This window comes from Draconibacterium orientale, from assembly GCF_900111425.1.
Taxonomy (GTDB): Bacteria; Bacteroidota; Bacteroidia; order Bacteroidales; family Prolixibacteraceae; genus Draconibacterium; species Draconibacterium orientale.
This window is the reverse complement of the sequence record NZ_FOHT01000017.1, coordinates 57,672-103,186: the sequence shown is the minus strand read 5'-3', so window position 1 is coordinate 103,186 and position 45,515 is coordinate 57,672. Positions and strand designations below refer to the sequence as shown.

The 45,515-nt window shown below is 42.0% G+C and carries 34 protein-coding genes and 2 tRNA genes (1 of these 36 only partly in view); 8 read left to right on the top strand and 28 right to left on the bottom strand.

Going from position 1 to position 45,515, the window contains the following annotated elements; all coding sequences use genetic code 11:
* Positions 1-194: 194 nt before the first annotated feature.
* Positions 195-659 (bottom strand): GNAT family N-acetyltransferase, encoded by a 465-nt coding sequence (locus BMW53_RS10890; RefSeq protein ID WP_217642936.1) that lies wholly within the window; start codon positions 657-659, stop codon positions 195-197.
* 688 nt (positions 660-1,347) lie between these two features.
* Between BMW53_RS10890 and BMW53_RS10885 the strand changes: the two genes are divergently transcribed.
* Genes BMW53_RS10885 through BMW53_RS10875 form a run of 3 tightly spaced genes read left to right on the top strand, consistent with a single transcriptional unit; the run spans position 1,348 to position 6,896 of the window.
* Positions 1,348-4,503 (top strand): SusC/RagA family TonB-linked outer membrane protein, encoded by a 3,156-nt coding sequence (locus BMW53_RS10885; RefSeq protein WP_081804759.1) that lies wholly within the window; start codon positions 1,348-1,350, stop codon positions 4,501-4,503.
* Positions 4,504-4,515: 12 nt separating this feature from the next.
* The gene (locus BMW53_RS10880; protein WP_038555955.1) at positions 4,516-6,096 is read left to right on the top strand and encodes a RagB/SusD family nutrient uptake outer membrane protein; all 1,581 of its coding nucleotides are present in this window, start codon (positions 4,516-4,518) and stop codon (positions 6,094-6,096) included.
* Between the two features lie 11 nt (positions 6,097-6,107).
* Positions 6,108-6,896: a hypothetical protein gene (locus BMW53_RS10875; protein ID WP_038555958.1), complete on the top strand. Its 789-nt coding sequence runs from the start codon at positions 6,108-6,110 to the stop codon at positions 6,894-6,896.
* 72 nt (positions 6,897-6,968) lie between these two features.
* Here the strand turns inward: BMW53_RS10875 and BMW53_RS10870 are convergent, their stop codons facing one another.
* Entirely contained in the window at positions 6,969-7,550 is a 582-nt protein-coding gene (locus BMW53_RS10870) for a peptidylprolyl isomerase (RefSeq protein ID WP_038555961.1), read from the bottom strand.
* 90 nt (positions 7,551-7,640) lie between these two features.
* On the opposite strand from BMW53_RS10870, the gene BMW53_RS10865 reads away from it, so the two are divergent.
* Positions 7,641-8,942: a S28 family serine protease gene (locus BMW53_RS10865; protein ID WP_038555964.1), complete on the top strand. Its 1,302-nt coding sequence runs from the start codon at positions 7,641-7,643 to the stop codon at positions 8,940-8,942.
* Positions 8,943-9,023: 81 nt separating this feature from the next.
* Here BMW53_RS10865 and BMW53_RS10860 read toward each other — a convergent pair whose 3' ends face one another.
* Positions 9,024-10,019 (bottom strand): DMT family transporter, encoded by a 996-nt coding sequence (locus tag BMW53_RS10860; protein WP_245749038.1) that lies wholly within the window; start codon positions 10,017-10,019, stop codon positions 9,024-9,026.
* A gap of 331 nt (positions 10,020-10,350) precedes the next feature.
* Positions 10,351-11,448, bottom strand: coding sequence for a TlpA disulfide reductase family protein (locus tag BMW53_RS10855; RefSeq protein ID WP_051567598.1), 1,098 nt, complete (start codon positions 11,446-11,448; stop codon positions 10,351-10,353).
* Positions 11,449-11,570: 122 nt separating this feature from the next.
* On the opposite strand from BMW53_RS10855, the gene BMW53_RS10850 reads away from it, so the two are divergent.
* Together BMW53_RS10850 and BMW53_RS10845 are read left to right on the top strand one after the other, a co-directional pair.
* Positions 11,571-12,452, top strand: coding sequence for a patatin-like phospholipase family protein (locus BMW53_RS10850; protein WP_038555967.1), 882 nt, complete (start codon positions 11,571-11,573; stop codon positions 12,450-12,452).
* Positions 12,445-13,011 carry a type 1 glutamine amidotransferase gene (locus tag BMW53_RS10845; protein WP_038555970.1) on the top strand — a complete coding sequence of 189 codons (567 nt, stop codon included), beginning with the start codon at positions 12,445-12,447 and terminating at the stop codon, positions 13,009-13,011. Before BMW53_RS10850 ends, BMW53_RS10845 begins: the two co-directional genes overlap by 8 nt.
* A 774-nt stretch (positions 13,012-13,785) precedes the next feature.
* On the opposite strand, the gene asnB is transcribed toward BMW53_RS10845, so the two are convergent.
* Complete coding sequence (gene asnB / locus BMW53_RS10840; protein ID WP_038555973.1) at positions 13,786-15,474, bottom strand: asparagine synthase B; 1,689 nt, start codon at positions 15,472-15,474, stop codon at positions 13,786-13,788.
* A 584-nt stretch (positions 15,475-16,058) separates the two neighbouring features.
* Between asnB and BMW53_RS10835 the strand changes: the two genes are divergently transcribed.
* Positions 16,059-16,805, top strand: coding sequence for an SDR family oxidoreductase (locus BMW53_RS10835; RefSeq protein ID WP_038555976.1), 747 nt, complete (start codon positions 16,059-16,061; stop codon positions 16,803-16,805).
* Positions 16,806-16,975: 170 nt separating this feature from the next.
* Here BMW53_RS10835 and BMW53_RS10830 read toward each other — a convergent pair whose 3' ends face one another.
* From BMW53_RS10830 to tamL, 22 genes are all read right to left on the bottom strand, one after another.
* Positions 16,976-18,394: a hypothetical protein gene (locus BMW53_RS10830; protein ID WP_139178103.1), complete on the bottom strand. Its 1,419-nt coding sequence runs from the start codon at positions 18,392-18,394 to the stop codon at positions 16,976-16,978.
* Positions 18,395-19,287: 893 nt separating this feature from the next.
* Positions 19,288-20,997, bottom strand: coding sequence for an acyl-CoA dehydrogenase family protein (locus BMW53_RS10820; protein WP_038555985.1), 1,710 nt, complete (start codon positions 20,995-20,997; stop codon positions 19,288-19,290).
* 22 nt (positions 20,998-21,019) lie between these two features.
* Positions 21,020-22,039, bottom strand: coding sequence for an electron transfer flavoprotein subunit alpha/FixB family protein (locus BMW53_RS10815; protein WP_038555988.1), 1,020 nt, complete (start codon positions 22,037-22,039; stop codon positions 21,020-21,022).
* A 33-nt stretch (positions 22,040-22,072) separates the two neighbouring features.
* Complete coding sequence (locus BMW53_RS10810; protein WP_038555991.1) at positions 22,073-22,948, bottom strand: electron transfer flavoprotein subunit beta/FixA family protein; 876 nt, start codon at positions 22,946-22,948, stop codon at positions 22,073-22,075.
* A gap of 787 nt (positions 22,949-23,735) precedes the next feature.
* Complete coding sequence (locus BMW53_RS10805) at positions 23,736-24,062, bottom strand: DUF3467 domain-containing protein (RefSeq protein ID WP_038555994.1); 327 nt, start codon at positions 24,060-24,062, stop codon at positions 23,736-23,738.
* 10 nt (positions 24,063-24,072) lie between these two features.
* Positions 24,073-28,341 (bottom strand): DNA-directed RNA polymerase subunit beta', encoded by a 4,269-nt coding sequence (gene rpoC, locus BMW53_RS10800; RefSeq protein ID WP_038555997.1) that lies wholly within the window; start codon positions 28,339-28,341, stop codon positions 24,073-24,075.
* Between the two features lie 42 nt (positions 28,342-28,383).
* Positions 28,384-32,193 (bottom strand): DNA-directed RNA polymerase subunit beta, encoded by a 3,810-nt coding sequence (gene rpoB / locus BMW53_RS10795; RefSeq protein ID WP_038556000.1) that lies wholly within the window; start codon positions 32,191-32,193, stop codon positions 28,384-28,386.
* Between the two features lie 104 nt (positions 32,194-32,297).
* On the bottom strand, positions 32,298-32,675 hold the full coding sequence (gene rplL / locus BMW53_RS10790; protein WP_038556003.1) for a 50S ribosomal protein L7/L12: 378 nt from the start codon (positions 32,673-32,675) through the stop codon (positions 32,298-32,300).
* 33 nt (positions 32,676-32,708) lie between these two features.
* Positions 32,709-33,227: a 50S ribosomal protein L10 gene (gene rplJ, locus BMW53_RS10785; RefSeq protein ID WP_038556006.1), complete on the bottom strand. Its 519-nt coding sequence runs from the start codon at positions 33,225-33,227 to the stop codon at positions 32,709-32,711.
* A 12-nt stretch (positions 33,228-33,239) separates the two neighbouring features.
* Positions 33,240-33,935, bottom strand: coding sequence for a 50S ribosomal protein L1 (gene rplA, locus BMW53_RS10780; protein ID WP_038556009.1), 696 nt, complete (start codon positions 33,933-33,935; stop codon positions 33,240-33,242).
* A gap of 14 nt (positions 33,936-33,949) precedes the next feature.
* Entirely contained in the window at positions 33,950-34,393 is a 444-nt protein-coding gene (rplK, locus tag BMW53_RS10775) for a 50S ribosomal protein L11 (protein WP_038556012.1), read from the bottom strand.
* 20 nt (positions 34,394-34,413) lie between these two features.
* The gene (gene nusG, locus BMW53_RS10770; protein ID WP_038556015.1) at positions 34,414-34,962 is read right to left on the bottom strand and encodes a transcription termination/antitermination protein NusG; all 549 of its coding nucleotides are present in this window, start codon (positions 34,960-34,962) and stop codon (positions 34,414-34,416) included.
* 19 nt (positions 34,963-34,981) lie between these two features.
* Positions 34,982-35,173 (bottom strand): preprotein translocase subunit SecE, encoded by a 192-nt coding sequence (gene secE, locus BMW53_RS10765; RefSeq protein ID WP_038556018.1) that lies wholly within the window; start codon positions 35,171-35,173, stop codon positions 34,982-34,984.
* A gap of 135 nt (positions 35,174-35,308) precedes the next feature.
* Positions 35,309-36,493: an elongation factor Tu gene (tuf, locus tag BMW53_RS10760; protein ID WP_038556022.1), complete on the bottom strand. Its 1,185-nt coding sequence runs from the start codon at positions 36,491-36,493 to the stop codon at positions 35,309-35,311.
* A 39-nt stretch (positions 36,494-36,532) separates the two neighbouring features.
* Positions 36,533-36,604 (bottom strand) — tRNA-Thr (locus BMW53_RS10755).
* Positions 36,605-36,669: 65 nt separating this feature from the next.
* Positions 36,670-36,742: transfer RNA gene (locus BMW53_RS10750), tRNA-Gly, on the bottom strand.
* A gap of 260 nt (positions 36,743-37,002) precedes the next feature.
* The gene (gene hpf / locus BMW53_RS10745) at positions 37,003-37,305 is read right to left on the bottom strand and encodes a ribosome hibernation-promoting factor, HPF/YfiA family (RefSeq protein ID WP_038556025.1); all 303 of its coding nucleotides are present in this window, start codon (positions 37,303-37,305) and stop codon (positions 37,003-37,005) included.
* Positions 37,306-37,307: 2 nt separating this feature from the next.
* A complete protein-coding gene (locus tag BMW53_RS10740) occupies positions 37,308-38,204 on the bottom strand; it encodes a tyrosine-type recombinase/integrase (RefSeq protein ID WP_038556028.1) in 897 nt (298 codons plus the stop codon).
* 42 nt (positions 38,205-38,246) lie between these two features.
* The gene (gene rpsU / locus BMW53_RS10735) at positions 38,247-38,438 is read right to left on the bottom strand and encodes a 30S ribosomal protein S21 (protein ID WP_038556031.1); all 192 of its coding nucleotides are present in this window, start codon (positions 38,436-38,438) and stop codon (positions 38,247-38,249) included.
* Positions 38,439-38,554: 116 nt separating this feature from the next.
* Positions 38,555-39,658, bottom strand: a complete 1,104-nt coding sequence (locus BMW53_RS10730) for a helix-hairpin-helix domain-containing protein (protein WP_038556034.1) — start codon at positions 39,656-39,658, stop codon at positions 38,555-38,557.
* A 104-nt stretch (positions 39,659-39,762) separates the two neighbouring features.
* Entirely contained in the window at positions 39,763-41,139 is a 1,377-nt protein-coding gene (locus BMW53_RS10725; RefSeq protein WP_038556037.1) for a sodium-dependent transporter, read from the bottom strand.
* 492 nt (positions 41,140-41,631) lie between these two features.
* Positions 41,632-43,980, bottom strand: coding sequence for a translocation and assembly module lipoprotein TamL (gene tamL, locus BMW53_RS10720; protein WP_051567599.1), 2,349 nt, complete (start codon positions 43,978-43,980; stop codon positions 41,632-41,634).
* Between the two features lie 72 nt (positions 43,981-44,052).
* Between tamL and BMW53_RS10715 the strand changes: the two genes are divergently transcribed.
* Positions 44,053-44,844: an RNA methyltransferase gene (locus BMW53_RS10715; RefSeq protein ID WP_051567600.1), complete on the top strand. Its 792-nt coding sequence runs from the start codon at positions 44,053-44,055 to the stop codon at positions 44,842-44,844.
* On the opposite strand, the gene porT is transcribed toward BMW53_RS10715, so the two are convergent.
* Positions 44,832-45,515 carry the 3' portion of a type IX secretion/gliding motility protein PorT/SprT gene (porT, locus tag BMW53_RS10710; protein WP_051567601.1) on the bottom strand. The gene runs 69 nt beyond the window's last position, so 684 of the gene's 753 nt are visible here — the last part of the coding sequence; its start codon lies beyond the right edge, outside the window; it ends in the stop codon at positions 44,832-44,834. The two genes, BMW53_RS10715 and porT, sit on opposite strands and share 13 nt — an antisense overlap.

The following is a 45,515-nucleotide window of genomic DNA, read 5'->3' as shown; positions in this document are numbered from 1 at the left end:
TAAGTGTTCATCTTTTTTTGTTTCGCAAAAACTAATTTACAAAACTTGGATGCTTATGCACTTTTACAAACATACAGCCTTTCGGGAGCTCCCCTTGCAATGGGAGCACGTTAATGGCAACTTCTGATGTTCATATTAATTGAGTGACTCCGATCCAAATAATTTATCCACTCTCTTTTTTTACAACTTTTTGATCATCCAAATATCACAACCGGTATGCCCCGAGAGTTTCCCAAAGGTTTTTCCAGTCGCTCAAATCCTGCCCGTTCATACATGCTCACGGCATTGTCGAACTCGGGTAAAGTTTCAATATAAATTTCAGCGAATCCCAATTCTTTTGCCGACCCGATACTTTTTTGCATCAGTCTAGTTCCCAGCCCTTTTCCCCGGGCTTTTGCCAACAGGTAAAACTTTACCAATTCAGCACAGCCCTTGGGTAAACCTTCGGTTGGATAAATCCCGCAACAGCCTAATATTTCGCCATCGTTTTCGGCTACCCAAAGAATCGATTTTTCATTCTGAAACAGTTCATACAAGTCGTCGGTGGTGGGATCGGAATAAACAGTTCCTTGTTTCGGGGCATCAGATTCATGAAAAGCCGCCCGGATTATTTCGGCTAAACAACTATTATCAGTGTTCTTTACCTTTCTGATATTCATAATCTAACAAGTGTATCTTTTACATAAAAAAACTACAAACTACCGTATCTGTCGGGATTTATTTTGCTTTGAAAATATACATAATCAACCAAAAACCAAACTATTGTTCAAGATCACCGTGTGGTTTAACACAAACAGCCACATTGCGCAAAGAACTTCAATTCACGGCTAATCTCAAATTTTTGTCTGCCAACTACTTATTTTTAACAGCCAACAACATGAAAACCAACAACAAAGCACACATATAAATATCAGCAAGTTTAATATACCGAATTTTACCGTTGGTTGATAAAAATCGCAGCGTATTGCAGCATTCTTTAAGTTTGATCAAAAAGCTGAAAATCCGGCAAACGCTGAACAGCTAAAACCGGCATGTAAACAACATTTAACAGGGGAATTCGGGGAACTAGAAACGTTAACAGCGGCACTCCATTTTTTTTACATAGAAACACTATTAAACAGCATTTAAAATGTAAAAAGTGCAATTATCTGGCCGGCTGGCAGATAATAAACTCCCGTTTCCCCGACGGGAGTTTTCTTTTGAAAAATTGAACAAAAGCGAAGGGTAATAACGCTTGAGTATGAATATAAGTTTACATCATTGAAACGATCATGAAAATCCTTTCTCAATGAGCAAGGAGAAAATGTGCGTTCCACATGATAGTTTAAAATCTACAATTTGAATCATATGAAAAAACTACTTCTATTAGTTGTGGCTTTGTTTTGTGGAGTGGGAATACTATTCGCCCAAACAAAGCAAATTCGCGGAACGGTTACTTCATCCGACGATGGACTACCCATTCCCGGTGTTTCGGTTGCCGTAAAAGGAACTACCTCCGGAACAACCACCGACCTGGACGGTAACTTTACGTTAACCGTACCTGCCGATGAAATCCTTATTTTCTCCTTTGTTGGGATGAAACGAGAGGAAGTGCCCATTACCGATGCTACGGTTTACAACGTAACGCTTGAGCCGGATGTAATTGGTGTTGATGAAGTTATGGTTGTAGCCTACGGTACCGCTAAAAAGGAATCGTTTACGGGCTCAGCCGGAGTGGTCGATAACGAAATGCTGCAAAAGCGGCCCGTTGCCGATATTTCAAAAGCACTGGAAGGACAGGTAGCCGGTGTTCAAACCACATCGGGAACCGGACAACCCGGCGAAGGAGCAGAAATTGTTATTCGTGGTTTTGGGTCTATCAACTCCAGCAACAATCCGCTGTATGTGGTTGACGGTGTACCTTTCGATGGTAACCTGAACTCCATAAACCCGGGCGATATTGAGTCGATGACCATTTTGAAGGATGCTTCGGCCGGTGCGCTTTACGGATCGCGCGGTGCCAACGGAGTAGTGGTAATTACTACGAAAAAAGGCCAGTCGAAAGAACTGTCGGTGGAATTAAAAGCCACTTACGGATTTTCGAGCCGCGCCATTAAACCATACGAAACACTTGGCACAGCCGATTTTATCGAAGCTTCATTCCAGGGTTATAAGAATGCGTTGATCTACACCGACGGAGTTCATCCTGATATGGCCGGCCCGATGGCTGTTGACGCCTTAAAAGGAAGCTCCGGTATTTTTGGGGCCAACGAAATGTACAATCCATACAACATGCCAGTTTCTGAATTGATCGATCCGCAAACCGGACAAGTGAATCCTTCGGCGAAATTGCTTTACGAGTCGGACTGGCTTGACGAAGTGACCAACGATAATGCAACACGCCAGGAATACCAGTTATTTATAAATGGCGGATCCGACAATTCTCAGGTATACGCATCAGTAGCCTACCTAAAAGATGAAGGGTTGCTGAAAACCACTGATTTCGAACGTATCTCGGGAAGAATTGGCGCAGAGCTGACTCCTAAAAACTGGTTTAAATATGGCGGTAACGTCAACTTCTCAAAAACCGAAACCAACTACCTGGGCTACGATGGCACCACGTCAAACTCTAACGTATGGTATTCGGCGCAGTTTATGGCGCCTATTTACCCGGTTTATGTGCAAGACGAAAATGGCAATCCCATCCTTTCCGAAACCGGCAAAAAACAGTTCGACTATGGTTTAACCCGCCCATCAGGTGCCAACCCGAACTGGAACCCTGTAGCAACTTTATATGAAGATGCTTACGAAACTACTGCCGATAACCTTTCGGGAAGATTCCATTTAAATCTGTTGGGGCTTGGCCTTGGCAGTTCGTTCGACGGACTATCATTTACAACGAACGTTGGATTCGATTACATAAATACCAACCAAACCGTTTACTGGAATCCGGACTTTGGTAACGCTGCCAACATTGGCGGCTATCTCGATAAAACCATCGTACGAAGCCTTTCGTACACCATTAACCAACTGTTGCGTTACGAGAAAGACTTTGGCAAACACAGTATTAATGTGTTGGCCGGTCACGAGTTTTACAAGCTTACCATTAACGAAATGGAAGGTTCAAAATCGGGCTTCCCTTACTCAGGAATTAAAGAGCTGGCACCGGGATCAACAACTTCGGGGCTTACTTCGTTCGAGGATAATTATTCCATCGAATCGTTCCTGAGCAACGTAACTTACGACTTTGCCGACCGGTATTACCTTTCGGCAAGTTTCCGTACCGACGGTTCATCGCGTTTCCACAAAGATTTCCGCTGGGGTAACTTCTGGTCGGTTGGAGGATCGTGGCGCATCAGCGAAGAGAGTTTTATGGAAGAAATGACTTTCATCGACAACCTGAAACTAAAAGCCAGTTACGGAAAACAGGGTAACGACAATATTGGTACATATTATGGCTGGCAGTCGCTTTATAACCTCGACTGGGCCAATGCCAACCTGAATGGAGCGCTACTTTCATCGCTCGAAAATACATCGATAAAATGGGAAGAGAACAACAACTTTAACGTGGGTGTTGGTGCCGTTCTTTTCGATCGGTTTGATATTAGTTTTGAATATTACCGCCGTCGCACCGTTGATATGCTTATGGAAAAACCAATGGCAACATCGCTTGGTTTCGATAGCTACTGGGCCAACGTTGGCGAGATGCTGAACACCGGTTTTGAGTTTAATGCAAACCTGAACCTCATTTCGAATCCAAACTTTGTTTGGAATGCCAACTTTAATCTTACCTCGTTAACTAACGAAATTGTTGAACTGGATGGCGAAACAGATCAAATTGTTAACGGCAATATCATTCAGCGAAAAGGTGCAGAAATCAACTCGTATTACCTGGCACAATCGGCCGGAGTGGATGCAGCTACCGGTGCTCAGTTGTATTGGGTTTACGACCTTGATGCTGATGGAAAACCTGGCGACTCCTACCTTTCTGATGATTACCAGAAAGCATCGCAAAACAAACGGATATCGGGCAGTCGCATCCCTGACTTTTACGGTGGTTTTGGCAGTAACTTTAAAATCTATAAAAACTTCGATATGTCGTTTATGACGACTTTCTCGGTAGGTGGAGAAGTTTACGAAAGTGTTTATTCCAACCTGATGAACCCGATTTACATTGGTACCAATTACGCTGCCAATGTAGAACGCGCCTGGAGAAAACCCGGCGATGTAACTGATATTCCGCGTATTCAGAACGGAACCGGTTTCTCGCGCCCGTTTACCGACAGCCAGCTAATTGATGCATCGTATTTTTCAATAAAGAATATTACGGTAGGTTATACACTTCCTAAAACCATTCTGCAAAATGTGGGTATCGAAAGTGTTCGCGCTTATGTGGCAGTCGATAACCTGGCCATTTTCTCTCATCTCGATGGTATGAATCCGCAGTTTGATTTCTCCGGAACTACCGACTTTTCATATACTCCGGTGAGAACAAGCCTTTTCGGAATTGAAGTAAAATTTTAAAACAAACAGATCATGAAAATAGATAAAATACTTATCCTGTTATTTCTGGTATTCGCAGGTTTTGCATGCCAGGATGAACTGGACACAAACCCTACAGACAGCACATCGGGCGATGTATTATTCTCCGATGTACAGAAAGCGAATGTGGCGCTTAACGGAATATACCGCGCTATGTATGTGGCCGAAGAGTGGTCGGCAAACTGGGCCGACGAAGAGTTTGGGGTTACCGCATTTTTGCTTACCTACGACCTTATGGGCGAAGATATGGTACAAAATGAAGGCGGAAGCGGCTGGTTCTGGTTCGATTACATGTACAATGTAAAATCGGATTACACCCACAAAAGCGGCCGCCCTTATTCGGTGTGGTTTTTTTACTATACGTTAATTTCAAATGCCAACTCAATTATTGCATCACAGGAAGTTTTAACCGGTGCACCATCGGAGATCAACAGCCTTATCGGGCAGGCCTATGCTTTGCGCGCTTACGCTTATTTCAGCCTCATCCGTTTCTATCAGCAAACTTATGTGGGTAACGAAAATGCCCCGGGAGTTCCGATTTACACCGAACCCACTACCAACATTTCAGAAGGAAGTCCGAGAGGCACGGTAGCCGATGTTTACACACAAATTGATGCCGATCTTCAGCAGGCACTCGCCTTGCTCAATCCGGAGGTGGCAGCACCGCGCACTCATTCGTCGCATATCGATTACTACGTGGCCAACGGATTGAAAGCACAGGTAGCTTTGGAAAAACAAGATTGGGCAAGCGCCGAATCGGCAGCTACAATGGCCATGAGCGGAGGAACGACAATGCTTTCGCACGAGAATCTGGCAAACGGTTTTGCGTTTAACAATGCCAACGCCGGCGCAGTGCTTTGGGGCCTGCAAATTATTGCCGAGCAAATATCTGACACCGAATCCTTATTCGGGCATATGGATGCCAGTACACAATCGTATGCCGAAAACGCACGAAAATGTGTGAGCTCGTGGTTATACAACCAAATGGCCGATACAGATGTGAGAAAACAAATGTGGTGGAATGGCCCGCTGGAAGTAAATGAGCCACTGGGAACACAGTTGAGCTACAACCAGTTTAAATTCCGCTTCTCCGATCCAACAAATGCTTTAGGCGATTATATTCTGATGCGGCACGAAGAAATGATGCTGATTAAAGCAGAGGCACTTTGTATGCAAAACCGGTTTGGTGAAGCACGAACTATTCTTGCGGAATTAATGGAAGAACGCGATCCGAATTATGATATTTCGGGATTGACAGATGCCAACACACTAACCGTAAACGATGCAAACGGCCCAACAACTCCACTGAATGGTTCATCTACCTTACTCGATGAGATTATCCTGCAACGACGTATTGAATTGTGGGGCGAGGTAGGCCGCATTTTTGATATTAAACGGTTAAAAACCGGATTCTCCCGCGATTTCGAAGGCAGTAACCACACTCAAAAATTACTGTCGCGCAATACACTCGATCCTGAATATCCTGATTTTGTGATGTCGATACCACAATCGGAATTTGACGGAAATAAAAATATGGACGAGGTGAGTGATCAAAATCCATGGGCTGACAATTAAAAAATACAATTATGAAGAAAATACAATTAGCATTATTGGTTTTTGTTCTGTCGCTTGCTGCATGCGACCAGGACAATATTGGGGAACTATACGAAACCGATGCATATGTAGCTTTTAGCACTGAAATTGTTCCGGCAAATATACTGACTGCCGAAAACAATTATTCGGTAAATGTTCAAATTGCACGTTCAAATTTAAATGCACCAACTACTGCGCAGGTTTCGTTAGAAATGAATGAGAATATTGAAGGCGTTTTTGATCTGGAAAGCACTTCCGTAAGTTTTGCAGAGGGAGAAGGAACAGCCTATGCGAAAATTGTCCCGCTGGTCGATATATCGCAAATTGATGTTTCGAAAGTGTACGAGTTTAACCTCACCTTAACAGGAGACAATGTTTCAGAATTCTATAGTCAAACGACATATAGAGCTTCATTCTTATTAACATTCGAGCCTGTAGGAACCGGAACATTCAGTTCTGAGTTCAGGGAAAATGAATGGACCGTTCAGGTTGAAAAGGCTCTTGAGGCTGATGTTTATAAAATTATTGACTGCTATGCAGAAGGTTATGATATTATGTTTTCGGTTGATGCTGAAAATAATGTCTTCTATGCTACCCAGTTAACGGGCTATATCGATCCGGATTATGGTATGGTAACTTTGGAAATGCCCGATTCGGAAGAACCGGATTCCTATTACATGGGAGAACCTTACCGCAACGGAAATACAATTTATTTACTGGGGCGTTTCACCGTTGATGCAGGGAGTTACGGACATTGGTACGAGGTGCTTACCTTACCCTAATCAACCAGCCAAATTAGAAAACACTTAAAAGGGTTGCCAAAAGGCAGCCCTTTTTTACCCCGGAAAGGCCGTTTAAAAGGCCGTTTTAATTTCTTTAATCTTCACTTTATCAACCAGTGTTTGCTGTTCATCCTTTTGTTGCTGAATTTTACGCACCACATCCATACCGGAAATGACCTGTCCGAAAGCGGCAAAACCTTGCCCGTCGGGATTTCGTTTGCCGCCAAAATCCAATTCCGGCTGATCGCCCACACAAATAAAAAACTCGGTTGATGCTGTTCCCGGCTCCATCCGCGCCATCGACATTGTGCCGTTAAGGTGTTTTAATCCTGTAGCTTCGGTTGTTTCATGTGCAATTGGTTGTATGGTCTCAAAGCGCGGCTCGGTGTACATTCCTCCTTGTATCACTTGTATTTTAACATCGTTGTTGGGTTGGTTATCCAGCCGAACAACGCGGTAAAAACAGGCATTTTTATAAGTACCCGCCTCAACATGCTGTAAAAAGTTAGTTGCTGTTAGCGGCGCATTTATCGTATCAATCTCAACCAGAATGATTCCCAGTTCAGTTTGCATTTCAACGCGGGGAAGTTCCTGTGTGGCGGCTTGAAACGCTAAGAGCAAAACAGGAATGATAAAGATTATGGCTTTCCTCATAATAAAAGTTGAATATTATTTTTTAATTGCAATCAAATGTACAAAAAACGGTTTTGGATAACCAGAGCCAACGCATAATTCAAAAAGCTTATGAAGAAACTTCAACTGTTACTGGTTCTGCTGTTGCTGTCGGCAGTATCGTTTTCGCAAACCACGTTAAAAGTCTTTCTCGAGCGTCAACCCGAGGTTAAAAGTGTTGAACAAATGGACTGCACCGACTTTTTTGCAGCCAAATACAAAATAATGGTGGAGCAGCCTGTTGATCATTCTGATCCGGCGAAAGGAACATTTTTGCAACGGGTGTTAATTGCCGATAAAGGTATTGACCGGCCTGTAGTTTTTATCACCGAAGGCTATAACGGCGGTTATTCGGAAAACCCCAATTACATAAACGAACTGTGCCCGATTTTGGAAGCCAACCAGATTTGTATGGATCACCGCTATTTTGGCGAATCGATGCCGGAGCCACTGAACTATGATTACCTGACCGTACGTAATGCCGCTGCCGATCATCACCACATCATTCAGCTAATGAAAAAATATTACTCGGGGAAATGGATAAGCACCGGAATTAGCAAAGGAGGGCAAACAACAGTGTATCATCGCTGGCTTTACCCCAACGACGTTGACATTTCGGTACCGTATGTGGCGCCGCTGAACTTTGGCGTTGAAGATGGGCGCCACGAGCCGTTTATTGCTAATACCACCGGTACTCCTGAAGGCCGTGCAAAAGTGCAGGCATTCCAACTGCAAATTCTTAAAAACCGCGAAACATACCTGCCTCTTCTTGAGCAATACTGTAAGAATCAGCATCTGAACCCATTACTGAATAACGACGAATTACTGGATTATGTGGTACTGGAATTCTCGTATGGCTTTTGGCAATACGACAACTCATTGGACGACATTCCGGCACTGGATGCACCGGCAAAAGATTTGTTTGCCGAGTTGGTGAAAGTATCGTCGCCCATGTACCTGGCGAGTGAAGGTGTTGATATTTTTAAATCGTTTTATGTGCAGGCGGCACACGAATTGGGTTATTACGGTTACGATATAGAACCGTTTAAAGAGTATTTGTCGATTACAAGTGCAGAAGGCTGGCTGAACCGAATTTATCTGCCCGAACTGGCTATTAAATACAACAAAAAGACCGCTAAAGAGGTAAAGAAATTCATCAAAAAAACCGATGCCAAAATGCTGTTTATTTATGGAGAGTGGGATCCGTGGTCGGCTTCGGCATTTGATGTTCCGGGTAAACCTAATTTCCTGAAAATTGTAAAACCCGAAGGTAGCCACAGCACACGAATCGGGAATTTGCCTAAAGAACAAAAACAGCAGGTAAAAGAAACGCTTGAAGATTGGCTGGATATGGAAGTTAATATCGAAATTTAGGAGTTTTCACCCAATAAAAATCACTCTGAGCGAAGTCGAAGTGTCGTTTCACCTCTCTTCTACTTCGCTCAGACTCACGTTCTACAAAAAGAACATCGCCACACCAACAACAGTAATTACTGCCCCGAGAATTTCTTTCCAGTTCACTTTTTCTTTAAACAATAGTATTGACGGGCCAATAATCAACACCGGAACAATGGCCATCAGTGTAGCTGCAATTCCGGCTTGTGTATGCTGAACGGCCAACAACGAAAAGGAAACACCAAGGAAAGGGCCAAAAAAAGCTCCCAGCGTAATCCGTTTCATAGCCGGGCCATTTTTTAAAGCTGCCCAAACGCGCGGCCAGCGTTTTATGAAGATAAAAAGAATAGAAAATCCCACAGTTCCCGCCAAAATTCTTATTTGTGTAGCCGAAAAAGCGTCGTAATCTCCCATTCCCTTTTTGCTGATTACCAAACCGGCCGCCTGCCCCATGGCACCGCCCAAAGCCAACAGAATTCCCTGAATGGGGTACGACGATTTAAACTTTCGGATTTTAACACCGTTTTCTTCCGATTTTTCCCGTTTCAGGATAACGATAATAATACCGGTCATGGTAACGGTCATTCCCAACCAACTTTGTGGCGAAAGTACCTCGCCTAAAAGTAACCAGCCGATAAGCGCAGCAAAAGGCGGAGCCAGCGCCATTAACAACATGGCAATTCGTGCACCTATTAACACAAACGACTGAAAGAGGAGTAAGTCGCCAATTACGAAACCAACCAAACCGGAAAAAGCCAGCCATTTCCAGGCATACATACTGGCATCGCTGGGGAAGAAAAAACCTCGGGTTACCCAACTGTAGGCGCCTACAAGAAAAAAGGCTATTACCAAACGAATTAAGTTTACAGCCAACGAACCAACCTTCTTACCGGCCGATTCGAATGCCAGTGCAGTTACTGTCCAAAATACGGCAGTAAGAACTCCGGCTATTTCTCCAAAATGATTTTGCATGCGGCAAATGTAGTAATTACCACCGATGTATTTACCGATTTCTTTTAGGTATAAATCAGCCGTAACAAAAAAAGATCCTGACAAAAATGCCAGGATCTTTTCCTCTCCTCCAGTCTTAAAAAACAACTTAATCGATCACACATTCATAATTGGTACTTTACCTCTACTTTTTATCACAACGTAACCTGGTACCTTAACAATTCTAATCTTCAATACTCTTATGGTTTGTGTTTACAAATATACATTCGCAGAAGGTGACAGCGTAAAAACTATTGCTGATTCAAACAGCGTAAAACACTGATTTTTAACTTCTCTTTTTCTGAACCAGCTTAACCAATACAGCCAATGGAACACAAAAAAACCGTTTTAAGCATTAATCCTTAAAACGGTTTTCAATTGTTGAACTTTACTTGTTCTATTTGCTCAGGAACTCAGCCACGGTTTTGCCCAGCTCTTCGCCGCGTTTATTTTTGGCGATGATTTTTCCGTTTTTGTCAACCAACAAACTTGATGGAATTGAATTTACCGCATAAATTTTTGCTGCAGCATTGTTCCAGTAGGCAAGGTCTGAAACATGAGCCCAGGTTAAACCATCATCCTCAATAGCCTTTAACCAGGCATCTTTATCACGGTCGAGCGAAACGCCAAACACGCTAAATCCCTGATCTTTGTATTTGTTATAGGTAGCAACAACGTTTGGATTTTCCTGACGGCATGGTCCACACCACGATGCCCAGAAGTCGAGCAAAGTCAACTCATTTTTTGAATAGATATCCGAGAACTTCACCGGATTTCCATCTGCATCGTTTTGAGTAAAATCAGGAGCAGTTTTTCCAACGGCTACCGTTTTCAGTTGCTCAATTTTTGCTTTTAAATCTATAATCGCAGGAACCGAATCTAATTTTGCATCCAGGTTACTCACTAAAGCTTCCAGTTCGTCAACTTCCTTTTCGTACTGAATTTGGCTTAACAGCAGCGGAGTAACATACGAAGCCGGATTTTCTTTCACAAAATCTTCCTGTATTTCGCCAACGCTGGCGTACAAGTCTTCAACTTGTTTCATCAACTCATTAGCCTTGGCTGTATCTCCGGCGGCACTTGCTGTACGAGCTTCCTGGTAAATCGCCATGTACTCTTCGCTAATTTTCTGAATCTGGTCGTTAATCGTTTTAAACTCATCGTGTGTAGTCGATCCACTAACCTGAACGCCTGCAATAGAATCGGCTTTTCCGGTAACTGTTATGTTCGTATTTTCAACAAACAACACGGCCTTTTCGCGTTGGCCGTTAACCGACAAATAATACAAACCCGGGAATTCCACTTCTCCCTCAAGAACCGCAACACCATCAACCACAACGGCAGTATCAATGCCTATCCACTGGCTGGCTCCACGTTGCTCTAACATCACATTTCCGTCGGCACCTTCAATATTTACGGTAATTTTATAACCATCCTGCTGTTGCGAGCAGGCAAACAAGGCCAAAGCTATAATAGCAACTAATAATTTTCTCATTCTACAGTTTTTTATTTATTGAATTTTGGTCGAATATACGCATTCTATGCCTACCTGAAAAATGATTAGTTTGAATTATACACCGGAAAATAATTAAATTGCATCGGTAAATACAATAGCAAATGAGTAAAAACATTGCCTTGGTACTTTCGGGGGGTGCCGCCCGCGGAATGGCACATATTGGCGTAATTGAAGAGCTGGAAGCACGGGGGTACAACATCACCTCAATAGCCGGCACATCGATGGGGGCACTGGTTGGCGGAATTTATGCACTGGGTAAATTACCGGAGTTTAAAGAGTGGTTAATTTCGCTTGACCGGCACGATATGTTTCGTATGGTAGATTTTTCGTTTGGCGGAAACGGCCTGATTAAGGGAGACAAAGTTTTGGCGAAAATTCAGGAATTTGTACCCGATGCGCTTATCGAAGATTTGCCGATTCCGTTCTCGGCAACTGCGGTTGATCTAAAACACCGCGAAGAGGTGGTGTTTACCACTGGGAGTTTGTTTAGCGCTATTCGTGCATCAATAGCCATCCCTTCGGTTTTTACGCCCATTACCAGCGAGAATGCCGTATTGGTTGATGGAGGTGTGATGAACAACCTTCCTGTTTCGAATGTAAAACGCACCGAGGGTGATAGGCTGATTGCCGTTCATGTAAATGCAGCCATTCCGGTTCCTCATTATTTTGTTGAAAAAGAAGACAGTGAAGCGAAGGAATCGACCTACAAAAAATGGTTGAACGAGTTTTACGACTTCCTGCATATTAATCATCCAAAAGAAAAAGAAGAACGGTTTGGATTACTTTCGCTTATCGACCAGGCCTTAGCCACCGCAATGTTAACACAAGTGAACCATTCTATTGAAAAGGGGAAACCCGATGTGGTAATTCGTGTTTCGCGTGATGCCTGCGGAACCTACGATTTTTACAAAGCAAAAGAACTGATTGAAATGGGACGCTATTCGGCTATTCATGAACTCGACAAAGCAAAATTCAATGGCTGAGCTATTAGTTGTTAATAATGCCGAACCCGGAATTCGGGAGTTTGCCGAACCGATATTGCAAATTATTTCGGATGCCGGTTCTACACCTGCTTTTATTGAATACGCTGAGTGCCCGGCTACAAACCTGAGTGCTTTTGACGGCATAATTTTAAGCGGATCGCCACAAGGCGACGATATTGTAGAGCACCATGCCCCCTATTTTCAGTGGATTAAATACCTTGAAAAACCGGTACTTGGTATTTGCGCCGGACACCACATTACCGGGTATTTGTACGGAGCAAAATTGCTGCGAAGCCAGGAGCCGGAGTCGGGCGATTTTGAGGTAAAAATCGTTAAAACCGATCCGCTTTTTAACGAGCTGCCACAAAAATTTACCGTAAGGCAAATGCACAACGACTCAATAACTTTGCCCAACGATTTTGAGTTGCTGCTTACTTCATCAAGCTGCAAAAACCAATTGATGAAACACAAGAATAAACCCTTATACACCTGCCAGTTTCACCCTGAGTTTTATAACCACCGTCTTATCCGGAATTTTATTGAATTATGTAAGAAATAAAGGATCCGATCCGTATCATTTTAACAAATACAGATCGGATCCTTGTTTTATTTGCAAAACATCCATCCTGATGATTTTTTATCGCGTTTTGTGGGGAAAACAACAATCCTGACGATTCAGATTCATATTTTGCCCGCAAAATGGCAATCCTGACGGTTCAGATTCATATTCTGTGCATAAAACGTCAATCCTGATCATTTTTTTTCACGTTTTGTGGGGAAAACAACAATCCTGACGATTCAGATTTATATTTTGTACGTAAAATGGCAATCCTAACGGTTTAGATTCATATTCTGCGCGCAAAACGTATATCCTGATCATTTTTTTTTCACGTTTTGTCCGTAAAACAACAATCCTGACGATTCAAAATAACGCATCTACTATCAAAAAAACATTCCTGATTCCCGGGAATTACCTACAGGAAGGAAGGGATACCAATATTATTTCACGCAAAGAAAAGAAGAAGCGCAAAATTCGCAAAGTATAGCATCTGTTTCGCGTGCTTTGCGAAAACTTAGCGATCTCTGCGTGAACTTTTTTGTTTTTTAGCAAAGTAACTTTTCAGCGCTGATGGCTGTTCCCGACAAGAAACAACTGTCTTCCTTTCATCGACCTTACCTTATGATTCTGCAAATTCACAAGCGCTAAGCGCATTTACGACACCAGAAAATGAGTCTTCACCTCCAATAACGTGTTTTTACAGACTTCTTACCGTAAAAAAAGCCATCCGCATAAAACGAATGGCTCCCTGAATTAATCGATAATAAACAAAATTTATTTCTTTTTAATATCCTTAAATGTTGCTCCCTGCGCGTGAACCGTGTTAACCGCACGACCTGACGGGTCGGCATTCCCCTGGAACGAAGCATCCCACTCAAGAGCAGCAGCGGTACTACATGCAATTGAAGCCTCAGACGGTACACAAGCGGCAGCCGCATCCGACGGGAAGTGTTCGCTGTAAATTTCACGGTACACGTATTCTTCTTTGTTCATAGGTGGGTTTACCGGGAAACGATATTTCGCATTTTCCATCATCTCATCGCTCACCTTATCTTCAGCAATTTGTTTCAGTGTGTCAATCCAGCCATAGCCAACACCGTCAGAGAATTGTTCTTTCTGGCGCCAGGCCACTTCCTCGGGCAGGTAGCTGGCAAATCCTTCGCGCAGGCAGTGTTTTTCCATTTTGCCGTCTTTTGCCATTTTGGCCTCCGGGTTAAAACGCATGGCCGCATCAACAAATTCTTTATCGAGAAAAGGCACACGACCTTCAACACCCCATGCTGCCAACGATTTATTGGCACGCAAGCAGTCGTACTTATTCAGTCGGCTCACTTTACGCACACTTTCTTTGTGGAATTCTTCGGCATTTGGCGCTTTGTGGAAATACAGGTAACCACCAAAAATCTCGTCAGCACCCTCGCCGGTAAGTACCATTTTTATACCCATCGATTTAATTACACGTGCCAGCATGTACATGGGTGTTGATGCACGAACGGTAGTTACATCGTAGGTTTCGATGTGGTAAATTACATCGCGTATGGCATCTAAACCTTCCTGTATGGTATAATTAATTTCGTGGTGAACTGTTCCGATATGATCGGCCACTTTACGTGCTGCAGCCAAGTCGGGCGAACCTTCCAAACCAATTACAAACGAGTGCAGCTGTGGCCACCAGGCGTCTTTTTCGTCACCATCTTCAATACGTTTTGCTGAGAATTTTTTTGCCAGCGCCGATGTAATCGACGAATCTAAACCACCCGAAAGCAACACTCCGTACGGAACATCGGACATTAACTGACGATGTACTGCGTCTTCCAATGCCTGCGACAACTCGTCAACACTTGCCGGATTATCTTTTACATTGTCAAATTCCTCCCAGTCGCGAACATACCATTTTTTAAGCTCGCCATCTTTGCTGTATAAATAATGCCCCGGAGGAAATTCCTCGATCTTGGTACAAAATCCTTCCAACGATTTTAATTCCGATGCTACATAGTAGTTCCCCCATTTATCCCAGCCCTGGTACAATGGAATAATACCAATATGGTCGCGGCCGATCAAATAGGCATCGTTTACTTCATCGTAAAGGGCAAAGGCAAAAATCCCGTTCATCTCATCCATGAATTTTTCCTTTTTATCGTTGTATAGGGCTAAAATTACCTCACAGTCTGATTTGGTTAAGAAATCGTACTTCCCTTCGTAACGTTTACGAATTTCGCGATGATTATAAATTTCGCCATTAACGCCCAAAATAAGTTTTCCATCTTTACTATATAAAGGCTGTCCACCCGATTCGGGGTCAACAATTGAAAGACGTTCGTGAGCTATTATTGCTTTTTCGCCACAATAAATTCCCGACCAGTCCGGTCCGCGGTGACGAACTTTTTTACTCATCATCAACACCTGAGGACGGAGATCCTCAGCTTTAACTTTTAAATCAAATGCTCCTACAATTCCACACATATTCGTAAATTTTCTTAGCTGTCAAATATTTTGCATCAAAAATAATCACTTTGTCAATACCACAAAATTTTTTCTGTCTTTTTTCTATCTTTTTTAACCTTTGTCTATCTTTTTAAGTTAGTATCGGCAATTTAAAAAACATTTTAATATTTCAGAAATACCTAATTACCCCCTTTCTTAATAAGGCAGCTTTCTCGTGTGTTATTTCTTTTTACACTTACCCCTTAAAAAATGATGGCACAGCAATAAAAAAACGAAATATTATTACCATACCCCCCTAACAGCACTCGCAACTAAAAAGTTTTAATTAATACCACTCCTGCAATCAATCTGTTAACAAAAAGGCAACATCTGTAGCATTCAATTACCGACAAGCAACTATTTTTAAAAATTAGCAAAAGGGTTACGTTGTTTTGGCCTTATATTTAAAGCCTGCAGAGCAGAGTTAGTTGATTTGTGGCGATAAAAAGCGAATTTTTATGTTTTCCGGCCTCGTTTTTAAGGTTGGCAAAAATGGTTGCAGCATCCTTCTTCACTCATCCGTAAATGAAAATTGATTAACTTTATTGAAGAATAAAAATCAGATGAAAAAACATGTAATTGTAACCGGAGGCGCCCAGGGAATTGGCAAACACCTGGTTGTTGATTTACTGAACAACAATTATGCAGTATCGGTTTTTGAAATTGATGAAGAAGCCATTGCTAAATTTCGTGAGGAATTTACCAATGAAACAGTTCAGGTTTATCAAGTGGATGTATCCGATGAGAAATCGGTTGAGGCAGCGGTAAAAGAATCGGAAAAACAGCACGGAAACATTTATGCACTGGTAAACAATGCGGCAATTAGCATCAACAAACCATTGGAAGAACTTTCTTTCGGGGAGTGGAACAAAGTAATTGGCACCAATCTTTCCGGCGCTTTTTTGTGCTCGAAGTACGCTTCGGCGTTTATGAAGCCCCATGGAGGCAGGATTATAAACATGGCTTCAACCCGCGCGTTACAATCCGAACCTGACACCGAAGCTTACTCAGCCAGCAAAGGCGGCATCCTTGCACTTACCCACGCACTGGCCGCAAGTCTTGGCCCGCAAATAAAAGTTAACGCCATTAGTCCAGGATGGATTGATGTGTCGGCTGCAAAAAAGAGCTCCATCGCCCATCAGGAAAAACTAACAAAAGAAGACCACGCACAACACCCGGCAGGGCGCGTTGGCAAAGCCGAAGATATTGCTGCAATGGTTCTTTTCCTGCTTAAGAAAGAGAATGATTTTATCACCGGTCAGAATTTTGTTGTTGATGGCGGAATGACCAAGAAGATGATTTACGTGTAATCTTATCATTTTCCAGATTGTCGAGGATTGATTGTTTGGCTTTATTAATGAAAAGATCAGGCATAAGGCTCTATTCATTTTGCTTTTCGAACGTATCACAATCGCCGAAACACCCAACTTTGTACTACAAACCAATTTCGAACCTATGGAATCCAATCTTAAAGAATGAGTTAATGAGTCCGTTTCAAAGTGTAGTCTCCAAAAGATTTTTCAATGCCCAAAAGATTAACAAACATTACATCATCCCGTATAGTGCCTTTAACTTCCAGTATTTTACCCGATTTTGTTTGAAAGGTAAAACAGAATTGATTACCTGACATTGTGAGATTATCGACATTATATGGCTCATCCGCGGAATCCAGGAAAATAACTGCGGCAACGGCACTGCCTTCCACATCAAAGTTTATTGAATAGAGCGGTTCATCGTCATCTACTGTTCGGGCGCTTTCCCATGTTCCCTTAAAAAAGTGATTTGTACTGTCGGCGTACGAATCGGTATGATTAACAATCCGTTCAGTAAACGCTTTGCCGGATAAGTCGCCATGGGAAATAAAATCCCTGGAAAGTACCGGCAATAGCTCATTGCTTATAAAATACTGCATGATACTTTTCGTGTAGGGTTCAAACACCGACCGAATATTGCCACTAAAAGCGGTGGCCATATTCAATACCTGCGCCGGTTCGTTATTGCTAAAATCAATTTCATCCATCATCAGTGTCTTTCTTTCGGGATTTATATGGGTGCGAAAATGAACCGTTCGATTTCGGGCATCAAACAGGATCGACCACTCCGGATCGTCGAAAACACGCAAGGTTTTCAGCATGTAAAAACCATAATCAATGGGGTCGTCTTCTTTTTGGTAGTTATCGATCATAACTGCCGTGCGCACAAAACGGGGCACATTCGGATCCGTTTCGTTGGGCTGGTATTCGCCACCAAAACCACGGAAATATTTCGACAACTCCAGCTCGCGATCATACGGAGCATTAAAAAGCGCCGGAACAGGCATTTCATCTCCGGTGTGCACAACCACTTGGCCATTTATAAAGGCAATTGCTGCGGTATTTCCCCCGGCATCGCCCACAAAAAAGTGACAGCTCCAGCCATCAATTTCAAATTCCGTGGCACTGCGAATCGCCTCTTCGGTAGTTGAATAATTATCGAGAATGTACTGCATCCAGTTCATCTGGTTGAGTTTGGGCAGGCTATCGTTTTTCGGATAATCAGCCTCTTCGTTCATCTCCCAAATAAACAAACCGGCTTCGTTCACTCCTCCATCAGGGAAATCCTTTCCGAAATTATTAAAAGTAACCGATCCATAGCGCGAAATCCAGGTGTGCGAAGAAGGATTTACACGGCCTCGTGTAATGATTTCACTCCAGGTTCGGCCTGTTTTAAACATTCCGCGTTTGTTGATGAACACCAAACCCGGCACACCGATATCGCCTTCGTTGATGTTGTGCCCGTAAATTAAGGTGTTTCCTTTTTGCAATTTAAAGGTTGACGATGCCAGAACGCCCTTGTGTTGCGGTAGCAATAAAAACAAGGAAGTAACAAACAGTGCAATTATAGCTTGTTGAATTCTCATTTTTCCCGGCATTGTATTATTTGTTCTATAACGCGTAAATCCTTTGGCGGTTACGCTTGTGTTCATTAACAAATAACAAATGTGGCTTGTTCGACTTTTGTTTTTCGGCTCTTTTGGGAGTACTCCCAAAGCCCCACCAACACAGGTTTCTTACTTTGGGAATACTCCCAAAGGTTCACCAACGCATGTTTCTTGCTTCGGGAATACTCCCAAAGCTTCCCTAACACGTGTTTTTTGCTTTGGGAATACTCCCAAAGCCTCCCCAATGCAGTTTTCTTGTTTTGGGTGTGCTCCCGAAAGAAATAGGGTTTGAAGCTGGCCCTACCCTTTTGTTCCCGACGTAAAGTACGGGATTTGGCAAGCTCAACTGTCGACATTCCTGCCGGCCGGTAGGCGGGTTCCCTTACAAAGGGAAAACATCATTGATGTAAGGCAGCGAACAGAGTGAACCGCCTTCGAAAAAAACGATCACGATTTCAGGGAATTACCAACAGTGATTGTACAATGTCTTTAACCTGAAGATTACCATGCTTTTGTTTATACAAATAGGCTATTGTTTTTTCGTCCGGGGCAGCGTACAAGCGCTGTCCTGCTTTCTTCGCCGGACGAGAGCATCTGGCTACATTCACTTTCCCGGCGCTTCCTGACATACATCAGTCGCACCGGGTTATTGCCTTCGCCCCTTTGGGGCTATTAATAAAAGCGCTGAAAATGGCCCTACCCTTTTGTCTGTCGACATTTTCCCTTACAAAGGGAAAACATCATTGATGTAAGGCAGCGAACAGAGTGAACCGCCTTCGAAATTTCGAAAAAGAAAAAGCCACCTCCCGTTAACCGGAAAGTGGCTCTATTATCTTTTCTAAAAGCTAACAGCTCGTGGCTCGAAGCTTTTATTACATTTCAAATTTGTAATCACCAACATCGCTTAATTCCGATGCACGGATAAACTCGGCGTGTGCTTTCACCTGCGCTTTTGCAAAGGCGATATAGTTTTTCGTCGATTTCAGGAACGAAGCCTCGCGGTTGGTATCCAGCAACAACAGGTAACTCATAATAATGTGGCCTGCCATTTCAACCAAACGCCGCGCATGGAAATCAACAAACTCGTTGTCGCCCGCAGCAGTTACTTTCTTAACTGCTTCTTCGTAATCGGCAGTTAAAATAATAAGTGTGCGTTTCAGGTACTCTAATGTTGGCGAAACTTTTTCAGCTTCGTAAGCACGAATCTGGTTCAGGTAACCGCCGGTTGTTACACCACGTATGGCAGCTACAACCTGCAGCTGTGTAGTTCCTTCGTAAATCGATGTAATACGCGCATCGCGGTAGATACGTTCAACCGGGTAGTCTTTCATAAAGCCCGATCCACCATGAATTTGAACGGCATCGTAAGCCAGCTGGTTGCTGTATTCGCTCGACATACCTTTTACAAGCGGCGTAAATATGTCGGCCAAACGCTGGTACTTTTTCATTTCGTCGCGCTCTTCTTTCTCCAGTTTACGCTCTTCGGAAATGTGCATGTAGGTTTTGTACATATCAACAAAGCGAGCTGTTTCGTAAAGTAAAGTACGCGATGCATCCAATTTGGCTTTCATCAGCGAAAGCATTTCGAAAACAGCCGGGAATTTAATGATCGCTTTTCCGAACTGCATACGTTCTTTGGCATATGCCATTGCCTCGCGGTAAGCAGCTTCGCAAACGCCTACCGACTGCGCTGCAATACCCAAACGCGCACCGTTCATTAACGCCATTACATATTTAATGAGTCCCATTTTGCGTGATCCAACCAATTCGGCCGGAGCATCTTTGAATACCAGCTCGCAGGTTGGCGAACCAATAATACCCATTTTGTGCTCGATACGACGAACGGTTACACCGCCCGATTGTTTGTCGTAGATATACATCGACAAACCACGGCCGTCGGTTGTTCCGGCTTCCGAGCGGGCCAGCACCAGCGATATATCGCCGTCGCCATTGGTAATAAAACGTTTCACACCATTCAGCAACCAAACTTGTTTCTCCTCGTTCCAGGTAGCTTTTAACTGCACCGCCTGAAGGTCGGAACCGGCATCCGGCTCGGTTAAGTCCATTGCCATAGTGTCGCCGTTGCAAACACGAGGCAGGTATTTTGCTTTTTGCTCTTCCGAAGCAAATTCGTTAATGGTTTCGGCACAATCCTGCAAACCCCAAATGTTTACAAAACCGGCATCAGCGCGCGATACAATATCGGCCGCCATAATGTAAGGCACAATCGGGAAGTTCAACCCTTCGTATTTGTAAGGCAACGACATTCCCATCAATCCGGCCTGGTTCAATGCTTTGATGTTTTCTTCAGTTCCGCGGGCATATTTTACGTGTCCGTCGATTACTTCCGGTCCTTCAGCATCAATACTTTCGGCGTTTTCAGAAACAATGTTTCCGCAAATTTCGCCAACAACCTCCAGCACACGATCGTAACTGTCAATTGCATCTTCGTAATCCAGCGGAGCAAAATCAAATTCATCCTTGAAAGTATATTCACGTTCTTTTAAGCGAACGATCTCTTTCATTAAGGGGTGATTCAGGTGAAATTTCAACTCGCTGTTATCTGTATAATAATTTGCCATTTTTTACAATTTTAAGTCGTGACTACTTGGTGTTCTTTTTATAATACTTGATCATTTTAGGAATGACCTCTGCCACATCTCCGGTAATTACATAGTCGGCTATTGCATTAATCGGAGCTTCAGGGTCGGTATTTATCGCGATGATCTGTGCTGAATCTTCCATTCCGGCACGGTGCTGAATTTGCCCCGAGATACCGCAGGCAATGTACAGTTTCGGACGAACGGTAATACCTGTTTGCCCAATCTGGCGCTCGTGACCTGCCAACCCGGAATCGACTGCAGCACGCGAAGCACCAACTTCGCCACCCAGTACTTCTGCCAAATCGTATAACAGCTGGAAGTTCTCTTTTGAACCTACTCCGTAACCACCGGCAACAACAATCGGTGCACCTTTAACGTTCACCTTGCTTTTTTCCATGTGGCGCTCAATAATCTCAACCACGAAATCTTCGTCGCTTACATATTTAGCCACATCAAGTTTTACAACTTTTCCTTTGTATTTCGGATCAAGAATTTCTTTTTTCATTACACCCTCGCGCACGGTTGCCATTTGCGGACGGCAATCGGGGTTGATAATGGTTGCAATGATGTTTCCTCCAAATGCCGGACGAATCTGGTAAAGAAGGTTTTCGTAATTCTTGTCTTGTTTTTTATCGTAATGATCGCCAATTACCAAACTTGTACAATCGGCAGTTAAACCACTGTGCAATGCTGATGAAACGCGTGGTCCTAAATCGCGACCGATGGACGAAGCTCCCATCAGCGCGATCTGAGGCTTTTGCTCTTTAAACAGGTTCACCACTATTGAAGTGTGCGGCAAAGTCTGGTACGGGAACAAACGCTCATCGTCTGCAATATAAAGTGTATCTACACCGTAAGGAATTATTTGATCGCCAACTTTATCGAGTTTGCTCCCGATAGCAATGGCTTCCAGTTTACATTTTAATTCATTTGCCAGGGTACGTCCCTTGGTTAGCAATTCCTGACTAACATCAGCTACCTGGCCATCTTCTATTTCGCAATAAACAAATACGTTGCTCATTTCTTCAAATTTTTAACTGTTCATTTAATGGCCTTAGCCAATTGTGTGACTCTTAATTAACTCAACCATCATGGCTTCAATTTCGTCGTCGGCGGCCGAAATTACTTTCGAATCTTTAGCCTGAAGAACTACATTCTCCACCGTTTTTACTTTGGTTGGCGAGCCGGTAAGACCAAGCTGCGATGCATCGGTTTCAATATCGTTTACGGTCCATTCCTGAATCATCAGGTCGGGGTGTTCGTTGTATAAAGCAGTGTAATCTTCGTTCTCTTTCTGAAGTTCGGTTACTGTTCTTGCCTTTTTGAATTTCATAATCCGTTTGGCATTACGTGCGCGGCAATCAGGAGCTGATCCGTTAACAGTCATTACCAATGGCATCGGACATTTTGCTGTTTCCACACCATTCTCTAAACGGCGTTTTACGGTAACCGTTTTGTCTTTTACCTCCAGTACCTCCTCTACGTATGTTATTTGCAACATCCCCAGCTTTTCGGCCACCTGAGGGCCAACCTGGGCAGTATCACCATCGATAGCCTGACGACCTGCAATGATCATATCAATTTTACCCATTTTTTTCAACGCCTGTCCAATGGCATACGATGTTGCCAAGGTATCCGAACCGGCAAAAGCACGGTCGGTGAGCAAAATACCACCGTCGACACCGCGGTATAAACCTTCGCGAATAATATCGGCAGCCCTTCCCGGCCCCATGGTTAAAATATTGATTTTTGATTCAGGAAACTGATCTTTTATGCGCAATGCTTGTTCCAGGGCATTCAAATCCTCGGGATTAAAGATAGCAGGAAGCACAGCCCTGTTTATCGTCCCGTCAGCCTTCATAGCATCTTTCCCAACATTTCTGGTGTCGGGAACCTGCTTCGCCAAAACAATAATGTTATAAGCCTTCATTCAATAAGATTTTTGTAGATTGATATATTTATTTTATTTTTTTCGATCTATTGCCGAAGATTTTAGCTACTCCTGCAATTTGAAAGCTAACAAATATAGAAATCGGCGTAAAACTAACCAAAGAGATTAGGACTCTGAGACCTTTAATGTTTGTTAAAAAGCAGAGCAGTCAAGGCATTCAGCACTCAAGTACCCGTCCAAACGCAATACTGACAATGCTTTAAAACAATCAACCTCAATATTCCAAAATTCTGTGCGGAGAAAGTGGCAATTAATTTAAAACCATTTTAATTAAAAACAGAAGGTTTTAGGGTGTTCTCAGGCGTTTCAACCAGCCATTTTTGTTAAAAAAAGCGAAGTGATGTGATTTTTATATCTTCTTTCGTTTTCGATGCTTTGCCGTTCTTCTCCCGCGAGGAGGTTTACTTCAAACAATAGGTGCTTTTATTCAAGCACAAAACACAAAGTTTTCAAACGGTTAAGGAACATCAACAGCATCATTCTTAATAAGAATGCCCAATTAACCGATTGCTGTATATCGATTATTTTATTACCTTCATCGGCGGATTTCAAACCAAATCTAACCAAATTAATTCAGAAAGCCGGTTCGTTTATTACGGGCCGGCTTTTTTATGCGCTTGCAATCTTCCTTTTGTAATTCTTATAGACTTCAAAATATCGTCCGGACATTGCGATTCCATTTTCAGTCTATCGGCATTTACCAATAATGATACAAAAAAAGAGGAACCACTAATGATTCCTCTTTTACTATTATGCTTGTAAATTACTAAGCCTGAGCTGTAGGTCCACCAAAATTCATTGGTGGCAAATTCGGATCGTTACCTGAATTAACGTTTTTAATCGGGCCATGCTGTGCTTCAAATTTTGCAATATTGTCCTGCAAGGCCATTAATAAACGTTTGGCATGTTCCGGTGTAAGAATAATACGAGACTTTACATTCGCTTTTGGAATACCTGGCATAATCCGTACAAAATCAACTACAAATTCAGAAGTTGAGTGAGTAATAACCGCAAGGTTCGAATAGGTTCCCTGAGCTACTTCCTCGTTCAATTCAATGTTTATTTGTTGCGATTTGTGCTTTTTATCTTCCATAGTATCCTTATTAGCTATTATCCGAATGTCTCATATCTACTAACCTGTCGTATTCTGATTTAGAGCCAACAACAAGGTTTTTGTATTCTTTCAATCCGGTACCTGCCGGTATCAGGTGACCACAAATTACGTTCTCTTTCAGTCCGTCGAGGTAATCCATTTTACCGTTAATAGCGGCTTCGTTAAGAACTTTTGTTGTTTCCTGGAACGATGCGGCAGACAACCAGCTGCGTGTTTGCAACGCTGCTCTTGTAATCCCCTGAAGAATCTGGCTTGATGTTGCAGGAATCGCATCCCTCGACTCTACCAGTTTTTTATCTTTTCTTCGGAGTTGCGAGTTCTCATCTCTCAAACGACGTGAAGAAACAATCTGTCCGGCTTTCAGCCCTTCAGCATCTCCCGGATCAACTACAACTTTTTTGTTGTAAATCCAGTCGTTTTCAGACATGAATTCGTTTTTGTCCACAATTTGCTTTTCAAGGAAACGGGTATCACCCGGATCAACGATTTCTACTTTACGCATCATCTGGCGGATGATAATCTCAAAGTGTTTATCGTTAATTTTTACCCCCTGCATACGGTACACGTCCTGAACTTCGTTCAAAATGTATTCCTGAACAGCAGTAGGCCCTTTAATTGCGAGAATATCGGAAGGAGTTGTTGCTCCGTCAGACAATGGAATACCTGCTCTGATGTAGTCGTTCTCCTGAACAAGGATTTGTTTCGACAGCGGTACAAGGTATCTCTTCACATCGCCGTTTTTAGTGGTAACAATGATCTCGCGGTTACCCCGTTTGATCTTACCTAACGAAACTTCACCGTCAACCTCAGAAACAACCGCAGGGTTAGATGGGTTACGTGCCTCGAATAATTCGGTAACACGTGGCAGACCCCCTGTGATATCGCCTGCTTTACCGGCAGCACGAGGAATCTTAACCAAAATCTTACCTGCTTTCACCTCTTGTCCGTTATCAACCGAGATGTGACCTCCAACCGGAAGGTTGTACGAGCGGATCATTTCTCCGGCATCGTCCATAATCTTCAAAGTTGGGTTTTTGGTCTTATCTTTTGTTTCGATAATTACGCGCTCGCTATAACCGGTTTGCTCATCCGATTCTTCGCGGAAAGTAATACCTTCGATCAGGTTCTCAAATTCTACTTTACCATCGAATTCGGTAATAATTACACCGTTAAATGGGTCCCAATCACAGATCATTGCTCCTTTACGGATTTCCTGACCGTTTTTCACATACAGTTTACAACCGTATGGAAGTGGGTGAGTAGAAAGTGGAATTTTAGTGTTTTTATCGATAATTTTCAATTCGGCCAAACGACTTACTACAACCTCCACATCGTTTCCTTCGTCATCTTTGTACGATACCGAACGAAGCTCTTCAATCTCGCAGTATCCATCGTATTTCGATTCAACTGTTGATTGTGCTGAGATGTTACCTGCGATACCCCCCACGTGGAAGGTACGAAGTGTAAGCTGTGTACCCGGCTCACCAATCGACTGTGCTGCAATAACACCGGTAGCTTCACCTTTCTGAACTTTCTTGCCGGTAGCCAGGTTACGTCCGTAACACTTGGCACAAACACCAACTTTCGATTCACAGGTTAATACCGAACGAATTTCAACGGTTTCAATTGGCGAGTCTTCGATTACTTTCGCAATCTCTTCAGTAATTTCATCACCCGATTTAATGATCAACTCACCATTTAACGGGTGGAAAATATCGTGAACAGTTGTACGACCAACTATTCTTTCGAATAATGATGCAACAACTTCTTCGTTATTTTTAACGTCAGAAGCTACCAAACCACGCAATGTTCCGCAGTCGTCTTCCGAGATGATAACATCCTGGGCAACATCAACCAAACGACGTGTTAAGTAACCCGCATCAGCTGTTTTAAGTGCGGTATCCGCCAAACCTTTACGAGCACCGTGAGTAGAAATAAAGTACTCCAGTACCGAAAGGCCTTCTTTAAAGTTTGCCAAAATCGGGTTTTCAATAATCTGCGAACCTGTAGAACCAGATTTTTGTGGTTTTGCCATCAAACCCCTCATTCCGCATAACTGGCGAATCTGCTCTTTCGAACCCCGCGCACCCGAGTCAAGCATCATATAAATTGAGTTGAATCCCTGGCGGTCCGTACTAATGGTTTTCATTACCGAGTTGGTAAGTTTCGCGTTCGCATGTGTCCAAATATCAATAACCTGGTTGTAACGTTCGTTATTGGTAATGAAACCCATGTTATAGTTGTTGATAACCTCTTCAACTTCCTGGTAACCGTTACCAACAATTTCGGCTTTATCCTCAGGAATGATAACATCGCCTAAGTTGAACGACAAACCACCACGGTACGCCATTGTGTAACCCAGGTTTTTAATATCATCAAGGAATTTAACGGTAATTGCGTTACCACTCTTATTGAATACGTCGGTAATAATGCTGCGTAACGATTTTTTAGTCAAAATCTGGTTTACGTAACCTGCCTGACGTGGAACAAATTCGTTGAAAAGAACGCGACCTACAGTTGTTTCGATGATATGGTTAAAATAATCTCCGTTTTCATCGATGTCTTCAACTTTAACTTTAATAATTGCGTGAAGATCGATTGCTTTCTCTTCGTATGCAATCGTTACTTCTTCAGCTGAGTAGAAAGTCATTCCTTCGCCACGACTACCTTTACGTGGTTTGGTCATGTAGTACAGACCCAAAACCATGTCCTGCGAAGGAACCTGGATAGGTGCGCCGTTTGCAGGGTTCAACAGGTTGTGCGAAGCAAGCATTAACAACTGTGCTTCCAAAATTGCAGCATTACCCAATGGTAAGTGAACCGCCATCTGGTCACCGTCGAAGTCGGCGTTAAAACCTGTACATACCAACGGGTGCAGCTGAATTGCTTTACCCTCGATAAGAACAGGCTGGAAGGCCTGAATTGACAAACGGTGCAGCGTAGGTGCCCTGTTCAACATTACAGGGTGTCCTTTCAGCACGTTTTCAAGAATTTCCCAAACTACCGGGTCTTTTCTGTCAACGATTTTCTTTGCCGATTTTACCGTTTTTACAATACCTCTTTCAATCAACTTACGGATTACGAAAGGTTTGTAAAGCTCTGCAGCCATATCTTTTGGAATACCGCATTCGTGAATCCTTAATTTAGGACCAACAACGATTACCGAACGTGCAGAATAGTCAACACGTTTACCCAAAAGGTTCTGACGGAAACGACCTTGCTTACCTTTCAAACTGTCGGACAGCGATTTTAAAGCGCGGTTGTTTTCGGTTTTAACGGCATTAGATTTTCTTGAGTTATCGAATAACGAATCTACAGCTTCCTGTAGCATACGTTTCTCGTTTCTTAAAATTACCTCAGGAGCTTTAATCTCAATCAATCGTTTCAAACGGTTGTTACGGATAATTACTCTTCGGTACAGGTCGTTCAAATCTGATGTTGCGAAACGACCACCATCCAGTGGCACCAACGGACGCAAATCAGGAGGAATTACAGGCACCACCCTAACGATCATCCATTCCGGACGGTTAAGGTTTTTACTTGCCCTGAAAGCCTCAACAACCTGCAGACGTTTTAACGCCTCGTTTTTACGCTGCTGCGATGTTTCGGTGTTTGCTTTATGACGCAATGTGAATGACAAATCATCCAGCTCTAAACGGCTAAGGATATCAAACAATGCTTCAGCACCCATTTTGGCGATGAATTTGTTTGGATCGTCATCATCAAGGAATTGATTTTCTTTTGGAAGCGTATCCAGAATATCCAGGTACTCTTCTTCAGTTAAGAAATCCAGTTCTTTTACACCATCCTGATGTTTTACACCAGCCTGGATAACCACATAGCGTTCGTAATAAATAATGGTATCCAGCTTTTTGGTAGGTAAACCAAGCAGGTAACCAATTTTGTTAGGCAACGATTTGAAATACCAAATGTGAGCTACCGGTACCACCAGTGAAATGTGTCCCATACGCTCACGACGTACTTTCTTTTCGGTTACTTCAACACCACAACGGTCGCAAACGATTCCTTTATAACGGATACGTTTGTATTTTCCACAGTGACATTCGTAGTCTTTTACCGGTCCGAAAATACGCTCACAAAACAAACCATCACGTTCTGGTTTATATGTTCTGTAGTTAATTGTTTCTGGCTTCAGTACCTCGCCATACGATCTTTCCAGAATTTCTTCAGGAGAAGAAAGGCTTACTGAAACTTTTGAGAAACTAGTTTTTGCTTTATTATCTTTTTTGAATGCCATAATTCAAATTAACTATCAAATTAAAACTGCACCTAACTTATTCTACTCCATTCTCACGCTCAGACCAAGTCCGCGTAATTCGTGAAGCAGTACATTCAGCGATTCAGGAATTCCCGGTTGTGGCATTGGCTCACCTTTCACGATAGCTTCGTAAGCTTTTGCACGTCCCATTACGTCGTCCGACTTAACGGTAAGAATTTCCTGAAGGATATGAGAAGCTCCAAATGCCTCAAGTGCCCAAACTTCCATCTCTCCAAAACGCTGACCACCAAATTGTGCTTTACCACCTAATGGCTGTTGCGTAATTAATGAGTAAGGTCCGATTGAACGGGCGTGCATTTTGTCTTCTACCATGTGGCCCAGTTTCAACATGTAAATGATACCTACTGTTGCCGGCTGGTCAAATGGTTCTCCGGTTTCACCGTTAATCAGGCGTGTTTCTCCATAGCGAGGAATACCTGCTTTATCGGTGTATTCAGAAACTTCATCCAAACTAGCACCATCAAAAATAGGTGTAGCGAATTTCAAACCAAGCTCTTTACCAGCCCAACCCAGTACAGTTTCGTAAATCTGTCCAAGGTTCATACGCGATGGTACACCAAGTGGGTTCAATACGATATCAACCGGTGTTCCATCAGCAAGGAATGGCATATCTTCGGCACGTACCACACGCGAAACAATACCTTTGTTACCGTGACGACCCGCCATTTTATCACCAATTTGCAGTTTGCGTTTTTTAGCTATGTAAATTTTAGCCAACTGGATAATACCTGCAGGAAGCTCATCACCGATAGTTACATTGTAACGCTCGCGACGCGATACGGATTCTGCCTCTTTCTGCTTCATAATGAAGTTGTTCACCAATCTAAAAATCAAATCGTTTTTAGCTTTATCGGTGGTCCATTTTGAAGGATCGATATTCAGGTAATCCAGTTCCTGTAATTGCTTCAGTGTAAATTTAACGCCTTTCGGAATAAACTCTGTTCCGTAATAGTCTTTTACTCCCTGCGAAGTTTTACCATTAACTAACGTGAATAGTTTATCCTCTAATTTTATGCGCAGAGCTGAAATGTCTTTCTCCAGTTTCTCATCGATTTGGTCGAGCAATGTTTTTGTTGCTTTACCTTTTTTGTCTTTCGCAACGCGAGAGAACAATTTTTTATCGATAACAACACCTTTTAAAGATGGCGATGCTTTTAATGAAGCATCTTTTACATCGCCCGCTTTGTCGCCAAAGATGGCACGTAAAAGTTTTTCTTCAGGAGAAGGATCAGATTCTCCTTTTGGCGTAATTTTACCAATAAGAATGTCGCCGGGTTTTACGTTGGCTCCAACTCTGATCAAACCATTTTCATCGAGGTTACGGGTAGCTTCTTCACTAACGTTAGGAATATCAGAAGTAAATTCTTCAACACCGCGTTTTGTGTCGCGCACTTCCAAAGTGTATTCATCAACGTGTACCGAAGTAAATACATCTTCGCGAACGATACGCTCCGAAATTACAATCGCATCCTCGTAGTTATAACCCTGCCAGGGCATGAATGCCACCTGCAGGTTACGTCCCAGTGCCAGCTCACCTTTGTCGGTAGCATAACCTTCGGTAAGAATCTCTCCTTCAGTTACACGCTGACCTTTAACTACAATTGGTTTCAAGTCAACTGTAGTTCCCTGGTTCGTTTTCGTATATTTTTGCAGATTATAAGTTACCACCTCCGGATCAAAGCTCACAAAGCGATCTTCTTCCGTCATATCGTAACGAACAATAATCTGTTTTGCATCAACAAATTCGATAACACCATCGCCTTCGGCACAAATCATTACGCCTGAGTCTTTGGCAACATTTGCTTCCAAACCAGTACCTACAATTGGTGCTTCAGGACGAAGCAGTGGTACAGCCTGGCGCATCATGTTCGATCCCATCAGTGCACGGTTGGCATCATCGTGCTCAAGGAACGAAATAAGCGATGCAGCTACCGAAGCAATCTGGTTAGGACCAACGTCCATCAGTTCAACTTCACCTGCGTCAATTACAGGATAATCACCATCTAAACGTGCTTTAACCTTCTCGTTTACGAATTTACCATCTTCCGCAATTGGCGCGTTTGCCTGTGCAATAATTTTACCTTCTTCCTCTTCAGCAGTTAAATAAACAGAACCTGTTTCTGACAAGTCAACGATTCCGTTTTCTACTTTTCGGTATGGTGTTGAAATAAACCCTAGAGGGTTGATTTTGGCGAAAACACATAAAGAAGAGATCAAACCGATGTTTGGACCTTCAGGTGTTTCAATCGGACATAAACGACCGTAGTGAGTAAAGTGAACGTCACGAACCTCGAAACCTGCACGCTCGCGAGAAAGACCTCCAGGACCTAAAGCCGACATACGACGTTTGTGCGTCATTTCGGCAAGCGGGTTGGTTTGATCCATAAACTGCGAAAGCGCGTTTGTTCCGAAGAATGAGTTGATAACTGAAGACAGCGTTTTCGAGTTAATCAAATCAATCGGAGTAAACACCTCGTTATCGCGAACATTCATTCGTTCGCGAATTGTACGTGCCATACGTGCTAAACCTACACCAAACTGGTTGTACATTTGCTCACCTACGGTACGAACCCTACGGTTACTTAAGTGGTCAATATCATCAACATCGGTTTTTGAGTTTACCAATTGAATCAGGTTTTTGATAATCTCAATGATGTCAACTTTTGTCAGGACACGGTTTTCCATGTCCACATCGATTCCTAATTTTTTATTGATTCTGTAACGACCAACTTCTCCAAGGTCGTATCTCTTATCCGAGAAGAACAGTTTATCAATAACGTCGCGTGCAGTAGCTTCATCGGGCGGCTCTGCGTTACGCAACTGACGGTAGATGTGAAGAACGGCTTCTTTTTCCGAGTTACATGGATCTTTTTGAAGCGTGTTGTAAATAATAGCAAAATCTTGCTGATTTTGATCTTCTTTGTGTAACAGAATGGTTTTTACACCTGATTCAAGAATCTCTTCAATGTGATCTTCTTCAATGTCTGTTTCACGATCAATAATTACTTCGTTACGCTCGATCGATACAACTTCACCGGTATCTTCGTCAACAAAGTCTTCCACCCATGATTTTAATACACGGGCAGCCAGTCTTCTACCGACAACTTTCTTTAAACCTGACTTTGAAACTTTTACTTCGTCGGCCAGATCGAATATTTCAAGAACATCTTTATCGCTTTCATAGCCAATTGCACGCAATAAAGTGGTTACAGGTAATTTCTTTTTCCTGTCGATGTACGCAAACATCACACTGTTGATGTCGGTAGCAAATTCAATCCACGATCCTTTAAAAGGAATAATACGTGCTGAATATAATTTTGTACCGTTGGCGTGTAAACTTTGGCCAAAGAATACACCCGGAGATCTGTGCAGCTGCGAAACAATAACACGTTCGGCACCATTAATAATAAAGGTACCTCTGTTGGTCATGTATGGCACAGTTCCTAAATATACGTCCTGAACCACGGTGTCGAAATCTTCGTGTTCCGGATCGGTACAGTAAAGTTTCAGTTTTGCTTTTAGCGGTACGCTAAATGTTAAACCACGTTCTATACACTCGTCTATTGAGTATCGAGGAGGATCGACCTGATAGTCGATAAATTCCAACACGAAATTGTTTCGAGTATCCGATATTGGAAAGTTTTCTTCAAAAACTCTGTATAAACCCTCCCCTTTTCTTTTGTCAGGTGTGGTTTTTAACTGAAAAAAATCTTTAAATGATTTAACTTGTACTTCTAAGAAGTCAGGGTAATCAAACCTGGTTTGTGTTGAGGAAAAATTAATCCTCTCTATTTTTGCTTGTACTGACATGCATTTATACAGGTTAATTATATAAAATATAAATACACAAAAAGGTTTAGAACCCAACTTGCGTAGGGTTCTAAACCGTATTACCTATAAATAGGTATATTTGCTTATTTTACTTCAACTTCAGCTCCAGCTTCTTCTAACTGTGCTTTTAAAGCTTCAGCTTCGTCTTTCGAAACTTTTTCTTTAAGCGCTTTTGGAGCTTCATCTACAACTGCTTTGGCTTCTTTCAGACCAAGGCCAGTTAGTTCTTTAACGAGCTTAACAACTGCAAGTTTAGATCCACCTGCGGCTTTTAAGATCACGTCAAATTCAGTTTGTTCAGCAGCAGCCTCTTCGCCACCACCTGCAGCTGGTCCTGCAACTGCTACTGCAGCAGCAGCTGGTTCGATACCATATTCGTCTTTTAGAATACCAGCTAATTCGTTAACCTCTTTAACAGTCAAGTTTACTAACTCTTCTGCAAGCTGTTTTAAATCTGCCATTTTTATTTCTTTTTAAATATTATTTCAAAAAAATTATTCTTTTTCCTTCAGTGTATCAAGAACACCGTGAATTATATTACCACCCGACTGCAACTGTCCGAGAACAGTTTTCATTGGTGATTGTAACAGAGCAACAACATCAGCAATAAGCTCGTTTTTAGATTTAACGGCTATTAATGCCTCCAATTGGTCGGCTCCCATGTAAACTGATTCTTCAACAAAAGCGGCCTTTAAAACAGGCTTTTTATGCTTTTTAGCGAAGTCTTTAATCAATTTAGCGGGAGTGTTACCGCTTGAAGAAAACATTACTGTGGTGTTTCCCTTTAGTGCATCAAAAATCTCTTCAGCCTCTTTATTAGAGTTCTCAAGAGCTTTTCGTAGTAGAGTATTCTTAACAACAACCAGTTTTACATCTTGGCTGAAACATAGTCTCCTTAAATCACTGGTATTTTCAGCATTTAAGCCGGCAATGTCGGTCAGGTAAAAATGGTCGTATGAATCTATCTGTTCTTGTAACTGATTAATAATAACTTGTTTCTCTGAACTCTTCATAATTCCTCATTTTTATTCTGCAAACGACTTAGCTTCTACTTGAATACCAGGGCTCATGGTGCTTGATAAATAGATACTCTTAATGTAGGTTCCTTTTGCAGCAACAGGCTTCAGTTTATTGATCATGTTGAGAAATTCAACAGCATTGTCCTTAATCTTATCAGCCGTGAAAGAAACTTTCCCGATTGTAGTATGAACAATACCAAATTTGTCAACTTTAAAATCAATCTTACCCTGTTTTACTTCGGAGATAGCTTTTCCAACTTCCATGGTTACAGTACCACTTTTAGGGTTTGGCATTAAGCCACGAGGACCTAAAATACGTCCTAACTGCCCAACTTTCCCCATTACTGGAGGCATGGTAATAATAACATCTACATCGGTCCAACCACCTTTTATTTTCTCAACGTACTCGTCAAGTCCTACATAGTCGGCTCCGGCATCTTTGGCTTCCTGCTCTTTGTCAGGGGTAACCATTGCCAAAACACGTACCTCTTTACCTGTTCCATGGGGTAACGAAACTACGCCCCTAACCATCTGGTTAGCTTTTCTAGGATCAACTCCAAGTCTTACATCGATATCAACTGATGCATCAAATTTGGTAAATGTAATTTCTTTCACCAGCTCTGCTGCTTCATCGATAGAGTAAACTTTTCCTTTTTCGAGTTTATCCAAAGACGCTTTTTGATTTTTCGTAATTCTGCCCATCGTAAAAGATATTTTTAGTTATTGAATGGTGAAGCACCTTTTACAGTGATTCCCATACTTCTGGCAGTTCCAGCTACCATTTTCATCGCTGATTCAACTGTAAAGCAGTTTAGATCGGCCATTTTGCCTTCGGCAATAGACTTAACCTGATCCCAGGTTACCGCACCCACTTTTTTAATGTGAGGTTCGGCTGAACCACTTTTCAGTTTTGCAGCTTCTAATAATTGAACAGCCACAGGAGGTTGTTTAATTATGAAGTCAAAAGACTTGTCTGCATAAACAGTAATAATAACAGGAAGTACTTTTCCTGCCTGGTCTTGTGTACGACCATTAAACTGTTTACAGAACTGCATAATGTTTACCCCTTTGGCACCCAATGCTGGTCCCACCGGTGGTGAAGGATTAGCAGCACCACCTTTGATCTGTAATTTAATTAATCCAGCAACTTCTTTCGCCATAACAATAAATTAAAGCGTTACTATTCCTTTTCAACTTGCATAAAGCTAAGTTCCAAAGGAGTTTTACGTCCAAAAATCTTCACCATCACCTGCAGCTTCTTCTTCTCTTCATTGATTTCTTCAATGGTTCCGTTAAAGCCGTTGAATGGTCCGTCGATTACTTTTACAGTTTCTCCTACCACATATGGGATATTGATTTCTTCGTCGGTTTCTGCCAATTCATCCACACGACCTAAAATCCTGTTTACCTCGCTTTGCCGCATCGGCACCGGATCTCCACCTTTGGTGTCGCCTAAAAACCCGATTACGTTAGGAAAATTCCTTAGTGTGTGTGTAACTTCACCCACTAAAGCAGCTTCGATTAAAACATACCCCGGAAAAAAGTTTCGCTCCTTACTGATTTTTTTACCATTTCGGATCTGATAAACTTTTTCGGTTGGTATTAGAACCTGATCTACATACCCTTTGAGGTCTCCTACCGCGATTTCGTTCTCGATATATTCTTTAACCTTCTTCTCTTTGCCACCAATAGCACGTAGAACATACCATCTTTTACTATTTTCGCTCATAAAGCCTTAAGGGTTTTGATTAATAAAATAATCCATAAATAAAATCCATTATGTTTCTGAAAGACAGATCCATAACGAATATAACTAATGATATTATAAAGGAAGCAATCATTACTACCAAGGCGCTACTTTGTAGCTCTTTCCAAGTTGGCCATGTAACTTTATGTACCAGTTCATCATAGGCCTCTTGTATATATACTTTTATTTTCATTTAGTATAACTTATTTTGCTCGGAAGGTAAGGTTCGAACTTACTGTTTATTAACCACTCCCTTGTATTGAGTTTCAACCGAAATTAATCCCGGGCCGTAACCCGGGATTAAATCTATTTCTTTTATATCTTAATATTAAAGAATTTCAGTTACCTGACCTGCACCTACTGTACGACCACCTTCGCGGATTGCGAAACGAAGACCCACGTTCAATGCTACCGGGTAAATCAAATCTACTTCAATAGTTACGTTATCACCAGGCATAACCATTTCGCGACCTTCTTCCAGGTGAATTTCGCCGGTTACGTCAAGCGTACGCAAGTAGAATTGAGGACGGTATTTGTTATGGAATGGAGTGTGACGACCACCTTCTTCTTTTTTCAATACGTAAACCTCAGCTTTAAATTTGTTGTGAGGAGTGATTGAACCAGGTTTTGCCAAAATCTGTCCACGTTTGATTTCTTTCTTGTCAACACCACGCAACAACAAACCTACGTTGTCACCAGCCTGACCTTCGTCCAAAATCTTACGGAACATCTCAACACCAGTACAAACAGTCTTACGACCTTCAGCACCTAAACCAATCAACTGCATTTCGTCACCTGTATGGATAATACCAGTTTCGATACGACCAGTTGCTACAGTACCACGACCTGTAATAGAGAATACGTCCTCAACAGGCATCAGGAATGGTTTTTCAACATCACGTGGAGGAAGTGGAATCCAAGTATCACAAGCTTCCATCAACTCAAGAATTTTTTCTTCCCACTCTGGCTCTCCGTTCAATCCACCAAGAGCAGATCCCATAATAACAGGAGTGTTATCGCCGTCGAATTCGTAGAAGTCAAGAAGTTCACGAACTTCCATTTCAACTAATTCTAACAATTCTTCATCGTCAACCATATCCACTTTATTCAGGAATACAACCAAACGAGGAACGTTTACCTGACGTGCAAGAAGAATGTGCTCGCGAGTTTGTGGCATAGGACCATCAGTAGCAGCAACAACGATAATAGCACCGTCCATCTGGGCAGCACCAGTTACCATGTTCTTTACGTAGTCGGCGTGACCCGGACAGTCAACGTGTGCGTAGTGACGAGTTGCTGTTTCGTACTCAACGTGAGCTGTGTTAATTGTAATACCCCTTTCTTTTTCCTCAGGAGCGTTATCAATCTGATCAAATGCTTTTACTTCGCAAAAGCCTTTTTTTGCTAAAACAGTAGTAATAGCAGCTGTTAAGGTAGTTTTACCATGGTCAACGTGGCCGATAGTACCAATGTTCACATGGTCCTTGTCCCTGTTAAAATGTTCTTTAGCCATAATTGCAAAATTTTAATTTATTATCTTTTAAATCATCTGAGCCGAAGACGAGAATTGAACTCGTGACCTCATCCTTACCAAGGATGCGCTCTACCCCTGAGCTACTCCGGCCTTAAACACACAAAGAGACGGGAATTCAGAACAACTGCTTGTTCAAAATTCCAATCTCTGTTCTGAGCGGGAAACGGGACTCAAACCCGCGACCCTTAGCTTGGAAGGCTAATGCTCTATCAACTGAGCTATTCCCGCTTATAGTCTACTGGCAAAAATGCCGTGCAAAATTACAACTTTTTTCCAAACAACCGAATATTTTTCTCTAGTAGTGTGCTTTTTTTTGAGTTTTTCTCATTTTTCTTTCTGCAAAGCAAAAATCAAAAAATCATTTCAAAAGCCTCAATTCCCTGCAAAACACTACATCGCCAGTTGTCTTCAGAACGCCCCTAAAAAGGGTGTGCAAATGTAAATATATTATTTTAAAAAACTAAAATTTAAGCTTTAATTTTTAAATATTATTTACTCTTCAGTTTCTCCTTGTACTTAACAAGCTGTTTCTTAATGGCATCGATGGCTAAATCTGTCGCTTCTTCAAATGAATCTGCCTGCTTTTTTGCGAACAAATAATCTTGAGAAGGAATGGAAAGTTTTAACTCAGAAACTTTATTGTTTGCTGCTTCGGGCTTTGCAACCTTAAGGGTTACCTCAGCCTTTAATATACCATCAAAAAAAGTATCCAGTTTATTTACTTTTTTGTTTACGAATTCCACCAACTTCTGGTCGGCGTTAAAATGCACTGAATTAATTTTTACTTCCATAATTAATCGTTTTTACCACCACGGGGGTGGGCTTGTTTATAACTCTGTTGCAGCTTCTCGAATGTGGTATGTGTATACACCTGAGTTGCTGCCAAATTTGCATGCCCCAGCAATTCTTTTACTGCATTAAGATCGGCACCATTATTCAACAAATGTGTTGCGTACGTATGCCTCAAAACATGCGGACTTTTCTTTTCAAGAGATGTTACCCTGGCTAAATTACTCTTTACAACGCGGTAAACCAATTTCTCGTAAATCTGCTTTCCATTTTCCGTTACAAATAAATAGCCACTATTGTTTACGATTTCATCATTTCTTATAGCTACGTAATCGTTAAACAATTGGTTAATTTCTCTCGGATATGGAATAATCCTTTCCTTATTCCGCTTCCCCAGCACCTTTATAAGGTATTCGGCAGTGTTAAAATCCCGTTCTTTCAGGTTAATTAATTCTGCCAAACGAATACCGGTTCCGTAAAATAACGAAATGATCAGTTTATCTCTCCTTCCTCTGAATCCATTATCAAAAAGATCATCATCCAACAGATGGTTCAGACTATTCTCTTCAACGAAATGTGGTAGTTTCTTCCTTATTTTCGGAAGCGGAACATTTATCGCCGGATTAATATCAACAACCTGCTCGCGAAGCAAAAAGTTATAGAACGACTTTACCGCCGTCATCATTCTGCTTACCGAACTCGGATTATAATCGCGCTCCATTAAGTCTACTACCCAAGAACGCAGTAGTTTGAGATCAACATCTTTAACAACAAAATCCCCGATCATTTTTGTGCAGAATTCCACAAAGCGATCGAGGTCTTTTTCATATGCTTTCACCGTATGAGGAGAATATCTCTTCTCATACTTCAAAAAATTGATAAACGATTCCTGATAACTCATTGGCCATCTAAACTAATAATTCAGGAACCACCAAAGAAAACTTTAGTCCTCCTGTTGCTGCAAACCTTGTACGTATGCTGCCTTTTTCAATTCTTCCCTTCTTCTTACAGAAGGCTTGGTGAACTTCTGACGATCACGTAACTCTTTAATAACGCCAGTTTTCTCGAATTTTCTCTTGAACCTTTTCAAAGCTCTTTCAATATTTTCGCCTTCTTTAACCGGAATAATAATCATATCTTTCGGATTTACATTTTTTTAAATTGAGGCGCAAATTTAGAAATATTTCATAGTATTTCAAATTTAAAGCAAAAAAATAATATTTCCTATCGAGAAAATTAGTTTTCACTTTTTTAACGACAGGTAACATAAGGCCTTATTTTATCAATAAACTCAGCGTCAACAAATTCAAGAGCCTCCAGGTCGGCCAACTTTTTTATGGGTCCGTTTTTATCCTTTTCATTTAGTATTGCGTTTACGTTCGACTTCTCAAAATAGGGGTGTCTTATCAATTCTGAAAATTCAGCGTAGTTTATCCGAATTGGCTTTATGGCAGTGGTATCAACAGTAACAGCAGGTTTTACTGTGGCAAACAGTTCTTCCGAAAAGCCATAAACCTCCATTAACTGATTTACATTACAAAAGCCACCAAGTAAATCGCGATATTTTATAATACGGGATGCATAAACAGAACCGATTCCTTTTAATTGAATCAGATCCGTAGTATCTGCACTGTTTAATTCAACGGTAAACAGTTCTTCCGGCACTTCCTTTTCCGCCTCTGCGCGAACATCAATTTTAAGGTAAGGATAAATGCGTTTATAAGTGGCCGAATCAAGACCATAAATCTTCAGCAGGTCTTCGGGCTGCCGGTAAGTTCCGCCGCTATTTCGGTACGACACAATGTTATTCGACTGGTACGAACTAAACCCAAAGTGTTCCAATTCCTCTTCGCTTGCCGTATTCGGATCAAAAAAACCTGAAGGTGTTTCCAACGTTAACCTGGAGATATTTTTTGTTTGCGGTTTTACAGCGGCTTTGGGTATAACAATAAATGGAGCAATATGCTGAAACAGAGAATCACTCATTCCGTAGAGTTTTCTTAAATCGTCGTTCGATTTAAAACTTCCGCCTGCTGCGCGGTACTTAATTATATTACGCTTAATGCGTTTAGGCAAATCCAACGAATCGAGCGCACTTTCGTCGATGGTATTCGGATTAAAACTGAACAGACTTAATAACCCGCTGTTTTTATTGGTCTGCCTCGTTGCATCCCATTTTGCCTGTATTTCTTCAAATTGCTCGGGGGTGTAATAAGCTTTAGGCGTTATTCTTTTCACGTAAGCATTTGCCCCCAATAATATTAAAATCAAAACTGATAAGGTAATAATACCAACGCGGTCGCCCCTGGAATAGGAAAGAAATCCATTTTTTATGTTGAGCCAGGCTTTTCTCATCGCATCCGGGATATTTAATGAATAGGCTAATTTACATTTTTAGGTTCATTAAATCAATGCCGTATGCAACAAGGTTAAACCTTTCTGTATTTCTTTTTGTTTAACTACCCCGTAATCCCCTTAATAAATAACGCAGCCACAGCAATAATACCAATGGCTACAGGTGCAATGTAACGGATAATAAAGAAGACGATTTTAAACATAATCGAAACCAATTCCCCGTTGTTGCTAACCTCCTCCATAAAGGCAATTTTTCTCATTCGCCATCCAACAAATATAACAATCAGTAGCGCCCCAAATGTTAGCATTATATTGGCCGAGGCATAGTTCAATAGTCCGAAAATTGTTTGTCCAAAAATTTGAAATTCAGCGAGAGGACCAAAAGACATTGTTGCAAAAACACCTAAAACACTAATAGAGACCGAGCCAATTAGCGTGGCTTTACCACGTGAGAAATTCAGTTCTTCTTTTAAATAAGCCACAACCACTTCGAGCACTGAAATAGTTGATGTTAATGCTGCAACTGCCAACAGAAAAAAGAAAATAATGGCAAATATAATTCCGCCAGACATCGACTTAAAAACATTAGGCAATACTTCGAAAACCAATCCCGGCCCGGGCGACATTTGATCAATATACCCAACAGAGAAGGCAAAAATGGCAGGTATTACCATTAAACTCGACAGGATTGCGATGCTGGTATCGGCTAAAGCAACCTGTGCCGAAGTTTTCAGCAGGTTATTATCTTTTTGTATGTAAGAACCATATGTGATAAGCGTACCCATGCCAATACTTAATGAGAAGGCGGCCTGCCCCAGTGCCATCAGTACTGTTTTAAAGTTTACTGCACCCCAGTCGGGAACAAAAAGGTATTTTACCCCTTCGCCTGCACCTGGCAGCGATACTGCCCGGATTGCCACAAATATGATTAGAACAAGTAATATGGGCATTAATATTTTTGTGTACTTTTCAATTCCTTTCTGAATTCCGGCATAAACCACAACTGCCGTTAGCAGCATAAAAACCAATTGCCAAACCAGCGGCCGATAAGGATGGGTACTGAAATCGGCAAAATTCTTTTCCATATCCTGAGTATGCAACAATTTACCGGAAATGCTCTGAACCAGGTATTCAAGTGTCCATCCGGCAACCGTGCTGTAAAACGCCAAAATTGCAAAAGCCGTAACAATACCCAGCGAGCCAACCAAATACCAGGGCGTTCCGGGGGCAAGTTTTTTAAACGAGCCAAATGCATTAAGCTGAGCTCGTCGTCCTATCGTAAATTCGGAAAGCATAACCGGGATACCAATAAGAAGAATAAAGCCAATATAAAGCAACAAAAATGCTCCACCTCCATTTTGAGTAGTTACCAACGGAAACCGCCATATATTTCCTAAACCAACAGCCGAACCGGCTGCTGCTGCAATTATTCCAAATTTTGAAGTAAATGAATCACGCGATCCTGAAGGAATACCCGACATAATAAAAACGTTTTAATGATTTTTGAAGCTTTAAACTTACATTCTTTAACAGATTGAGCCCCAAAAATGCAAAAAAATAATTTTTAACAAACAAACCTTATCAAAAACATTCGTGTTTGGCCAGTGATTCACCATCAAGAATTAAAATTCGGTTCCCATAGGTCATCCTTCTACAAAAAACAGCCGCCCTACACCGGAGAAAAGCGCTCCTACAACGGAAAGCATGCGTCCTACACCGGTAAAAGTGCTTCCTACACTGAAAAGTATGCGTCCTACGCCGGCAAAACCTCGCCCCACACTACACTTGTCTCGTCCTACATGTGCAGGACGATGTTTTTGCAACGCAGGATGCATATTTTATACCATTTGGTCACTATTTCTTTTTTTACAGATCAGGATTTAATGAAGAAAAAGGACCTGCTGTAACTGTTGGCCAAGTAAAAAAAAACGATATTGAAATGTGATTTAAGAATCGAGCCCAGGTTAAGCAGCTTAAAACGGATACCCAATGGCAAACGAAAAAGTGAAGTCGCTGCCTTTATAGCCCCGGTTACCAATAATCCATCGTTCTCCCTTTGCTGCAGCGGGATCGCGAAGTTTCATCCCAATATCGGTACGGAGAATAAAATACGATAAATCGAAGCGAAAACCGGTTCCGGTGCCCACTGCAAATTGCTTGTAAAACTTATCCACTTTAAATACGGCCCCCTCGCGGTTATCATTACTGTTAATGGCCCAAATGTTTCCGGCATCTACAAACAATGCCCCTTCGAGCGAACCTAACAAACGAAAACGGTATTCGATATTGGCCTCCAGTTTAATATCCGACGATTGATTGGGGTAGGCATTCTCATCTTCCGGCGTGTAGCTCCCCGGCCCCAGCGATCGAACCTGCCACGCCCGGATGCCGTTTGCACCACCCGAAAAATATTGTTTTTCGAAAGGCAAAAAAGGGGAGTTTCCGTAAGGCAGCCCAACTCCGCCGAACAAGCGCCCCACAACATAATTATACCGGTCAAGCTGGAATGCTTTTCTCAGCTCCAGGTCGGCTTTAATGTATTGGGCAAAACGAATATTAAACATTTTGTAATATTCAGTAGTCTCCTGGGTAGCAGAGTCTTGCTCAAAGGTCAGATCGCGCTCTGCCAGTTCCGATATTGCCCAAAGCAGGTTGCCCGACGACTCAAAGTTCAGCCTGACGTAAGTATAATTTTTATTTGATGAAAGCCGTTGGTTATTAAAAATCAACGAGTAGTTCATAGCAAATATAAGGTGGTCGGTAAAACTACTTTTAATGTATAAATCCTGAATGGAGTTAACAAACTTAGGATCGAACTCATACAAACGCACTACGTTCACATCGAGAAAGTTCCAGAGATGCTGGTAGTTTTGCGATGTTTTCCAGTCGTAACCAATCTTAAAGTTGGTTATGTTTCGGGTGTACTCAGGCCTGCGCTGGTAGTTATACCCTGCGTTAAAAACGGTTTTCGGCAAATACTTTCCAAAACTTTTTATGTATTTACCCGGCCCCAAAAGTTTAGGTACCATTAAGCTTGTTTCAACACCAAATTCGCGCGTGTTAAATGCTTCCGATGTTCCATCGCCTACCGACCGGTGAAGGCGTTCGGTGGCACCTTTTAACCGCACCTGAAATACCTCGGCACCTTTAAACAGGTTTCGGTGCTGGTAATAAATATTTCCGGCCACACCCAAATTGCCCGAGGTGTTGGTTCCTTCAATATCAAACGATGTTGATTGTTTATTCAGCGGTGCCAACCGAATATTACAGTCGAGCAAATTGGTATCTTGTTCCGGGTAAGTTTCTTCAAACTGAATATCTACAAACCGAAACTGACGCAATCGGTTCAGCGCATTAAAGGTATTTTCAACCTCTGCAATATTATACAAATCACCACGTTGCATTTGGTTGGTTCGGATAAACAGCCCCGGCGGATACGCAACCTGTTCGCTGGCATAAAGTACTGAGTTATCCCAAATCAGCGTGTCGGAGAAATTATAATCTTGTTTACGGTTTGATGTAACCGGTGTATTTCCGGGCATCACCGAATAGTAAAACTTATTCAGGTAATACGGTTTTAACAACTTTGTGCTGTCGACCTGGCTCGATCGGGGTTCGCCAATAAAAAGATCGAGAATTACCTGTTTGTTGTACAATGTTGAATCGGCAAGATAACGTACCTGGTTGTTCGAAAAATAATAATACCCGTTGTTTTGGTATAAACTAACAATTCGTTTCTGTTGTTTTTCCAATTCGTAAATATCGAATGCGGTGCCGGGACTCATTTGGTATTTTGCCGAATCATTATAAAATATCTTTTGTAACTCCGCTGTTTCGAAGTGGTAATTTACCCGTCGTATTCTATACTGATCGCCAGCCGCTACAGCGAATTTCAGCTTTGCCTTTCGCTTCTTTTCATTCAGCTGAACCTCCTGGTTAACTTTTGCCTGATAATAGCCACGTTGCCCCATGTAGCTTTCCAGTTGTTCAGCCGATCGGTCGACCATTGCCTTATCGTACAGCTGCGGTGCCTCTCCAATTCGTTTTAGCCAGTCGTCGGTCTTTTTTTTCGACGACATATTATACAGCAACAAATAGAATTTAATAAACCCCAGTATTTTGTAATTTTCTTTTTGCCGTAAAACAGATTTTGCTTCTTCCCTGCTTACCTCCTGGTTATCGATTTCGAGCTCAACTTTTTGTAACAAATACTCTTGCTCGGGAACAAAACGAGTTTGCGAACACGATGCAAGCAGCATTGCCGATAAAACAAATATCCACTTGTAGCTTCCAATTTTTTGCCTGTAATACTTCTCTGCCAAATCTTACAACTTTTATTGATCAAAAATAACCAAGTGTTTTTTTAGAAACAGTAACTTTACCTCAAATATTATATGAATTTAGTTCAAAAATATATGATTGGTAAAAGTACAACAAAACTTGTTAATTCGCTGGCGCTAAAAAAATACCGTACAAAAGAAAACTGCTTTCTTATTGAAGGCGATAAAATGGTAAAAGAAGCGCTGGATTCAGATTTGAAAATTAAGCTATTAATCGTTACCGATCAATTCTTAAACCGGTTCCCAATTGCGCAAACAGATGCCGAACGGATTATTGAAACCGATGCGAAAGAACTGAAAAAGGCAAGCCTGTTGCAACATCCGCAAAACGGTTTGGCTGTTTGTGAAATTCCTGAAAAATCGAAATTCCCGGATTCCCTGCCCGAAGGCCTTTCCATTTTTCTCGATGGAATTCAAGACCCCGGTAACATGGGCACCATTGTTCGAATTTGCGATTGGTACGGCATTCAACATGTTTTTTGTTCGCCCGATTCGGTTGATTTGTACAACCCGAAAGTAATTCAGGCAAGTATGGGATCTTTCCACCGCATTCAACTGCACGAGTGCGATTTTGAAGCTCTGGCCGGATTAGCGGAAAAAGCAGAAGCACCAGTGTTTGGTGCATTTATGAATGGCGACAATATTTACCAAACGCAACTGCCACAACAAGCCATTCTTGTTATGGGCAACGAAGGAAAGGGAATAAGACCTGCCGTTGAAAAACAAATAACGAACAAATTGAGTATTCCCAATTTCTCAGAAAATGAAATAAAAGCGGAATCGTTGAATGTTTCGGTTGCTACTGCAATACTTTGCTCCGAATTTAAACGGGCTTATTCAAAATGAAAGGATAAGGTGAAAATCTTCGATCGCAGATTTTTTATCGACTGGGCATAATATAAACGCTGTGTTGGTGCCGGAAGATCGCCCAATTGATCGTTCAATCCCAAACTAAATTTGGCTTCCACCGAAAACCTGAAAAACGCAAAATAGTGGTCCCAGCCACCACCAACCTCAGCATAAAAACCACCGTTCTTCAGCTTAATCAAGTCTTCCTGTGCAGTTCGCGAAATATCGTGCCGATACGCTCCTCCAAAAATCACATAAGGCCGGTCGTTGTTAATGCGCCGGGCCTTGTATTTTAACAGCAAAGGAAAATCGAGAAAGGTGGAACGAATGGCGTAGAAAGAAAGATCTTCTTCGTAGGAATTAATATCTTTTACCGGCACATTAAATGTTAACTGCCGCTCGCCAAACGATAAGCCCGGCAGAAAACGCAGGTTAAAATCTTTTGAAAGCCTCAGGCTTGATACAATACCAACGGTAAAGCCGGGAACTAAGGTTGCCACATCCGAACGGATTCTACTGTCCCAAACTATTCCATCTCCCGGATAGAGCACCAAATCCTCATTTTCCCCGATAGGATTGTAATTCACCACATTAAAATCGAGTGTGTTCATCCCAATGGTAAAACCAAAATGAAAAAGCTTATCATCAAAAGTTGTCAGGTAGTTAAT

Bases quoted from the DNA above. Each gene is read 5' to 3' on its own strand.
- BMW53_RS10865 (WP_038555964.1), top strand. From the start codon at position 7,641: ATGAAGAAACTTCAACTGTTACTGGTTCTGCTGTTGCTGTCGGCAGTA.
- BMW53_RS10805 (WP_038555994.1), bottom strand. From the start codon at position 24,062: ATGGAAGATAAAAAGCACAAATCGCAACAAATAAACATTGAATTGAAC.
- BMW53_RS10835 (WP_038555976.1), top strand. From the start codon at position 16,059: ATGAAAAAACATGTAATTGTAACCGGAGGCGCCCAGGGAATTGGCAAA.
- BMW53_RS10830 (WP_139178103.1), bottom strand. From the start codon at position 18,394: ATGAGAATTCAACAAGCTATAATTGCACTGTTTGTTACTTCCTTGTTT.
- BMW53_RS10850 (WP_038555967.1), top strand. From the start codon at position 11,571: ATGAGTAAAAACATTGCCTTGGTACTTTCGGGGGGTGCCGCCCGCGGA.
- BMW53_RS10730 (WP_038556034.1), bottom strand. From the start codon at position 39,658: ATGAGAAAAGCCTGGCTCAACATAAAAAATGGATTTCTTTCCTATTCC.
- BMW53_RS10715 (WP_051567600.1), top strand. From the start codon at position 44,053: ATGAATTTAGTTCAAAAATATATGATTGGTAAAAGTACAACAAAACTT.
- rpoC (WP_038555997.1), bottom strand. From the start codon at position 28,341: ATGGCATTCAAAAAAGATAATAAAGCAAAAACTAGTTTCTCAAAAGTT.
- BMW53_RS10855 (WP_051567598.1), bottom strand. From the start codon at position 11,448: ATGAGAAAATTATTAGTTGCTATTATAGCTTTGGCCTTGTTTGCCTGC.
- BMW53_RS10820 (WP_038555985.1), bottom strand. From the start codon at position 20,997: ATGGCAAATTATTATACAGATAACAGCGAGTTGAAATTTCACCTGAAT.
- BMW53_RS10740 (WP_038556028.1), bottom strand. From the start codon at position 38,204: ATGAGTTATCAGGAATCGTTTATCAATTTTTTGAAGTATGAGAAGAGA.
- rpoB (WP_038556000.1), bottom strand. From the start codon at position 32,193: ATGTCAGTACAAGCAAAAATAGAGAGGATTAATTTTTCCTCAACACAA.
- hpf (WP_038556025.1), bottom strand. From the start codon at position 37,305: ATGGAAGTAAAAATTAATTCAGTGCATTTTAACGCCGACCAGAAGTTG.
- asnB (WP_038555973.1), bottom strand. From the start codon at position 15,474: ATGTGTGGAATTGTAGGAGCATTTGATTTAAAAGTTAAAGCTGAGGAT.
- BMW53_RS10880 (WP_038555955.1), top strand. From the start codon at position 4,516: ATGAAAATAGATAAAATACTTATCCTGTTATTTCTGGTATTCGCAGGT.
- BMW53_RS10810 (WP_038555991.1), bottom strand. From the start codon at position 22,948: ATGAAGGCTTATAACATTATTGTTTTGGCGAAGCAGGTTCCCGACACC.
- rpsU (WP_038556031.1), bottom strand. From the start codon at position 38,438: ATGATTATTATTCCGGTTAAAGAAGGCGAAAATATTGAAAGAGCTTTG.
- BMW53_RS10875 (WP_038555958.1), top strand. From the start codon at position 6,108: ATGAAGAAAATACAATTAGCATTATTGGTTTTTGTTCTGTCGCTTGCT.
- tuf (WP_038556022.1), bottom strand. From the start codon at position 36,493: ATGGCTAAAGAACATTTTAACAGGGACAAGGACCATGTGAACATTGGT.
- BMW53_RS10815 (WP_038555988.1), bottom strand. From the start codon at position 22,039: ATGAGCAACGTATTTGTTTATTGCGAAATAGAAGATGGCCAGGTAGCT.
- nusG (WP_038556015.1), bottom strand. From the start codon at position 34,962: ATGAGCGAAAATAGTAAAAGATGGTATGTTCTACGTGCTATTGGTGGC.
- BMW53_RS10870 (WP_038555961.1), bottom strand. From the start codon at position 7,550: ATGAGGAAAGCCATAATCTTTATCATTCCTGTTTTGCTCTTAGCGTTT.
- rplA (WP_038556009.1), bottom strand. From the start codon at position 33,935: ATGGGCAGAATTACGAAAAATCAAAAAGCGTCTTTGGATAAACTCGAA.
- rplK (WP_038556012.1), bottom strand. From the start codon at position 34,393: ATGGCGAAAGAAGTTGCTGGATTAATTAAATTACAGATCAAAGGTGGT.
- secE (WP_038556018.1), bottom strand. From the start codon at position 35,173: ATGAAAATAAAAGTATATATACAAGAGGCCTATGATGAACTGGTACAT.
- BMW53_RS10890 (WP_217642936.1), bottom strand. From the start codon at position 659: ATGAATATCAGAAAGGTAAAGAACACTGATAATAGTTGTTTAGCCGAA.
- BMW53_RS10845 (WP_038555970.1), top strand. From the start codon at position 12,445: ATGGCTGAGCTATTAGTTGTTAATAATGCCGAACCCGGAATTCGGGAG.
- rplJ (WP_038556006.1), bottom strand. From the start codon at position 33,227: ATGAAGAGTTCAGAGAAACAAGTTATTATTAATCAGTTACAAGAACAG.
- rplL (WP_038556003.1), bottom strand. From the start codon at position 32,675: ATGGCAGATTTAAAACAGCTTGCAGAAGAGTTAGTAAACTTGACTGTT.
- BMW53_RS10725 (WP_038556037.1), bottom strand. From the start codon at position 41,139: ATGTCGGGTATTCCTTCAGGATCGCGTGATTCATTTACTTCAAAATTT.
- BMW53_RS10885 (WP_081804759.1), top strand. From the start codon at position 1,348: ATGAAAAAACTACTTCTATTAGTTGTGGCTTTGTTTTGTGGAGTGGGA.